Origin of the sequence: Legionella erythra (assembly GCF_001467615.1) — a bacterium.
In the GTDB taxonomy this organism is placed as follows: Bacteria; Pseudomonadota; Gammaproteobacteria; order Legionellales; family Legionellaceae; genus Legionella_C; species Legionella_C erythra.
This window is the reverse complement of the sequence record NZ_LNYA01000034.1, coordinates 344,810-402,480: the sequence shown is the minus strand read 5'-3', so window position 1 is coordinate 402,480 and position 57,671 is coordinate 344,810. Positions and strand designations below refer to the sequence as shown.

The window sequence follows — 57,671 nt, the reverse complement described above, 5'->3', positions numbered from 1 at the left end:
GCAAAAAACGGGCTTTGTTACGACCTCCGTTGAGAAACTGGTGGGTTGGGCACGCAGCGGTTCAATGTGGCCGATGACGTTTGGATTGGCCTGTTGCGCAGTAGAAATGATGCATGTGGGGGCTGCCCGCTATGATTTAGACCGCTTTGGAATTATTTTCAGACCAAGTCCCCGTCAATCCGACGTCATGATTGTTGCCGGTACCCTGTGCAACAAAATGGCGCCAGCCCTGCGCAAAGTTTATGATCAAATGCCTGAACCACGCTGGGTTATTTCGATGGGCTCATGTGCCAACGGGGGCGGCTATTACCATTATTCCTATTCGGTCGTACGCGGCTGTGATCGCATTGTACCGGTTGATGTGTATGTACCGGGTTGTCCTCCCACCGCTGAAGCGCTTCTTTACGGCATTATCCAGTTACAGAATAAAATCAGGCGTAAACCTGTAATAGAAGCATAAACGAGCACACAGGTATCTATCGATGACTAAACTGACTAGCTTGGCCGAAAAAATAAACACTGAATTGGCTCAATTAATTGACTCAGTCGATGTGGCAACCGATGAGCTTACGATTGAATGCAGTCCTGCCCATATTAAGCAGGTATTGGAGCAACTGAAAGTGCACGAGCATTTTGCATTTGATCAGCTAATCGACGTTTGTGCTGTTGATTATCTCGATTATGGCTCCTATGACTGGGAAACGGAGGCTGCAACGGAAAGCGGTTTTTCCCGGGGTGTGGAAGCACATGAAGCCAAAGCGTTTATCTTTGATAAACCTCGTTTTGCTGTTGTTTATCACCTGCTCTCGACCGTAAAAAATCAACGTGTCCGTGTAAAAGTGTTTCTTGATGAGCGTAATCTGGTCATTCCATCCGCCCATGAACTATGGAAATCAGCAAACTGGTTTGAACGTGAAGCCTACGATTTATATGGCATTCTTTTCTCAGATCACCCTGATTTGAGACGTCTATTGACAGATTACGGTTTTATTGGCCACCCATTCCGTAAGGATTTCCCATTGATCGGTCAGGTTGAAATGCGTTACGACGCCCGTCAACAAAAGGTCGTGTATGAACCGGTTAGCATTGAACCCAGAATCCTGGTGCCCAAGGTAATACGCAATGATAATCGTTATCTTGATAACCATGGAGTGAGCAATGATTGAATTAAAAAATTATACGCTTAACTTTGGTCCCCAGCATCCTGCTGCCCATGGTGTGTTGCGCCTGGTTCTTGAACTTGAGGGGGAGACCATTGTCCGTGCCGATCCGCACATTGGGTTACTGCATCGTGCAACGGAGAAATTGGCTGAATCAAAACCTTACCTGCAAAACATCGGTTACATGGACAGGTTGGATTACGTATCCATGATGTGTAATGAACATGCCTATGTATTGGCCATTGAAAAATTGCTGGGTATTGAAGCCCCTATCCGTGCCCAGTATATCCGTACTCTGTTTGATGAAGTGACGCGAATTCTTAACCATTTGCTTTGGTTAGGTGCCAGTGCACTGGACATCGGTGCAATGACCGTCTTTCTATATTGCTTCCGCGAGCGCGAAGATTTATTTGATTGCTACGAAGCCGTGTCGGGTGCCCGTATGCACGCCAAGTACTACCGCCCTGGGGGTGTTGCCCGTGATCTGCCAGACAGCATGCCGCAATACAAGGCATCGCGTTGGCACAATGAGCGTGAAGTGGAAAAAATGAACGAAAACCGCCAGGGGAGCCTGCTGGATTTTCTCTGGGCCTTTACCGAGCGTTTTCCCAAATGCATCGATGAATACGAAACATTATTAACCGATAACCGGATTTGGAAACAAAGAACGGTGGATATTGGTGTGGTTTCTCCTGAGCAAGCATTGCAGTGGGGATTCACCGGTCCTATGCTGCGTGCTTCAGGTGTTGCCTGGGATTTGCGTAAGAAGCAATCCTATGCTGCCTATGACAAAGTTGATTTTGATATACCGGTTGGTAAAACAGGTGACTGTTATGACCGCTACCTGGTGCGTGTCGAGGAATTAAGGCAATCAAATCGCATTGTTCGTCAATGCATTGAGTGGTTGCGTAAAAATCCTGGTCCAGTGCGTATTCAGGATCATAAAATTACACCGCCACGTCGGGTTGAAATGAAACATGACATGGAAGCGCTGATCCATCACTTTAAACTGTATACCGAGGGGTTCTCGTTGCCGCGGGGTGAAGTGTACAGCGCTGTGGAAGCGCCTAAAGGCGAATTTGGTATTTATTTGGTTTCCGATGGTGCAAACAAACCTTATCGCCTGAAAATCAGGGCGCCTGGTTTTGCCCATCTGGCGGGATATGATGAAATGGTCAGAGGCCACATGTTGGCTGATGGGGTAGCAATCCTTGCCAGTCAGGATATTGTTTTCGGTGAAATCGATCGGTAATGACACTGTCGAATTAAACGTTTTTTTAAGGTTAGAAGCATGTCTGAGAATTCAGCTAAAATACTTTGTCAACTGATATCAGCAGAGCGAATCAGTGAAATCAATGAATGGATAGCGAAATATCCAGCTGATCAAAAGCAATCTGCTGTGATGAGTGCCCTGCGCATCGTTCAGGAGGAACACGGTTATTTGTCGCCTGAATTAATGGATGCGGTTGCCGATTACCTGGATATGCCATCCATTGCCGTTTATGAAGTCGCTACGTTTTATACCATGTATGAACATAAACCCATTGGGCGCCATTTAATCAACGTTTGCACCAATATTTCCTGTAAATTGATGGGATCATCGGAAGTGGTTAATTATTTACAATCCAAACTGGGCATTAAACTCGGTGAAACCACGACGGATGGGCGCTTTACACTTCGCTCGGTTGAATGCCTGGGCGCCTGCGTTAATGCACCGATGATGCAGATTAATAAAGCGTATCACGAGAATTTAAACCCTGAAAAAATTGATCACGTGCTGGAACAGTATCAATAACGATAGAGGTGATTGCCATGGTTGAATTGAATCAAGTCTGTTACCGAACATTCCATCTGCAAGAGCCTTGGACGTTAAAATCATATCTAAGTGTTGGTGGATATAGTGCATGGCGGCGTATTCTGAGTGAAAAAATCCCGCCTCAACAAATTATTGAGGAACTGAAGACATCGTCGTTACGGGGCCGCGGAGGGGCGGGTTTCCCTACGGGTCTTAAGTGGAGCTTTATGAACCGTAATGCACCCGTGCAGAAATACGTGGTGTGCAATTCAGATGAAGGCGAACCGGGCACGTGTAAGGACAGAGAAATTCTGACGAATAATCCCCACCAGTTGATTGAGGGCATGGCCATTGCCGGATACGTCATGGGTGCTACCGTAGGGTATAATTATATCCGCGGTGAATTCTGGTTGCCTTTTGAGCGAACTGAGCAGGCATTGAAAGAAGCCTATGCGGAAGGACTCTTGGGAAAAAACATCCTGGGTAGCGGCGTTGACTTTGATTTGTACAATCATCTTGGGGCTGGTGCATACATTTGTGGTGAAGAAACAGCCTTACTCAATTCGCTGGAGGGCAAAAAGGGCATGCCGCGTTTCAAACCGCCTTTCCCAGCCAATTACGGCCTTTATGGTAAACCCACCACAATTAATAATACGGAAACCTTTGCCTCCGTTCCTCCAATCATTGAAAAAGGTGGCGAGTGGTTCTTAAAACTCGGCAAGCCAAATAATGGCGGTACGAAATGTTTCAGTGTCAGTGGTCATGTCAACAAGCCGGGTAATTTTGAAATTCCACTGGGGACACCCTTTAAAACCCTGCTGGATTTGGCTGGTGGTGTACGAAACGGCAATAAAATCAAAGCGGTTATCCCGGGTGGTTCGTCCATGCGGGTTCTCCCGGGTGATGTCATGATGAGCCTGGATATGGATTATGACAGTATTCAAAAAGCGGGTTCCGGTCTGGGCTCGGGGGCTGTCATTATTATGGACGAAACCACATGCATGGTGGATGCGCTCTACCGTATTTCCGAGTTTTATATGGATGAGTCCTGTGGCCAGTGTACGCCCTGCCGTGAAGGCACCGGATGGATGGTCCGTTTGATTCATCGGATTCGTGAAGGTCATGGTGAGCCAGGTGATATTGAAAAACTGGTCAACGTTGCCAACAAAATTGATGGGCGCACCATCTGTGCATTAGGAGAAGCGGCTGCCTGGCCAGTGCAGAGTTTCGTGAAGCATTTTTATCATGAGTTTGAGTATTTTATTAAGCATAAACGCTCGATCGTCGCAGCATAATTGAGAAGGTTTAGACAATGGCTACCATTGAAATCGACGGGAAAACATTTGAAGTTGAAAATGGCAAAATGATTATTGAAGTGGCGGATGAAGCTGGCATTTATATACCACGCTTCTGTTACCACAAGAAATTATCTGTTGCCGCCAATTGCCGCATGTGCCTGGTTGAGGTAGAAAACGGTCGAAAACCTGTTCCTGCGTGTGCAACGCCGATCACGAACGGTATGAAAGTATTTACCAAATCCGAAGAAGCGATTCGTTCCCAGGAAGCAGTGATGGAGTTTCTGCTCATCAACCACCCGCTGGATTGCCCTATTTGTGATCAGGGTGGAGAGTGTGAGTTGCAGGATATTTCCATGGGGTTTGGACATGACAGTTCCGAATATGAAGAAATCAAACGTTCCGTTGAAGACGATAATTTAGGCCCCTTGATTGCCACCGAAATGACGCGTTGCATTCATTGCACGCGTTGTGTCCGATTTGGCGATGAAGTAGCTGGTTTGCGTGAACTCGGCGCAACCGGGCGTGGGGAAAGGATGCAAATAGGCACTTATGTGCAACACAGCATCCAGTCAGAAGTGTCCGGTAATATCATTGATTTATGCCCGGTAGGTGCATTGACCTCCAAACCGTATCGCTTTACAGCCCGGGCCTGGGAATTAACCCAGCATGATAGCTTGGCGCCTCACGACTGTCTGGGGTCGAATGTGTATTTACATGTTCGCCGTAACCAGGTTATGCGCGCGGTTCCGAAAGAAGATGAAGCTATCAATGAAACCTGGCTGTCCGATCGCGATCGCTTCAGCTATTTAGGACTCAAGAGCGAAATGCGTGCGGGACACCCCATGATTAAAGCCCAGGGGCAATGGCAAACCGTGGATTGGGAAACGGCGCTGAAATTTGTGGCCGAAGGCATAAGTAAAGTTATCAAGCAACATGGTCCGGAGCAATTTGCCGCATTTGCATCACCGTCGTCTACGCTTGAAGAATTCTATCTACTGCAAAAGCTCATGCGGGAGTTGGGCGTCAATAATCTGGATTATCGATTGAGACAAGTCGATTTCCGTGATCAGGATGGCCTGCCGACTACTTGGGAAAATACTTTAAAAATAGCAGACATTGAACATCAACAGGCGATTCTCTTGTTGGGTTGCAATATTCATCGTGAAGTCCCGCTTGCCGGCGTGCGGGTTCGCAAGGCATTTCGCAACGGCGCGAAACTCTTTGCCATTAATCCCGTGGATTATGAGTACAATTTCGATGTTCAGGCAAAAGTGGTCGTCTCACCCCAGGAAATGCCGATGCAATTGGCAAAATTGATTGCTGCTATGGCTGTTGATGTCCAAAAATTACCTGAAAATGTGCAACGTTTAATTGTTGGCCTTGAGATCGACGAGGTCTTTCGTGCCATGGCGGCTGAATTAAGTCAGAATAAAACCGCCATCATCATGGGCGCTCTGTGTGAAAATCACCCGGATGCTGCCTTGCTGCGTACCTTGGTTCATGTGCTTGAAAGCATCAGTGGTTTGCGTGTATTGCGATTAACCACAGGGGCTAATGCAGCCGGGGCAGAACTGGCGGGCATGCTTCCTCACCGCACTACGGCGAGCAAGTCGGTTTCTCAACCCGGTCTTGATGCTCAATCGGCCCTTAATGCCAAACTAAAAGGCTATTTCCTGCTGGGTGTGGAGCCCGGGTTTGATTTTGCCAATCCCTTCAATGCCAGACAATCGATGCTCGCTGCCGAATTCGTTGTTCTCGTCTCCGCTTTTCAACATGAATCGATGTTTGATTATGCCGATGTCATTCTGCCCATGGCTCCCTATGCAGAAACATCAGGGACCTATATTAATGTGGATTATCGCTGGCAAACCGTAAAGGGGGCTTGCAGTCCTTATGAAGAAGCGCGTCCAGCCTGGAAGATATTGAGAGTATTGGGCAATCTTCTGCATTGTCAGAATTTTACCTATGTATCCAGCGATGACATTCTGACCGAAGTGAAATCAATCGTGGGTATGACTGCGGAAGTAAAGTACCAACCCTATTACCCGGAGTCGCTTCCTGCCTATCATCAGCAATTAGTCAGAGTCGGTGAGTGGCCCTTGTATCGATGCGATGCCATTGTACGCAGTGCCCAAGCCTTGCAAAATTGCGCGGCGGCTGAATCCGCCTGCATCCGTGTTCATCCCGATACGGCAAATAGATTGAAATTAGATGAGGTTGCTACTGTATCTCAAGGAGATATTGAGATAACATTGCCGCTCAAACGAGACGAGCGAATAGCACCCGATGTTGTATGGGTAGCCAATGCAATGCCTGAAACAGTTGACCTTGGGCATTCTTTTGCTGCAATCACTATTAAGCGCTAAACAGGTAAGATTATGCTACATGATATAGGCATTTTGCTGTGGATTATTATTAAGATATTAATCATTGTCGTGCCCTTACTGATCGCTGTCGCTTATCTGACCTATGCCGAGCGTAAAGTCATTGGTTACATTCAGATACGCATTGGTCCTAATCGCGTCGGATTTAAAGGGTTATTGCAGCCTTTTGCTGATTTGATTAAGTTAATTACCAAAGAAATCATAGTCCCGACGCAATCGAACAAGTATCTGTTTATCATTGCCCCTTTATTTGCACTGGCTCCCTCTCTGGTCGGTTGGGCTGTTATTCCTTTTTCAGAAGGGATGGTTCTGGCCAATATTAACGCCGGCGTACTTTACCTGTTCGCCATGAGTTCGCTGGGGGTGTATGGCGTACTAATTGCCGGTTGGGCTTCCAACTCCAAATACGCCATGTTTGGTGCGTTACGCAGCACGGCGCAAACAGTATCTTATGAAATTGCCATGGGTTTTGCTCTGGTTGGCGTATTATTGGCAGCCGGGAGCATGAACCTCACAGAAATTGTTCAATCCCAGCGTGGAGGAATTTGGCATTGGTGGTTTTTGCCTCTTCTGCCCTTATTTGTAGCCTGCTGGATTGCTGGTATTGCCGAGACTAACCGTGCGCCGTTTGATTTGGCGGAAGGGGAATCGGAAATTGTAGCCGGATTCCATGTCGAATATTCAGGAATTGGTTTTGCATTATTTTTCCTGTCTGAATACGCCAGCATGATCCTCATTTCCACCATGTTATCCCTTCTTTTTCTGGGTGGGTGGCTATCGCCTTTTGAAGGAATCCCTGTTCTTAACAGTATTTTCTTTGTCGTTCCCGGTTTTGTCTGGCTGCTGATTAAAATCTCGTTTTTCCTATTTGTTTATTTGTGGATTCGCGCCACTTTCCCTCGCTATCGCTACGATCAGTTGATGCGCCTGGGATGGAAAGTATTAATCCCGGTGACCATAGTCTGGGTGATTGTTACCGCATTGATGGTGGTAACGCACCTTAAGCCATGGTTTTAACGAGCAATGAGCTGAGTAATGAAAAAATTATATCGATACATCAAACATTACATTAAGAGCTTCCTTTTGCTGGAGCTTTTCTCTGGTTTGACCGTGACGGGTAAGTATTTCTTCAAGAAGAAATTTACGGTGCAGTTTCCGGAGGAAAGCACGCCGGTGTCTCCACGATTCAGAGGTATGTTAGCTCTGCGCCGTTACCCGAATGGCGAAGAACGTTGCATTGCCTGTAAATTATGCGAAGCCGTGTGCCCAGCCTTGGCGATTACTATTGAATCTGAAGTGCGAGAAGACGGTTCCAGACGCACGACGCGTTATGATGTTGACTCGTTTAAATGCATTTATTGCGGTTTGTGTGAAGAATCCTGCCCGGTTGATTCCATCGTATTGACCCCCATCCAGCATTATCACTACACCGAACGAGGGCAGAATATTTTAACCAAAGACAAATTGTTGGCTATCGGCAGCCTGATGGAAAAGAAACTGGCTGAAGATAGAGATGCTGATAAAGATTACCGCTAACGAGGTGCGAGATGCATGAGTTGCTAGTACAAATTATATTTTATGTTTTTGCTGCCTTGGCAATTTTTTCAGCATTAATGGTGGTTACCCAAAATAACCCGGTACGTTGCGTGTTGTTTCTGGTGTTAACGTTTTTTGCCAGTGCCATACTGTGGATTCTGGTGTCGGCAGAATTCCTTGCCCTGATTCTTATCCTGGTCTATGTTGGCGCCGTAATGACCCTGTTCCTGTTCGTGGTCATGATGTTGAACATTGATGTAGAGTCCATGAAATCTCATTTTGTCCGCTACTTGCCATTTGGTCTGATTATTGTGGCCTTTCTGACCGGATTGCTGCTGATTGCCTTACCGGACAACCTGTTTAAAACAGCTGTTGAGCAAACACCTGCATCATCTGTGATTGTTGATGATTTCAACGAATACGATGAAGTGGTCGCTCAACCGTCCAAAGCAATTTCCAATACAGAAGCTATCGGCAGAGTTCTTTATACCGATTATGTATTCGCCTTTGAGCTGGCGGCGGTATTGCTCTTGGTCGCTATCATTGCGGCTATTACTTTGGCGCATCGAAATATCATTCGATCCAAACGACAAAGCATAGTCAGTCAGATCATGACTGATAGCAATGATCGAATTGAACTGATTGCGATGAAGTCAGAAAAACAATCATAGGAATGACCATGATACCAGTAAATAATTACCTCATTCTGGCAGCTATTCTTTTCGGCTTAAGTATAGTCGGCATTATGCTTAATCGAAAAAATATCATCCTGCTGTTAGTGTGTATCGAGCTGATGTTACTCGCTGTAAATACTAATTTTGTGGCTTTTTCTCACTATTATGGAAGCGTGACCGGGAATGTTTTCGTCTTTTTTATATTGACGGTGGCTGCTGCTGAAGCTGCCATTGGCTTGGCTATCGTGATGTTGCTCTATCGTAATCGGGGCAATATTGATGTTGATAAAATGAATCATTTAAAAGGTTAACAACGTGAGCATTCAACAACTCTGTCTTATCATTGTCCTGGCACCGCTGTTTGGCTCGATTGTCGCTGGCTTTTTCCGTAATCAGATTGGACGGGTTGGAGCGCATTCAGTCACTATTGCCGGTGTGGCTTTGTCATTCCTGCTGTCGCTCTATGTTGCAGGTGTTATTCTCAGCGGCACTCACGAATCGGTTAATGTCAACCTGTATACCTGGGCGAGCGGGGGTTTGTTTTTTCCCTATGAGTTTCATATTGGCTTTTTAATTGATCCGCTTTCAGTGGTGATGCTGGTTATTGTGACTTTCGTTTCCTTGCTGGTTCATATTTACAGCATTGGCTACATGGTCGACGATGACGGCTATCAACGCTTCTTTAGCTATATCTCCCTGTTTACGTTTATGATGCTCATGTTGGTTTCTGCCAATAACTTCCTGCAATTATTCTTTGGCTGGGAAGGGGTGGGCCTTGTTTCCTATCTTTTAATCGGCTTTTGGTACAGTAAAGAGTCCGCTATTGAAGGAAGTCTCAAAGCCTTTTTGGTCAACCGTGTAGGGGATTTTGGCTTTGTGCTGGGAATCGGCCTGATTCTGGCTTACACCGGAAGCCTGGACTATGACATGGTTTTCAAAAGCGTATCCAGTTTGAATACCCAGACGATTGAATTATTTTCCGGTCATCCCTGGTCGCTGATCACAGTAACTTGCATTCTACTGTACATTGGAGCGATGGGTAAATCCGCGCAGGTTCCCCTGCATGTCTGGTTACCGGAATCCATGGAAGGCCCGACGCCGATTTCCGCGTTAATCCATGCTGCCACCATGGTTACGGCGGGTGTGTTTATGATTGGCCGAATTTCCCCGTTGATTGAGTATTCTACAACAGCCTTGTCCCTAGTCCTGGTAATTGGGGCAACAGGTGCGCTGTTTACAGGGCTTCTTGCCTTGGTGATGAATGATATTAAACGCGTAGTAGCCTATTCCACCTTATCTCAGTTAGGCTACATGATGGTGGGCATGGGCGCTTCTGCCTACAGTGCTGGCATGTTTCATCTACTCACACACGCCTGTTTCAAAGCCTTGCTATTCCTGGGGGCAGGATCAGTCATTATTGGCATGCATCACGAACAGGATATGCGGAAAATGGGCGGCCTTTGGCGCAAAATGCCCATTACTTATGTGACCTATATTATTGGTAGCCTGGCTTTATGTGCAATACCGCCTTTTGCTGGATTCTACTCCAAGGATACCATCATTGAAGCGGCTAAATTATCTACTATTCCAGGAAGCACTTACGCTTACTTTTGCGTTGCTCTTGGTGCGATGGTTACAGCCATATATACGTTCCGTTCGTTTTTCATGACCTTCCATGGCACGCCACGGATGGATAAGCATACCTTTGATCATGTCCATGAGTCGCCTGCTGTCGTCTGGCTGCCTTTGGTCATTTTGGCTATCCCGTCAGTGATTATTGGTTATATTCTGTTTATGCCCATGCTTTATGAGGTACCCACCTTGTTGGGTAAATCGCTGTTTGTTTTGCCTGAACACAATGTGCTGGAGGAGTTATCCCGCGAGGTTCATTCCCCCTTGCAAGCTGCACTGCATGCGCCCTGGTCGCTCACCTTTTGGCTCACCTTGGCGGGCATTGCAGTGGCTTGGCTAGCCTACATCGCCATGCCCGGCATTCCGGCAAAACTGGCTCGTTCATTCTCCTGGATTTACAGCTTGTTGCTTAATAAATATGGTTTTGACAGCTTTAATAACAAAGTGGTTGTCGCCGGATCCAAAGCGCTTGGCCGATTCTTTTATAATACGGGCGATCAGCGGCTTATCGATGGACTCCTCGTCAATGGTACGGGTCGCACGGTGCGTTGGTTTGCTCAGAAGGGACGTGGTATTCAAAGCGGTTATTTATATCACTATGCAACGGTCATGGTGTTGGGTTTAATTGTTTTCTTATGCTGGTTGCTATTAGGCTGATTATAAGGTGAAGGTATGCATCATTTGCTCAATTTATTGATCTGGTTACCGATTATTGGAGGCGTGTTTGTATTCCTGACCGGTGATGACAATAATCCGAATGTTTCACGATATCTGACATTGTTCACGATATTGCTTACGTTACTCATCTGCATCCCGCTGGTTAGCGGGTTTGATGTGAACACCTACAGCATGCAATATCTGGAAGACATTGCCTGGATGCCGGCTTTGGGCATTAATTACAGTCTTGGTGTTGATGGTTTATCTCTGCTGCTTATTGTGCTCAGTATTTTTACCAATCTGATTGTCGTGCTCGCGACCTGGACCAGCATTCACAAACGAGTTGGTCAATACATGGCGGCCTTTTTGATTATGCAAGGCTTTTTAGTGGGCGTTTTTGCAGCGACCGACGCTATTGTGTTTTATATTTTCTGGGAAGCGACGTTAATTCCCATGTACCTCATCATTGGTATCTGGGGCTCGGATAATCGTGTCTACGCGGCGATTAAATTTTTCCTTTATACTTTCCTGGGCTCTGTCCTCATGCTGGCTTCGTTTCTTTATATGGGCTACATCGCCGGCTCATTTAAAATCGAAACCTTCTACGCGGTTAAGCTCAGCATGACTGCCCAGACGTTTATTTTTATTGCGTTCTTCCTTGGCTTTGCCATTAAAATTCCCATGTTCCCCGTGCATACCTGGTTGCCTGATGCTCACACAGAAGCACCTGCTGGAGGTTCCATTGTGCTTGCCGCTATTCTGCTTAAGCTCGGTGCCTATGGATTTATTCGCTTTGCCTTACCTATAGTTCCTGATGCCTGTCGGTACTATGCGGACGTGATGATTGCCCTGTCATTGATCGCGGTGGTCTATATCGGTTTGGTTGCTATTATCCAACAGGATATGAAACGGTTAATTGCCTATTCCTCCATTTCTCATATGGGCTTTGTGACCTTGGGCTGCTTTGCCATCTTCACCATTGCCGAAAGGTCTGGTTTGCAAAATGCCGGCCTTGTACTGGAAGGCGCCATCATCGTGATGATTTCTCATGCATTTGTATCGAGCGGCATGTTTGCTGGCGTAGGGTATATCTATGATCGTATGCACACGCGCCAGGTTAAGGATTTTGGCGGGCTTGTTCATTCCATGCCTATTTTCGCTTCCTTCTTTATGCTGTTTGCGATGGCCAATGCCGGCTTACCCGGTACTTCCGGCTTTGTAGGTGAATTTATGGTTATTCTTGGCAGTATAAAAGCCGGCTTCTGGATTGCCTTCTGGGCGGCCACGACGTTAATTGTAGGGGCGGCCTATACGCTCTGGATGTATAAGCGCGTCATATTTGGGCCTGTAAAAAATGACAAAATCGCAGCCCTGCATGATCTTTCAGGTTATGAAATCAGTGCCTACGTGCTACTGGTTATCATGGTTGTGGCAATGGGCGTTTACCCAAAGCCCGTGCTTGAATATGTACACCAGACTGTGAGTCATACATTAGCTCAGGCTGATAAATCGAAACTATAATTTACAAGGTTAAATGAACATGACGTCCTTGCTTGATAATATCCACGTAGCTTTACCGGAAATCATCCTGTTGATCACCGCAGCTTTAGCTCTGCTAAGCGACTTGTTTTTGCGTGATTACTGCAAGAACATTGCATTGACCTTATCCATCATTGGGTTGGTTTTTTGCACAGTCATCAGTACATTACTGCTCGGAAGCTATAAGTCCATTATTTTTGGCGGGCTGTTTATCAGCGATGACAGTGCGCAGTTAATGAAAATTTTTATCTATCTTTGTGCCATTTTCTCGTTCATTTATTCCCGTGATTATGTTGATGAGCGTCAGATTCCCTCCGGGGATTATTATGTTCTTGGACTGTTTTCCACCCTGGGTATGATGGTTCTGGTCTCCGCGCATTCTTTGTTGACCATTTATCTTGGTTTGGAGTTGTTGTCTCTGCCCCTGTATGCCATGACGGCTATTCGCCGCACTAATAGTGATGCAGCAGAAGCGGCGATGAAATACTTTGTAATGGGCGCCATTGCTTCAGGTATGATGTTGTACGGATTGTCATTAATTTATGGCGCCACTGGGAAATTGGATCTTCTGGATATCGCCAATGCAATTGCGGCTAACTGGCAGGAGCAAGATACACTTCTGTCTTTCGGTCTGGTGTTCATCATGGTCGGTGTGGGCTTTAAGCTGGCTTCCATGCCTTTCCATATGTGGGCCCCTGATGTCTATCAGGGCGCACCGTCCTCCGTTACATTATTTTTAAGTGCTGCTCCTAAAATTGCTGCCATTGGCATGACGCTACGTCTGTTAACCCTCGCATTGGTTGATATTTCGGCCCAATGGCAACAGTTGCTGATGATCATGGCTCTGTTGTCGACCGGTTTTGGTAACCTGTTCGCTATTGCGCAAAACAACATTAAACGGCTTTTGGCCTACTCTGCAATCTCACATGTGGGTTATGCATTATTCGGTATTCTGACTGCGACTGAAGCAGGCTATGCGGCCGCTCTGTATTACGTATTGGTTTATTCCATTATGACCGTTGCTGCCTTTGGTTTGATTGTTCTGCTGTCCAACCACGGGTTGGAAGTCGAAAGCGTTGATGATTTGAAAGGTCTGAATAAGCGCAATCCCTGGATTGCCTTCCTGATGCTTATTGTCATGTTTTCCATGGCTGGAGTTCCCCCCACAGTTGGTTTCTTTACCAAATTACTGGTATTAAAGGCTCTGGTGGATGTGCATTTAACCTGGGTTGCTGTATTAGGTTTGTTATTTGCAGTCGTCGGCGCTTATTACTATGTTCGTATTGTGAAGGTGATGTATTTTGATGATGCAAAAGACAATGCCCCTGTCCAGATAAGCACATCGTCACAATTTTTTTATTCTATTAATTGCCTGTCGCTGCTTTATCTGGGGATTTTTCCTTCCGGACTTATCAGTGCATGCATTAATGCATTTGCTTAAAGGTAAAACTTGCAAAAATTGCTTGCTATACCAGGGAAGTGTGCGTATACTTGCCTCAGTTGATGCGGGGTGGAGCAGCCTGGTAGCTCGTCGGGCTCATAACCCGAAGGTCGTAGGTTCAAATCCTGCCCCCGCTACCACTATCTAAAAGACCCCATTATTGGGGTTTTTTGTTATGTATTACCCGGTAATCAGACACAACCTGTCGGTTTGCAATCTTTATAGAGTATTGGCAACTTTATATACCGTAAACTCCGATTTATTGCTGAATGGTCTCAAGCGACAGGTGATTGTCCTGTGCGAATTTTCGCTGCCGGAAATAAACGTGCTGAGAGTGGAATATGATAAAAGCAGATATTCAGGAATTATTGGAACCTTTGGTGAATAGCCTGGGCTATGAGCTGTGGGGCTGTGAATATTTGTCGCAGGGGCGCCATTCTTTACTGCGTATTTATATTGATAAGGAAGATGGCATCGGGATTGATGACTGTGAACGAGTCAGTAAACAGATCAGCGCCTTACTTGATGTTGAAGATCCTATTTCTGGCAATTATAGTCTTGAAATATCATCACCCGGTATTCCAAGGCCGATATTTTATAAAAAACATTACCTTCGATACCTCGGGCATGATATACAGTTAAAATTGTATAAACCCGTAAATGGAAGCCGTAAACTGGCTGGCAGGATTGCAGCAGTGGACGATGATACGCTGAGATTACTGGTAAACGAGACATCCGTAGACGTGCAATTATCCAATATTGTGAAAGCAAATTTGACAGGCGAGTGAGGCGAACAATGAGTAAAGAATTGTTATTTATTGCTGAGGCATTATCCAACGAGAAAGGTGTCAGCAAAGAAGTAGTATTGCAAGCAATCCAGGCAGCCCTGGAGTCAGCCACACGTAAACTGTCAGAAAAGGAAATCGGTATCCGCGTTAAACTGGACAACCGCACCGGCGATTACGAAACATTCCGTTATTGGGATGTTGTGGAAGATGATGGCGTTGAGTTCCCGGATCAACAACTCGGGATTACTGAGGCGAGAACGCGCTCACCTTCCATTCAAATCGGTGAGCGTATTGAAGAGCCCATGCCGTCCATTGAGTTTGGCCGCATCGCCGCTCAAACCGCACGCCAGGTTATTATGCAGAAAGTGCGTGAGGCAGAAAGGCAACAAGTGGTTGATCAGTTTCAATCCAAGCTGGGTCAGTTAGTCTATGGAACCGTCAAAAAGGTCACCCGCGATAATATCATTATTGATTTGGGCGGCAAGGCTGAAGCGTTCATGCCTCGACATGAAATGCTGCCGAATGAAATGTTTAGACCGAATGATCGTGTACGTGCCTATTTATATGAAATTACCCCCCAATCCCGTGGCCCACAATTGTATGTGAGCCGTATACGTAACGAGATGCTCATTGAATTGTTCCGCATTGAAGTGCCAGAGATTGGTGAAAACGTGATTGAAGTAAAAGCCGCTGCCCGTGAGCCAGGTAACCGTGCTAAAATTGCTGTGAAAACAAATGATGGCCGCATTGACCCGGTGGGAGCATGTGTGGGTATGCGCGGTGCTCGTGTCCAGGCAGTATCCAGTGAATTAGGTGGTGAGCGGGTTGATATCATCCTCTGGGACGACAATCCGGCACAATTGGTTATTAATGCCATGGCACCGGCTGATATCAGTTCCATTGTGGTTGATGAAGACAGCCATACCATGGATCTGGCTGTACAAAAGGAGCAATTGTCTCAGGCTATTGGACGTAATGGCCAGAACGTGCGCTTGGCCAGTCAATTGACCGGTTGGACGTTAAACGTCATGACGGTCGAAGATTTTAATAACAAAAGCCAGGAAGAATCACAAAAAACCATTAACCTGTTCACCAGTGCATTGGAAATTGATGAAGAGATTGCCTCCCTGCTGGTTGCTAATGGTTTTTCTTCACTGGAAGAAATCGCCTATGTACCCAAAGAAGAATTGATGGCGATTGAAGAATTTGATGAAGAAATTGTTGAAGAGTTGAGAAACCGGGCGAATGATTGTCTTCTGACTCAAGCCTTATCGTCTGGTCAGGGATTGTCAGTGGACAAGCCGTCAGAATCATTACTGACGATGGAAGGCATGACCAATGATATTGCTGCCAGTCTGGCCGCCAAAGGCATTACGACCATGGATGATCTGGCTGAGCAATCGGTTGATGAATTACTTGATATACCCGGTATGACTGAAAAGAAAGCGGGTGAATTGATCATGAAGGCGCGTGAACCCTGGTTTTCATAAATTATCGATAGTTGTAATGAAAGACCCTTATTTTAATTAGTGAGCCATTGGCTTCTAATTAGGATGTAAGTGGATAACAAGTATAGAACAATGGCGATTTGCATTAAAATTGCTAAAGGGGGGTAAAATATGGCGGATGTGACGGTTAAACAATTAGCTCAGGTCGTGGGAATCCCCGTTGAGCGTCTATTGAACCAGTTGCAGGAAGCGGGACTCTCTTTTAATAACGATGAACAGACCGTGAATGAAGAACAAAAGCGTGTCTTGCTGAATCATTTGAAAGGTAATGCCGGCAATGAGTCAAGAGCTGCACCTGAGCGAATTACTTTAAAGCGAAAAAGCCTCACCCAGGTTACTGTGGGGCATGATCTGCACAGCGGGAAAACGGTTAATGTGGAGGTTCGTAAAAAGCGGACCTATGTTAAGCGCAGTACCTTGTTGGAACAACAGACTGAAGCAGAGCAGGAAGCAGAATCATTAGTTACAGCAGACGGAGAAACTGTGCCTGTTCTAAACGATGAGGCGGCTCTGAGGGAACTGGAACCTAACGCGGTTGTGGCTGATGAGGCATCAGTGACAGCAGCTGTTCAACCCATGGAGGAATCAGTGGCAGAAGCTGAAAAAATGGCTGAATCTGCTGCCAGGGAAGAAGACGCGTCTGCTGCCACAGAAATGCCGCAAAGTAAGGAAGCCGAAATCAAAGAGGTGAAGGACAAGCGCGAAACCGATACGGAAGCCCAAGAACAAAGGGAAGAAAAGCCCAAAAAGAAATATTCCAGCAAAGAAGATATGGAGTCAGAGGCTGACAAGTCCGATTTTAAAAAGAGCGCCGGGAATAAAAAGAAAACCAAATACCTGTTGACCGAACGTGAAGACGAGGAAGGCGCACATGTTCGCCACAAACGTCCCAAGTCTAAAAAACGTAAGCTGAATGAAAAATCGGATAAATATCGTGAAGCTGAGGACGCGTTAACACACGGTTTTGCCATGCCGACAGCCCCTGTAATCCGGGAAGTTTTGATTCCTGAAACCATCACGGTTGGTGAATTGGCCAAACGCATGTCAGTTAAAGTGGCTGAAGTGATCAAAGTCATGATGGGCTTGGGTGCCATGGCAACCATTAACCAGGTCATCGATCAGGATACCGCCATCATTGTGGTTGAGGAAATGGGCCATAAGGCACGTGCCCTGAAAGAAGATGCGGTTGAGCAGACTCTGGGTGAAGTCATCAGCAAGGGTAGTCAATCAGAGAGCCGTGCGCCGGTTGTGACCATCATGGGTCATGTTGACCACGGTAAAACATCCTTGCTCGACTACATTCGACGGACCAAGGTGGCAGCGGGAGAGGCTGGTGGTATTACGCAACACATTGGCGCATATCATGTGAGTACACCGAAAGGCGATATTACGTTCCTGGATACGCCAGGCCATGCCGCCTTTACGGCCATGCGTGCACGCGGTGCTCAGGCGACCGATATTGTTATCCTGATTGTTGCCGCTGATGACGGCGTTAAGCCTCAAACGATTGAAGCTATCCAACATGCCAAAGCGGCCAAGGTGCCTATTATCGTAGCTGTTAATAAAATGGATAAGCACGATGCCGATCCGGAGAAAGTCATGAACGAGTTATCCGTGCATGAAGTGATTCCCGAGGCCTGGGGCGGCGATACCATGTTTGTTAACATTTCCGCCAAAACTGGAATGGGTATTGATGAATTACTGGATGCCGTTCTACTGCAGTCGGAAGTGTTGGAATTAGAAGCCTTTACAGATGGCGCGGCCAAAGGGGTTGTTATTGAGTCGCGTCTGGATAAAGGGCGCGGCCCGGTTGCGACCGTTTTGGTCCAAAGCGGAACGCTTCGCAAAGGGGATATTCTCCTGGCCGGCTTCCAATATGGCCGGGTCAGAGCCTTGGTCAGCGACAATGGTACATTGGTTGACAGCGCGGGGCCGTCCATTCCGGTAGAAGTTCTGGGGTTGTCTGCCATTCCACATGCTGGAGATGAAGCGGTTGTGGTGCCCGATGAGAAAAAGGCACGTGAAGTAGCCTTGTTCCGCCAGGGTAAATTCCGTGATGTCAAACTGGCCAGACGACAAAAATCGTCGATTGAAGGCATTTTTGAAAACATGACCTCGACCGATGCCAAAGTGCTGAATATTGTGCTTAAAGCGGATGTTCAAGGATCGCTTGAGGCTATTGCGGATGCGTTGGTTAAATTATCGACTGACGAAGTGAAGGTTGAAATCATTGCCAGCGGCGTGGGCGGTATTACCGAATCGGATGTGCATTTGGCTATTGCTTCAAATGCAATTCTAATTGGCTTTAACGTGCGTGCTGATGGTGCTGCCAAGCGGTTGGCTGAGCATGAACAGGTTTCTTTGCACTATTACAGTGTAATTTACGACATTGTTGATCAGGTCAAAGGTGCATTAACCGGCATGCTGGCTCCCCAATTCAAAGAGGAAATCATTGGTATTGCCGAGGTGCGGGATGTATTCCGCTCCCCCAAACTGGGTGCAATTGCCGGATGTATGGTGGTGGAAGGCACCATCAAACGCAATAACCCTATTCGCGTTTTACGAAATAACGTCGTGATTTATGAAGGAACACTGGAATCATTAAGACGCTTTAAAGATGATGTGGTTGAAGTACGCCAGGGCTTTGAGTGCGGTATCGGTGTGAAAAACTATAACGATGTCAAGGCAGGCGATTTGATTGAAGTATTTGAAACAATAGAGATCAAGCGGGCTTTATGAGTAATGACTTTAAACGAACCGATCGCGTAGCAGAAATGTTGCAGCGAAAATTATCGCAGATCATTCAGCAGGAGATTAAAGATCCCCGATTGCCCAATTTTGTCACTATTTCAGGCGTCAAGGTGTCAGGCGATTTAAGTCATGCGAAAGTGTACTTTACTGTCTTAGGCGATGAGAACAAGCAGGCTGCTGTGATTTTGAATACTGCAGCAAGCTATCTACGTAGCGCGTTAGCCCGCACAATTAAACTCCGCACCGTGCCTCAGCTTCATTTTGTCTATGATGAATCGATTGAGTATGGCAGGCGTTTAAGCAAATTGATTGATGAAGCCAATCCCGACAGCCAAGATGAGCAACGTGAGCAGTAAAGAACAGGTTGACGGTGTTTTGCTGGTCAATAAGCCCCAGGGTCTATCATCCAATGCGGTACTGCAAAGGGTAAAACGCCTCTATAATGCTGAAAAGGCAGGGCATACTGGCAGTCTTGATCCATTGGCTACCGGCATGCTTCCTGTCTGTTTTGGTGAAGCCACAAAATTCAGTCAGTACGCGCTTGACGATGATAAAACGTACGAAGCGACCGGTTTATTAGGCATAAAAACAACCACATCCGATGCCATGGGCGAAATAATTGCCAGAGTAGATGCCGTCCACGTGACGAAAGACCACCTTCAGGCAACGATTCAGGAATTCATTGGTTTAAGTCATCAGACTCCATCAATGTTTTCTGCTTTGAAACACCAGGGTACGCCATTATATAAATACGCCAGGAATGGTATCGATATTGAGCGTGCTTCACGTGCCATCACCATTAAAGAGCTCCTTTTACTGGATTTTGATGGGCAGGAATTTAAAATCCGGGTGAGTTGCAGTAAGGGAACTTATATTCGAAATCTGGTGGAAGACATTGGGGATAAATTAAACGTGGGGGCGCATGTCACCCAATTGCATCGCTTGTATACTGCCGGTTATTCAGCTTATCCCATGTATACTTTGGATATGCTGCAAGCGGCTGATAAAACTCAGCTGTCTGCTTGCCTGCTGCCAATGGAAACCACGGTGCGTCATTTTCCCTGTCTTTCATTAACGGATGAGGAACTGCTTAATCTGAGGCTGGGGCGTGTTATTTCTCCAGTTAAGGCTTTAAACTGCACCGGGGAAATCCGTTTATACGACTGCAAGGAACAGTTTGCTGGTTTAGGTTTTGTTGATGAATCGGGCGCTTTTAAAGTAAAGCGCTTACTCAGTGAGCAAGCCTTTCGCGCACGCGGGTGAGAATCTTGCACAATTATTAACTAAAGACTTGTGTCTTAAGGGCGCTCTTGATAGAATGCTCCCCTTTAAGAAGAACACTTAGCTTATTTCCAGGAGTGAACAATGTCGCTAACTAGCGCACAAACAGCAGAAATTGTGAATCAGAACAAACGAACTGAGAAAGATACTGGCTCTCCAGAAGTGCAGGTTTCTTTAATTACCAATCGAATTCAATATCTGACAGACCACTTTAAAGCGCACAAGAAAGATTTTCATTCACGCCGTGGTTTGCAAGAATTGGTTAACAAGCGTCGCAAGCTGTTAAAATATTTAAAAAGAAAGGATCAAGACCGTTATCAAAGCCTGATCCAAAAGCTTGGTCTGCGGGATTCCTATTGATAGTGGGTTTTTCCTATGGTTAGGAGATACACAACTATCCAATTTTAAGTTAAAGGCGCAGTTTTCTGCGCCTTTTTTTTGCTAATACATAATGAGGTGACTACGTGTCAAAATTCACTAAAGAAGTGCGATTTGGGGAACACACCCTGATTCTGGAGACTGGCGAGATAGCCAGACAAGCGGATGGTGCTATTTTTGCCAGCATGGGCGGAACCCAGGTTCTGGTGACTGTGGTAGGCAAGAAAGATGGTGCAGAAGACAATGGCTTCTTTCCACTGACCGTCAATTATCAGGAAAAAACCTACGCCGCGGGTAAAATCCCCGGTGGCTTTAACAAGCGTGAAGGCCGTCCCAGTGAAAACGAAACCTTAACTTCACGATTAATGGACAGGCCCCTGCGACCCTTGTTTCCTGAAGGATTCCGTAATGAAGTCCAAATTATTGCCACCGTTATGTCGCTCAATCCGGAAGTGCCTGCCGATATCGTCTCAATGATTGCAGCGTCTGCCGCATTGGCCATTTCAGGTATTCCGTTTATGGGACCTATTGGCGCTGCCCGCGTCGGTTATCAGGACGGTATTTATTTATTAAACCCCAGCTACAAAGCCACCCAGCAATCTGATTTGGATTTGGTTGTTGCCGGAACAGAAGATGCAATTTTAATGGTGGAGTCTGAGGCGCGCGAGTTAACTGAAGAAATCATGTTAGGCGCTGTGCTTTATGGCCATGAAATGATGAAGGGCGTTATCCGTGCAATCAAGGAAATGGCTAAAGAAGTGGGTAAGCCCGCCTGGAATTGGACTGCACCCGCAACCGATACATCGCTGATTGCCCGTATTGGTGAATTAGCTACCACCCGTTTTAATGAAGCCTATTTAATTAAAGACAAGCAGCAACGTCATCAACGTCTTCAGGACGCACGCCAGTTCGTGTTAGATACCCTGGCTCAGGAACGCGATGATCTCAAAGTGGATACGGTTGCTGAAATCATGGAATCTCTGGAAAAAACGATTGTGCGAAACCGTATTCTTGATGGCGAGCCACGGATTGATGGACGCGATCAGCGTACCGTGCGGCCCATTGCTATCCGTACCAAGTTTCTTGAACGTACTCATGGTTCCGCGTTGTTTACCCGTGGTGAAACGCAGGCCATAGTTGCCGCCACACTCGGTAATGAACGCGATGCACAAACGCTTGACGGTCTCTATGGTGAGACGAAAGATCGCTTCATGTTGCATTATAATTTCCCCCCCTACTCAGTTGGGGAAGTCGGCATGGTCGGTAGTCCCAAACGCCGTGAAATCGGCCATGGCCGTCTGGCAAAACGAAGCCTGATGGCTGTATTGCCAACTGCCGCAGAATTTCCTTATGTACTGCGTGTCGTTTCTGATATCACAGAATCCAATGGTTCCAGTTCCATGGCCACCGTCTGTGGTACCAGTCTTGCCCTGATGGATGCCGGTGTGCCGCTCAAAGCCCCAGTGGCTGGCGTGGCTATGGGTCTTATCAAGGAAAACGATCGCTTTGCTGTGTTGACGGATATTCTCGGTGATGAAGACCATCTGGGAGATATGGACTTTAAAGTAGCGGGAACCGATAAAGGGGTTACGGCACTGCAAATGGACATCAAAATTACCGGAATTACCAAAGAAATCATGGAGCAGGCTCTGGAGCAGGCGCTGGCAGGAAGAAAGCATATCCTGGGTGTCATGAATAATGCGCTGTCTGAGCACCGGGGTGAACTCTCTCAACATGCTCCGCGCATAACCACCATGAAGGTAGCGGAAGATAAAATCCGCACCATCATCGGCAAAGGCGGCGCTACGATTAAGGGGTTAATTGAAAGCACCGGCGTTTCAATTGATATCGATGACAGCGGCGTGGTTCAGCTTTTCTCACCGGATGCCGAGGCGCTGGCAGAAGCACAACGGCAGATTAAAGCCTTGATCGCAGAAATTGAAGTAGGTCAAACCTATAAAGGTAAAGTCAGCAAAATTGTTGATTTTGGTGCCTTTATCAATTTGTTGCCGGGCAAAGACGGGCTCTTGCACATTTCCCAAATTTGCAGCGATCGCTCTCAAAAAGTAGAGTCTGTCTTGAGCGAAGGCCAGGAAATTGAAGTGTTCGTGGCTGGTGTTGACAAACAGGGTCGTGTGAAACTCGAGTGGAAAGATAAGCCCCAGGCTGCGGAAAAAGCCGCTGATTCACCCGTTGCAATGGATGACGAAGCGCTTGATCTCTCCCACGATGACGTTGACGAAGCACAAGCCAAATCCACTGAAGAAGAATAACCCTCATCCAGTGCCTGGCATTAGTCAGGCACATCCATTGCCTTCATATTAATCACCATGGCCAATGTATTGGCAATAGTGGCTCTTTTATGTAGAATGCACCGAGAAATCACCACTATGCAGTGAATATGGTCACATCCAGCATTTTAATTTATGGCAAAACAACCGAGACTAAAAACCGATTCGTTGAACAATTCACTCAAATTAATCTTGGTCATAGGGATACCCTTCAGCCATCATTAGTTCATAATCGCGATGCAACCCATTTCAGAGAATATAATTACTGGATTTTGGACACGTCCTATCAACAGAGCTTGTCGCTTTATTGTCCGAGTGTTGACGCAGTCCTTTACTTTGTAGAGAGTTGGGATGAACACCAGATTACTCAGGATATTAATGCCTTAAAGGCAATCAATCCCGCCATGCCCCTTTTGTTTGTTGGGATGTCCAGTAAGGATGATTTGCCGTTCATGTCAATTGCGGATTATCCCGCACTCTGGTTAGATAACATGGCCGATATAAATCGGGAAAATATCCTCCAGTTGCTTAATCAAATGATTGATGAAAAGAAACGCAGGGATAAAGAGGCCGTACTTTTTTTTCCAAAGATCGCATGGACACCCATGGCTAAAGCCAAGGATTGCACTTTGGCTGGAAGCAGACTGCATCAGGCGCTTGAGCAACTTGAAGAACAATTGAAAAGCGCTTCTCCTGAGGCTGCCGATGCCATTGCTCAATCGACTGAAAAACTAATGCTTGCCTGGCAACGTCTGGAGGATAGAGAAACCATCATCGCTACCTATCTCAATGAATGCCAGATTCATTTATACGGTAAACATTATAGGCTGGCCCAGGCGGTTTTTACAGTGGCTATCATGGCGACACTCACCATGGCTGCCGCTGTCGTTGGTTTTGGCATCGGATTTGGTTTAGGACTCTGGTCAGGGCCGGGTGCATTTTTTAGCGGCATCATTGCGGGCACGGCGGCAGCTAAAGTTGCCTTGGCAAGCGGAGTGGTGGGAACCGTAGCAGGCGGCTTGATTGCCTATGGTTTATTCAAATCAAATCCCATCGCACAAGCGGCCAATGACGTAACCGAGACCATGATGATGTTTCCTGAATACATGGACACGGACTTATAGCCGGGCAGTCGCATCTAAATGTTACCGTGCTTTATGCATCACATCCGTTCGCTAATCAAGGATTTGATGCATACAAGTTCGGGAAGTAAATGGTGATTAATAAAGTACGGGATCCGCCTGCTATGGCTTGGGATCATCAGATATCATGGTTAACGGATTAACTTTAAAAACTCAAGGCGTGTATTGGCGTTGTTGCGCATATCACCTAACATCACCGATGTGGTCATCACCGAATTTTGCTTTTCCACGCCACGCATCATCATGCACAGATGCTTGGCTTCAATGACCACACCAACCCCGCGTGCGCCCGTGATGCTTTCAATGCACGTAGCAATTTCTGCGGTCAAACGCTCCTGAATTTGTAAGCGGCGGGCAAAATAATCAACAATCCGGGCAATTTTAGAAAGGCCAAGCACTCTGCCGCTGGGTAAATAGCCCACATGGCATTTACCCAGAAAGGGCAGTAGATGATGCTCACACATGGAGTACAGCTCGATTTCTTTCACAATCACCATCTCGCTCATGTCCGATTCGAAGAGGGCGTTGTTGATGATCTCGTTTAAATCTTCAGCATAACCTTTGGTCAGATAGCGAAGCGCATTGGCGGCCCGTTCCGGGGTATCCCGCAATCCTTCACGAGAAGGATCCTCGCCTATCTCTTCCAATATTTTTTTATACAATTCTTGCATGAATAAAACCCTAACCCGGCGGCCAGGTCATTTGACGACCACCCAGTATATGTAAGTGAATATGGTAAACTTCCTGTCCGCCACCTGCATTCACATTAAAAACAAGGCGATATCCGAAATCGCTTAAATGCTCATTATGAGCCATCTTTTTGGCTGTCAGAATCATTCGTCCGAGCAATTGCTCGTCATTACTGTCTGAATCATTGATTGTCGCAATGTGCTTTTTAGGCAGCACCAGAAGATGAGTTGGAGCCTGTGGCCGGATGTCGCGAATAACCATGACTTCCGAATCATCGAAAAGCACCGTGGCCGGAATCTCCCCTTTGATAATTTTGCAAAAGAGACAATCCATCATTGCACCTTAATTTAATGAGCTAATCCGACATTATACCTTGAGTTATAGCGATTAAAAATAGCTGGATATTGATTGACGAGAGAACATCTTATTTTGCCTTTTGATGGGGTTTTGGCATAATACGCCGTCTTCATATCTTAAGGGATAGTTAAAATGGGCTTAATGCATATTAAAAGTGGTCGTGATGTTCCAAATGAAATCAATGTCATCATTGAAATTCCCATGCACGGCGAGCCTGTCAAATACGAAGTTGACAAACATACCGGTGCGTTATTTGTTGATCGTTTCATGACAACCGCCATGTTTTACCCCACGAATTACGGCTACATTCCCAACACCCTGTCAGAAGATGGCGATCCCGTAGACGTTCTGGTCGTTACCCCTGTTCCGTTGATAAGCGGTGCGGCTATCCCTTGCCGTGTGGTCGGCATGCTCAAAATGACCGATGAGGCTGGCGTGGATGCCAAATTACTGGCTGTTCCGACCAACAAACTCACCAAAATGTATGAGAATGTTAAAACGTACGCGGATTTACCGCGGCAACTATTACTGTCTCTGGAGCATTTTTTCCAGCATTATAAAGATCTGGAAGAAGGCAAGTGGGTAAAAATCACGGGGTGGGAAGGACCTGAGGCGGCCAAAGAAGAAATTATTGCAAGTGTTGAACGGTTTAACAGCAAGGGCAATTAATCCTTGCCTGGATTTTCAGGCATTGCCATTTTACTGAAGCGGCCTTTAGGGTGTTCAAACGCCTGGTCGCTTTTCAATATGCGTTCCAATTCCCCATTCACCTGACGCACATAACTGATCATCTCCGCTTCTTTTTCAAAGAACTCAAAGGATTGCTTTAAGGAGGCTTCATCCAGCTGTAAAAAGGCTTTGGCCTTACGCCGCAGTGTTTCGGGACTATGCCCAAGAAAGGCCATGATTTCCTGCGCCATCGTCAGCGATGAATCAAATGTCTCCCGTTTAAAATAGTTCACGCCTGCTTTATGCAATTGATAGGCATGACTGCGATTGCGGGCACGGGCATAAATGGTTAAATGGGGGAAGCTCTGCTTGGCCATTTCTACAATTTCGAGACTGACGTCTGGATTGCCTACGGCAATGACCAATAATTTAGCCTTGTCTGCGCCGGCATTCATTAGTAAATCGAGTCTCGCAGCATCGCCAAAATAACCTTTGTAACCGAATTTACGCAATAATTTAATCTGCTCCGGATCTTTTTCCAGTATGGTTAGCTTAACGCCATGGCCTGTTAGAAAGCGCCCGACAATTTGCCCAAAGCGCCCATAGCCGACAAGAATAATGTCTTGTTTTTCATGAATCGTGTCAAACGGTTGTTGGGGAACCAGGCTTAGATAATGAGGCACGATAAAGCGTTGATAGAGCAGCATGATAAAAGGGGTTGTTGCCATGGAAAGGGCGACGACTAACGTATAAAAATTGGCAGTTTGTTCATTGATGACATTCACATGGAAAGCAAATTTAAACAGGACAAACGCGAACTCTCCGCCCTGGGACAATGCCAGCGCAAAGCCGATGCGTTGAATGAGCGTGAGGCCAAATTGCCATCCCAGAAGCAAGAGTACGGCGGCTTTGATAACAATCAGAATCCCAACGGCACCGAGCAATTCATGCCATTGTGCCCCAAGCAGGTTGAAATTAATGCTCATCCCCACTGAAATAAAAAACAAACCCAGCAATAAACCTTTAAAGGGCTGGATGTCGGTTTCTAATGTGCGTTTGTATTCCGAGTTGGCCAGTACTACCCCGGCAACGAAGGCGCCCAGCGCAGGGGACACGCCCACAGCTTCCATGAGCAAGGTGATGCCGACAATTAAAGCGAGTGACGTGGCTGTAAATACCTCCCGAAGATGTGTTCTGGCCACAATAAAAAACAGATGGCTTGAAAAAAAATGGCCTGCGACAATCATGGCGCCAATCACACTGGTGACAATAATGGGGTGGATCCAGGCGGGGAACAGGGCAAGCAGCGTCGCTTCATGGGGTACTGTTGCCGCTGTCGTGGCAGAAGCCAGCAGGGGCATAATGATAAGAATAGGGATAACGGCAATATCCTGAAACAGTAACACGGCAAAGGACGTTTCACCTTCGGCAGTTTTCAACAGATTTTTTTCCTCAAGCATTTGAATGACCAATGCGGTTGAAGAAAGGGTTAGAGCCATACTCACCGCCAGGCTGCTTTGCCAAGGATAGCCTAACAAGAGACCAAGAAGGCAAAGAATAGCCGAGGTCACAATGACCTGCAGGCTTCCCAACCCGACGATCATCTTGCGTAGCCGCCACAGGGTGGCAGGTTCCAGTTCAAGGCCAATGAGAAAAAGCATCATGATGACGCCGAATTCGGCAAATTGCATGATTTGATTGGGATTGCCGATGAGTTTAAAACCGTAAGGGCCGATCAACGCGCCGATGATTAGATAACCCAATACAGAGCCCAGTTTAAAACGGCTGGCAAGCGGCACAATCAGGGCGGCGGAGGCGAGGAAAATAAATACATTACTAAGAAGATGGTTATTCATAGTGGTCTTTCTATACCTTCGATAAGCGTGATTGCCCTCAAAACTCACCCCGATATCGAACTATACCGTTAATTTGCTGCCGCAGCTACAAGCCTATGGCGTAGGGCTATCCGTATCATTGAGCAGATGCAACACACCTCTGGATATGGTTCCTAGCACTTGATTATCTTCGGGCTTTTCACGAAGCGGATTGTAGCGGAACAAGGTCATATCGGCCAGTTTGCCAACTTCCAGAGTGCCCTTGTCATCATCCATGCCATACAGCCTGGCGGCTTCTACAGTCAGTGCCCGCAAGCTCTCCTCTAAACGAAGCGTTTGCTGCTGATTAAATACCGCCGGGCATTGGGCATTGGGCTTTTCATTCCAGTTCTGGACTTGACGGGTCAGGTTTTGCCGCATCATCGCCAGGGGGGCCGGCGGAGTGGCCGGTGAATTGGCCTGAATGGGGGTGTTGCCCAGAACAGCACGCGCTTGTGCCAGCGGGTTTTCATTTAATGCACGCAACGGGCCAAGGAATTGATGACACATGCTTTCGCCCCAATAATAAAGGTGAGGTGAAAACCAGTTAACGCTCAGGCCCAGCATGCGAATGCGATAGAGTTGATCCTGCCGGGTTAATTGGGCATTGATGAGCATGGGCCTGAAGCTGAAATCATTCTGGGTTTGTTGAACTTTTTGCACCAGATTTAACGCCACATCAATGGCGGCATCGCCCTCACATTCGAGTGCGACCTGAACATGGGCTCTCGCCGCTTTAAGCAGCATTTTTTCAAGGCTTCGCAAATTGTAGCGCAGCTGCCCCGCCCAGCCGGTGGCCAAATAATCCGGCACTTTGTAGTAGGGCGAGGACAGGTAGGCCTGATAATCTCGGATGTTGCCGTCAACGGTGAGGCGTACCGGGCCATTGTAGAGCCTTGGATTGTCAAGCTCATTCATGGCAAAACGTTGTTTGTCACCCACAGTTTGCGCATTTAACACCACGTCCACTGGAAAAGACGGTTGGCTTGTTAAAAAATAATAGGCATTGAGCCAATCCTGAGAAGCCTGGGTTTCAGTCACAGTCGTATAACCGGCGGCGGCATAACGCTTGGCCGCGACCTCAATGGCCTGCTGTAATTCGGCTGATTGAATGATTTTGACCAAGGCTTTTTGCAATTCGCCCTGCGCCAACAGACCGGTTTCAGACACCGTCACGGGAATGCTGCTTTTTAAGGCTGGCAACTGGTTCATGGCGGCTTGGTTCAACAGGGCTTTGTGTCCGGATGAATATAGCACCAGGATGGGTTTGGTCAAACTGATATCATCCAGCATGGCGCGGGTCAATGCTCTGCCAGGCATGCGCGCATTGTCATACCCATTGACGATAAGCCAGGCGTCATCCTGGGTCATTTTATGGCGGATGGCTGCTAAAAATTCACTTAAGGATTTAACCGGTTGCCATCCTGCTTGTTGAAATACATTGGTAGTGGATAAATCAAGGGCGTGGTTGGCAAGCCAGCCGTAAAGAACAAATTGCGAATAGGTATCAATGAGACCGGGGGTGACCGTGGCCCCTTTCAAGTCAATGACGCGGGTATTTTCATCACGGCATTGAACAGTCAATTCGTTTTCCTTCCCCAGCGCGACAATGCGGTGGTTTCTAATGGCTACCGCCTCGACCTCGGGCTGTTTGGGGTTTAACGTGATGAATCGGGCGTTGGTAAACAACGCAGTGGCATGATGGCAAAGGGTGTAGTCATTTTGTGAGTAAACAGCCGGTATGGCCAAAAAAAGACAGCCGCCAAACAGAGAGACGCGATTCATTACCCATCCTTGTCAAGACACTTTATTTATCCTAGCTAACTTATCAGGATGAGGCAAAGCATTTGTGCCGCTTGCGTAGTTGGCGCTATCGGCGTCGAGTTGAATTTTTTTTACACTGTGATTAGCAATTTACAATTTAAATGGTTTCGAGTAGAGTGGATGCACGTTTTTGTGTATTTTTTACACGATTATTAAGCTTATCTTAAGCTTAAACCCATATAATGAACTTGCCATTACAGGATTAGCCAAGAGAAGGATTGGAATGAGCACTAAAAAGCATGCTTTAACTATTTTTAGTCTGACAATGATTACTGTCGGATCGGTCGACAGTATTCGCAATCTGCCGGCCACGGCCTTGTTCGGCAGCCAATTAATCGCTTTTTTTATGCTGGGCGCCTTGTTTTTTTTAATTCCGACGGCTTTGGTTTCTGCCGAGCTGGCTTCCGGATGGGCTAAGCAAGGTGGTATTTATGTTTGGGTCAAGGAAGCATTTGGCAAGCGAACCGGCTTTTTGGCCATCTGGCTGCAGTGGATTGAGAATGTGATTTGGTACCCTACTATTCTTTCATTTGTGGCAGGAACGGTCGGTTACCTCATTAATCCGACCATGGCCGGTAATCCTTATTTCCTGTGGATAGTGATTGTCAGTTCCTTCTGGGGGGCTACCCTCGTCAATCTGCGCGGCATGAGTTCATCGGCTCTGTTCAGCAATATTTGTGCGCTCTCAGGATTGCTATTGCCCATGTCCTTAATTATCGGTCTGGGGGCGGTGTGGATAGTTGGCGGTAACCCCATGCAAATACATTTTGATACGCAGAGTATCGCCCCTCACCTGCACGATAAAGGCATGTGGGTGTCGCTGACAGCGATTATGATGTCCTTTTGCGGCATTGAAATTGCCACTGTGCATGCCAATGATGTGGAAAATCCCCAGCATGCGTTTCCGCGTGCCCTGATTTATTCCGTGGTGATTATTTTAAGTACGCTGATTTTGGGTTCCCTGGCCATCGCGGTGGTTCTACCGCATAACGAAATTAATCTGGTAGCCGGGATTATGCAGGCATTCGATGCCTTTTTCTCGCGCTATCATTTGTCCTGGATGATGCCGGTAGTTGCCGTCATGCTGGTCATGGGCGGATTAGGCGGTGTTAGCAACTGGATTATTGCGCCGACCAAAGGGCTGTTGGTTGCGGCAGAAGAGGGCAACCTGCCGCCCAGTTTCCAGCGCGTTAACCGCCGTGGCGCTCCGGTCCTGATGCTGGTGACTCAAGCTGTGATTGTCACCTTGTTGTCGACATTATTTTTATTCATGCCGAGTGTCAACGGCTCGTATTGGTTATTAACTGCATTGGCAGCGCAATTGTACATGCTAATGTACCTGTTAATGTTCGTTGCAGCGATTAAGCTGCGTGTCAGCAACCCGCATCATCCGCGAGCTTTCCGTATTCCTGGCGGCTTAAGCGGCATGCTGTTGGTTGCCGGTATTGGGATTGTGGGCACATTAACCACGTTGGTGGTCAGTTTTATGCCGCCTGTCGATATCAATGTCGGCAGTATCGCTCGTTATGAGGCTACACTGGTCTTTGGGCTGTTGCTCATGTGCGCTCCGCCCTTTGTCAGTTCCTGGATGCAATCCCGCCGTACGGGAAGAACACTTGCCTTAGATAGCACGCCAGCTGTATAAACGTAGGCTTTTTCAAATGGCCGGCACCGTACACGGGTTGTTAAATGAATTAAGCGCGCGCCTTCCAGAATTGGAATGGAAGCTTGCTAACCTGCATGCTTTTAATCCCTTGAGTTTGCCCAAGGGATTATTTCAAACAGCCAACACCCCTGACGCGAGCGCTTTCATTGCCGAAGTTAAAAAAGACATTGACCGCTTGGCCAGGCGCAATGATTTGCAAAGCGCGCATTTTGTCGCCGAACGCATCAAACAAAAAATCAATGTATTGGTTAGCCTCTGTCAACTCCATGACAAGTCCAGCCTGCGGGCGGAAAAGCCGGATTACACCTTGCCCCGGATCATGACCCGTCAACAGTGGCTTCAATCGCTTGAGCATGAGATGGAAGTGCTCAGTCATCAGCAGCAGGCCCTATTCAATCGGCAGCAAAAACACCTTGATGCCGAAGCGCAACTCGCGCTCCAGGCTGAATTGGGGGCGTTGGAAAAACGGCTGACTCTCCTGCGTGAAACCTATCAAAAGGCCGTTACCACCTAACCGGGCGTGGGGTTGCGGTACCCAGATTTTCAAAACCTCATTGCCTTGGCTGCTCCGCTGGATTCTTTGCCTCCGTATGGCATAAGATACGGTTTTTTAAAAACAAGAAATAAATGGATGACGAGATTTCGAGCCCTTACCGCTTTTTGCGGTATCTTCCTGCTAAATCCGGTATGGGGATTGCCCATCAATGACAGCGGTCACATCAGTGCGGCCACGGTGAAAGATATTATCCCGATTAAATCGGAAGCCGATATTGCCGCGGCTTTGCAAAAGGCCAAGGCACAAGGTCTACCTGTTGGTATTATGGGTGTACAACATAGTCAGGGCGGGCAATCCATCGCGCCTCAGGGGATACAACTGAATATGCTGCCCTTTAGCCGGATCTTAAGGCTTGATGTGGCGAAAAAGCAGGTGACTGTGCAAAGCGGCATGACCTGGGGCAAACTGCAGGAAGCCATCAACCCTCATCAATTAGCCATTACTGCCATGCAATCGCCGAATATTTTTACGGTAGGCGGTTCATTAAGCGTTAACGCCCATGGCGATGATTTCCGCATGGGAGCCGTTGGCAACAGTGTTTTAGGTTTTCATCTGCGCTTATCGGATGGGCAGCGCCTGCGGGTTTCACCTGAGCATCATCCGGAGTTATGGCGTGCAGTAAGGGGCGGCTATGGTTTATTGGGGGTTGTTACGGATGTGACGTTGCAGTTAACAGACAATACCTTATTAACCAGTCATTACAATGAAATGTCGACGGACACGTTTCCTGATTATTTTCGCCATGCCATTTTACATGATCGCCGGGTGGTTCTTTTTTATGCCCACATGAATATTGTGCCCGATGCGTCGTTTCTTAATGACCTGTATGTCATCACATACACGGATACCGGCAAGTTACCCGATGAGGTCGTCAGGCTTGACAACCCAGAGCGCTGGAATGCGTTATTAACCCCTTTGTTTAATGTTTCACGCAACAGTTTTTATGGTAAACGCTGGCGCTGGAAAATGGAGAAACGCCTGTTTAAGAAAATGTATCAAGGCAAAGTGGTTAGCCGTAACAATGCCATGGAAAAACCCGTTCGTTTTGCCGCCGTCTTTAAGCCAGGTACAGCGGATTGGCTGCAGGAATATTTTATTCCCGTCGATCAATTCCCGGCCTTCATCAAGCAATTGCGTCAGCTGACTTTGAAGAGCTCAATTGATTTACTGAATGTGACTGTTCGTTATGTACCGGCTGAAACGGATTTGTTGTTATCGCAAGCCAGGCAAGACAGCCTTTCGGTCGTGCTTTACTTTAATCAGAAATTATCCGCCCAAGCGGTAAACGAGACAAAGCAGTGGACAGAAAAACTAATCGATGCGGCCTTGAGTCTGGGTGGTTCTTATTACCTGACTTACCAGAACTTTGCCAGTCAGGCGCAATTTGAAAAAGCGTATCCTCATTGGGTTGAATTCAAGACCATAAAACATCGGTATGACAAAGCAGGGGTATTCAGTAATACATTTTATCAAAAATATTACAATTGAGACGCTAATCTTAATATAGGGTTAATGAATTGTCGTTAAAATAGCCAGCTCGATTAATAAAGAGTTTGTTATGTCTAAAGATTATCCTATCGAGATTAATTATTATGGTCAGTGCTTCAAATTGACTGATTTTATTGGGCTAAAGCCGCAATTCGTTAATGAAAGAAAAGCCATGCGGCTGTTACAAAAACGACACGAACCCTGTGATTACATAAGTAAAAATGAGCAGAAACATTACGAAATTAAGCCCACAGAAACCAATATTATTGCTTTAGACTCGAGCAACGGTCTAGAGGATGAATGCGATGACGAATACAATTTTGTATTAACCTGCGATGATCCGCCGCGATTATTGATTGATAAGACACTTAACCACTCTTTTTTAGCCAATGGTAAAAAAGTTCTGGCTGCGGGCGGGCTTATATTCAGGCAGGGGCAACTGGTTGGCATCACCAATAACAGCGGCCATTACCGTCCTACGGATGAGCAAATGTTGGCTGTGATTAAAGCCTTGTATTTAGCCAGTGATAATCGTTTAAGTTACTATAAAAGCTATGTCAGTAAGCCGGCTAAGACTTATGTGGTTCAGGAGCTTGTTGTTCTTGATGGTTTTTCCAAGGCAAGTCCTTTGGATGATGATGAAATTTTACTCGCGAACGGCAAACGGCAGATGATTTCCGGGTATGAGACCAACTCATCCCGAACGGAGCAGGAACCCGAACGACGATTTGGACTGCAACTGGTCTCGGAACTGAATCAAAAATACACTACGACCATTGCCTTGCATTCCTTTTTTAAAGTGGAAGCCATCGAAAATAATAGCTTGGTCTCCTCCTCAAAGCACAACGCCCTCTAACGCGTGTTAAGCGGGGATAGCTGTGGCTGTGTGTCGGCAAGTGTCAGTCAGCCACACAGCCATAACAGGCTTGAGGCTTGCCGCTTATAAAGGCCCAATAGCGATCGCCGTAAGACCAATGCCAATACTCAGTCGGGTAATTAACAAAGCCTGCTAACAACAGGGCGTGGCTCATGATGCGACGGTATTGCGCTGCCTCGGGGGAAACCCGGGTGGTATGCGTGGGCGAAAGTTCGACGTCAGTATCGGACATCCAGTCTTTAGGATGAATGCCCATATCCACGGGCTGTCCTTCCTTATCGACCAGGTAAACGTCAATGGCAGCACCCGTGGTGTGGGGAGGAATATTGGCACTGCCATCAAAATTCACCACCGGCGAAATAAGTTTGGTTGTTTCATTAAAGAGTTGTTCTTTCGACCAATGGGCGTGCAATTGCTGCAATTGGCTATGCCGTTCATCAAACAGTTTTTTTTGCAATGACAGGCTGCGGTAACCCTCATAAAGGCAGAATCGCAAATGGGCTGGCAGTAATTGCTGTGCGGCTAACAACCGTTGATACACCTCATGCCGCATTTTGGTGTAATCCGTGTTATTGGGTATTTCCGGGGAGGGGCCAATGAAGAGTTCATCACTGTCCTTCATGTCGATGAGTGGATCATGATTCTCAACAATGGGAATAGCCAGTACTTCGGGTGCCGCAATTAAAGCCATCGGAGGGTGTGAAGTAACCAGCATTGTTATTCTCCATAGTCAATTCAGTGAAGAGTATACAATTGTTAAAAAAAATTGTCAGATTGTTTCTTCTATTCTAGTCTTCTGTGGCCAAAGGGGTAAGCCATTGGCTCGTTGCAGCCAGTTACTCTGGGGGTAAGGGAGGCTGGCATCAACGGCATGCAGGGTATAGGCATGCCTCGATTTGGATGAGGCATTGGCATTGCTTTTATGCGGGACGTGGCCATGCAAAAGAATGAGGCTGCCTTGCTTTACTTCAAGCGGCACGCAGTGTTCCTCAGGCCAGGGCGTTTTATCGTATTCTTCAACATAAATTCCGTCGTTTTCCCGGATCATTTTTTGTCTTAAAGGGGTATGATGGGGGCTGGGTATCACTTGTAAACAGCCATTTTCCAGGGTGGCATCCTCAAGCGCGAACCAGAATCCCAATACATCACCCTGCTCACTGTGGAGGTAGGTCGCATCCTGATGGCAATTAACTTCCGCGCCGATAGCCGGTTGTTTAAAAATATACATGGATTGCAGCAGGCAGGGCATTTTAAAGCCGAGTTGCCTGCAAATGGACTGGATACGCGGGTCATGGGAGTATTGGCTGAAAATCGGATCGAGTTCATGCAGGGCATGCCCAACCTTGTTTAATGAGCGCTCAAGTGCCTGTACCAGCGTGCCATCCGGGTTGAAGGCGTCAGGTTCAAAGAAAAAATGTATTTTGTCGCCGGATTCAAGGAAATACCGGGATGCTGCGTGTTCATTGGTTCGAGTTGAAAAGATTGCAGTTGTCATGCTGTCTTTATTGGCGGCAATCAGGCAATCCATGCGCTGCATGAGCTGTTCACAGGTTTCCCTGCTAAAAAAATTGTCAATGACCAGATAACCCTGGGTAAGAAAATCATCAATCTGTGCCGGCGATAAGTCCATGGTCTTCCCTTGATATGATAGCTTAAGGCGCAAGCATCATAGTGTGTTTGTGGCGTTTAGGCAACCGGGCTGATGCGGGGATGTTCAAGCCAACGGCTTGAACAATGCGGTGGCTTTCATTATGCTCTAATTTTAGCGAAAGGATTCATGATGACGGCGTCTCTGGCCACCATTACCCTCTATTCGATTATGCCAGCTCTGTTGATGATTGTCGGCGGAGGGATAACCAGTTTTTATCAACCGTCCCGATCATTGACGAGCGCAACGCAACATGTTGCTGCCGGTGTCGTCTTTGCAGCCGTCGCCAAAGAGTTATTGCCTGAAATCAGTGTGAATCATGCGCCGCTGGCTCTGGCCCTGGGTTTCTCCTTAGGCGTGCTTGGCATGTTGCTGTTGAAGGGGTTAACCGGCAAGCTGGAAGAACGGGAAGAAGGTTTGCCTGGCATGCCCTGGGGATTACTTTATGCCGTTGGCATCGATTTATTACTGGATGGCATTTTAATTGGGGTTGCCTTTTTAGCCGGAGCTAAAGGGGGTGTGCTGGTGGCCGTCGCCCTGGCCATTGAAATATTCTTTCTCGGTTTATCCACTACGGCCACGTTGGCATTACGCCGTATTTCCAGGTGGAGACGGGCAGGAGTAACCCTGCTTTTAGCCTTATTAATTCCTTGCGGTGCGATCCTTGGCGCCAGCCTTCTGGTTAATTTGCCGACTGCAATGACCGATGGCGTCTTGTCTTTTGGTGTCGCCGCTCTTCTTTACCTGGTGACGGAAGAATTATTAATTGAGGCGCATGAGGGGGTGGAAGCACCCTGGGTTACTGCCTGTTTCTTTGCTGGTTTTTTAATCATTTTATTACTTGAAGGGTTAAGTTAGCCCTCAAAGGGAATGCCATGGATAACATCAAAGGCGTGCTGATAGCTGTCGTGATTTATAGCTTGTCAAGCCTGGGATTGGCCTCAGATACAGTCCCCCATCAGACTGTCCAGCCTATGCATTTTACGTATTCACAATTTAAGGCAGCGAAACGCAGCAATTTGCCGTTCATGGTGGCTTTTCACAAGAAAAATTGTTCCCGATGCAAAAGGCAGCAGCAGATATTAAGGGAACTGTTCCGTGCGCCTGAGTTTATGGCCCTGCGCCTGTTGATTGTGGATTTTGATGATGCTGACCTGGTGAAGCAATTTGATGTGACTTTTCACGACACGCTGATTTTTTATCGGGGTCCGCGAGAAGTGAGCCGCTCGCATGGTTTGCTCGAAGCAAGAGCCATTAAACAACAGATAACGGGTTGATTAATACACAACTGCGTTGTAATTCGGAGGTAAAATTGCGCTTTTGTGCAATTTGAACTGTAATAAAAAGGGATCACTAACTGGAGCCACGAGATGCCAATCAGTTATGCATGCCTTACCTCATTAAAAACCATGTTACAGAATTACAAAAAAACAGGCAGCAGCGATACTCATTACCAGGACTTGCTGGCTCTGTTACATAAAATATGCCGTTCCCCGCATAAATTAAAAGTATACGCCGACAGCGACATGCTCCTGCTTATGTTGAACTCGGCTTCCCAAATCGGATATGCCCCACAGTTTAAGGCCTGTGTCGAGGCATTTCTTGTGGATTATCAGACACGAACCAATGCGCTGGAGTCGTTTGTGGATGACAAGGGCAAGCCTGTCTCAAGCGACGACTTCTGGAAAGAGGAAAATCAGTGGCTGCCGCCTGAAATACCCAGCGCCTTGACGCTTGAGCTTAAAGCCGTCATTGCCGAGCGGGAACGTCGATTGCGAGGGGGAGGCGAGGGTGCGCCAAAAACCCAGCCTGTCAATAAAGTCGAATTCGGCTTGAATATGAAGTAAATCAACATGGCTTGATTCAGGAAGAATGATGTTTAAGAAAATTTTAATCAGTAATCGGGGTGAAATTGCTTTACGGATCGTGCGCGCCTGCAAGGAAATGGGGATTGCCGCTGTTGCCATTCACAGTGAAGCGGATCGGTACTCGCTGCATGTCAAGCGTGCTTCACACTCCCATTGCCTAAGCAGCAAGCCCCTCGATGCTTACCTGAATGGCCATCGCATCATCGAGTGCGCCAAAGCAGCCGGCTGTGAAGCAATCCATCCCGGGTATGGTTTTTTATCTGAAAATGCTGATTTTGCACTGGCCTGTGAACAGGCGGGTTTGGTTTTTATCGGCCCTCGCGCTGACGTGATAGCCATCATGGGTTCCAAGGTGGCAGCGCGCAAGGCCATGCAACGAGCCGGCATCCCGGTCATTCCGGGGAGTGAGGGTAATCTTGAATCGGTCGAGGACGCCTTGGCCTCTGCCGAACGACTAGGCTACCCTGTGATGCTTAAAGCGACATTTGGCGGGGGCGGGCGCGGTATTCGCCTGTGTTACGAACCGGAGCAGGTCAGGCAGCAGTTTGCGCGCGCGCAATCCGAGGCGGAAAAAGCGTTTGGCGACAGCCATGTGTTTATGGAAAAATTTATTGCTAATCCGCGCCATATCGAAGTCCAGATTCTTGCCGATCAGCATGGCAATGTTCTTCATCTGTTTGAGCGCGATTGCTCCATTCAACGCCGGCATCAGAAGCTGGTTGAAATTGCGCCCGCAGTACAACTTGATCAAGCGACGCGCGAGATGCTCTATGCTTATGCGGTCAGGGCTGCAAAGGAAGTTGGTTATACCAATGCCGGCACGGTTGAGTTCATTCTCGATGAAGACAATCAGGCGTATTTTCTGGAAATGAATACCCGTCTGCAGGTGGAGCATCCGGTCACAGAACAAATTACCGGTATCGATCTTGTCCAGGAGCAGATAAAAATCGCCGCTGGAGAGCCGTTGTTTATCCAACAGGAGCAGATTAACCGCAATGGCTTTGCCATTGAATTCCGGATAAACGCGGAAGACCCGCAGAATGACTTTCTGCCCAGTTTTGGGCGGGTGACCCGTTATTATGCGCCAGGAGGGCCCGGGGTTAGGACGGACAGCGCCATTTATACCGGCTATTCTATTCCACCTTATTATGATTCGCTTTGTGCCAAGCTGACCGTCTGGGGTCTGGATTGGCCGTCCGCTATCCGCCGTGCGCGCCGGGCATTGGAAGAAATGCGCCTGTTTGGAATAAAAACCACCATTCCCTATTACCTGGAGATGATTAAATCGGAGGAATTTCTTCAAGGGCAATTGCATACCGGACTTGTGGAATCTCATCCAGAATGGCTGCAGTATTCCAACAAATCCCTGCCGCACCATAAGGCTGCGGTGATAGCCGCAGCCATTGCCCGTTTGCGTATGAAAAACAATTAGCCTATTGCGTAATTGTCAATCAGGCGAATATCATCAATAAGCACGGCGGCAAAGCGCCGGCCGCCCTGTTCGTTAATGTACTCGACCGTAATGCCGGCTGTCTGCAAGTCATTTTGTAACTCATCGGCGGGTTTATTTTGGTGAAAAAGGCGGGCAAATGTCTCTGCCTGAAGCCGCTGAGCCTGATTCAGACGATTGTTTCGTGAACTGTAGGCCAAACCGCTGGGTTCCCGGATGGTGGGGCAGGCGATGATATCAATCGGCAGAAAAAAGGCATCAGCCATGCCGCGAATCAGCAGATATTGCTGATAATCCTTCTCACCAAAGTAAGCTTTTTGGGGCCTGACCAAATTCAATAATTTTAAAACGACGGTTAATACGCCGGTGAAATGCCCGGGGCGGTGAATGCCTTCCATGCAGAGGCTTAAGTGATTTTCATGCACCTGATAATGATACCCGTCCGGATAGATGTCTTGTTCTGTCGGCAATAAACAGAAATCGACGCCGCTTTCCTCCAATAAGTGTAAATCGGCCTCAAGCGTACGTGGGTAGTGGGTAAAATCATCTGCGCGGTTAAATTGGGTTGGATTAATAAAAATGCTCGCGGCCGTGTAGTGATTTTGCTGCTGACTGACAGCGTACAACGACGCATGACCGGCATGCAGGTTACCCATTGTGGGCACGAAACCGAGGCTTGCATGGTCAGGGAGCGAGCGGCGGAAATGAATCCACTCGTCAAGATGATGAAAAATCTGCATGGCTAATCCTGTTGATAAACGCCCCGGTGTCGGGGCTTGTCATTAAAAGGCATGATCGGACGTGGGGAACGCGGCTTGGCGAACCTCATCCACATAGGCATTGATGGCGTTTAAGGTCAGTGCTTTCCCATTCAGGTATTGCTTTAAGAATTTCGGTCGGAATTCAGACTGCAGGCCCAGCATGTCATGCCAGACAAGGACCTGCCCATCCGTACCGACGCCAGCGCCGATGCCGATGGTGGGTATGGCGAGAGCCCGAGTGATTGTTTCTGCCACGGATAAGGGCACGCACTCTATCACCAGAGCGGTACATCCGGCTGCTTCCAGACGTTGGGCCTGGTGGAGGAGTTCTGCGGCCTGTTTTTCTTCTCGGCCCTGAACTTTATACCCCCCCAGCTGGTAAAAAGATTGCGGTGTTAAGCCAATATGGCCAATGACCGGCACACCCGCAGTGACTAAGTGAGCAATTGTTTTACAGGTGTCCTCATCGCCGCCTTCAATTTTTACGGCGTGAGCACCGGCCTGCATGAGTTTTCTGACACTCTCTATGGTGTCACGCTGGGAAAGACGGTGACACAAAAAGGGTAAGTCGCTGATTAAAAACTGCTGAGTCAGGCCGCGGGCCACTGCCTGGGTATGCAGAATCATCATCTCCAGCGTCGCCATAACAGTGGTGTCATAACCATGCACCGCCATGGCCACCGAATCGCCCACCAGCACGCAATCGAGTTTTGACTCGGCAATGGTTTTCGCTGACGGGTAATCGTAACAGGTTAAAACGGTTATTTTTTCACGGTTTTGCTTTTTGCGTTTAAAGTCGGAAATTTTCATGGAGCCCCTCCGGGTAACAGAGAAGTGCCAAGCGTCAATACAGGTACCTGTCTCATGGATCAAGTCCTCCGGTTAATGGTTGATAAGTCACCGCTGCCCTTAGGCAGTCGGCGCCTTTCTGATCTTAAAGTACGGGCACCAAATTGCAAGATGCCGGGTTAATTATGTTACTATCTTGCCTTATTCAAAAGGGAACTGGACAAAAAATGTTCTTAATCATGAGGCGAGCATGTTATTTGCTGATAAATTAGACAAACCTGGCGAGCACCCCTTCGTGTTTAATACCCAGGCCGGTGAATTCGAAGGCCTGCTCACAGTGCCTTTAACCGGCGGTTCGCCGTTCGTTGCGGTATTGGGACACCCCCACTCCCTGCAGGGCGGAACCATGAATAACAAAGTTGTGACGACCATGGCGCGCGCGTTTAAAGAGCTGGGCATCCCCAGTCTTCGTTTTAATTTTCGGGGTGTCGGCCATTCACAGGGACGTTATGACGAAGGCATGGGCGAAAGCGAGGACATGCTGGCGCTTTGTCGGCTATGGGCGGCTGAGTTTCCACAAAGCCGCTACCTCTTTGCCGGGTTTTCTTTTGGCTCCTATGTGGCTTATCGTGCAGCAGCACAACACCCCCATGAGCTGTTAATCACCGTAGCCCCACCCGTGCATCATTATGATTACCGCGCATACCAACCGCCGCCTGCGGCCTGGCATCTTTTTCAGGGCGACAGGGATGAGGTGGTGCCTTCGTCCCTGGTACTTGATTTTGCGGCCGGCTTTTCTCCGCCGCTTGACGTGACTGTTTTTGCCGAAACCAGTCATTTTTTCCATGGGAAATTATTGGAGTTGAAAGAGAAGCTCATGGAGGTCGTCACCGCCAGGGTATTACGGCCATGACGATTTTAGCTCGTTATGATGCCGCCATTGCCCGCGGTGACATTGAAAACGATCCGCTCCAGCGGCCAATCATTAGGGTGATGGATGAGTTGGCTGCCGCCCTTGGCCAACCCAAAAAATCCTTCTTCAGCTGGCGCCGTACCCAGGGAATCAAAGGCATTTATCTTTACGGCAGCGTTGGCGTCGGTAAGACCTTTCTCATGGATCTTTTATTTGAAGAAGTCAAAATCCGCGAAAAAATCCGTTTTCATTTCCACCATTTCATGCAGCAGATTGACGCGCAGCTCAGACGCTTGCAGGGGCAGAAAGATCCCTTGCAGGTCATTGCTAAAAACTTGGCGAAAACAACACGCCTATTGTGTTTTGATGAATTTTTAGTCCATGATGTCGCCCACGCCATGATTCTCGCCGAATTATTAAAGGCTTTATTTGCTAATGGCATTGTGCTGGTGGCGACGTCCAATATTAAACCAGACGATCTTTATTTAAATGGTGTGCAGCGGGCCCGTTTTTTACCGGCCATTGCCTTGATTAAATCGCATTGTCAGATACTGGCCTTAAATCAGCCGCGCGATTACCGGGTTGGCCGTGATATTCAGCTTGAAACCTTTTTCTATCCTTTAAATGAAAGCACAAAAAATCGCTTCAGTACACAATTTGCTTTAATGGAACCAGCGTCCAGATCGGCTGGGACCGTGACGGTGCAAAATCGTGAAATCCCTTATATTCGTTGTGGTGAAGAAGCCATCTGGTTTGATTTTAAGGTGATTTGTAACCTGCCGCGCAGTCAGTTGGATTATCTTGAACTGGTGGATCGGTTTTCAAATTTTTTCGTCAGCGACATGCCGCAACTGCATGAACGCGATACGGTGTATGCGATTTTGTTTGTGCACTTTATTGATGTGCTCTACGATCGCGGCATTCGCCTGATTCTGTCTGCCGAGGTGCCTTTGACTGAGCTTTACCTCAAGGGAGAAATGAGCCAGGCCTTCAAGCGAACCTTAAGCCGATTGCAGGAAATGCAATCCCAGGATTATCTGCGTCGGCCGCCCCGTCGCGCCGTACATCACCTGTTGACGCCGCCAGAATGACAAAATTTGTTCTAAAATGAGAATGATTCTCGATATCATTTGTGTTAAACTACTGGAATTTTAGATTGAGTGTTATCCCTATGCATATTACCGAGTTAGCCCGTGGCGATAAAGTTCGATTACTTGATTTTGGCCGAACCGATGCAGCCTATCGGCGACGGTTGCTGTCGCTGGGGATTACTCGCGGGGTGGAATTCACGATTGTAAGAACAGCACCACTGGGTTGTCCTGTGCAGGTTGAAATCAGGGGAACATCCCTGACATTAAGAAAAGAAGAAGCCATTCATCTGAATCTGGAGCGTGTATGACGTCTCTTTTGCTCCTCGGTAATCCCAATTGCGGCAAAACCACCTTATTCAATGCCTTAACGGGTGATAATCAGCGAGTCGGCAATTGGCCTGGCGTCACGGTTGAAAAAAAAACCGGGGAATTGCTGGTCGATGGCCAGCGCATTGACGTCACGGATTTACCCGGCATTTATTCTCTCGCCCTGACCGGGCGTGGCAGCAGCCAGGATGAGCAGATTTCGGCAAAGGCCGTCGCTGCTTGCACGGGGGAACTCATCATCAATGTCATTGATGCCTGCCATCTTGAGCGTCATCTCTACTTAACCAGCCAGTTACTGGAGCTGGGTAAACCGATGATTGTCGTTCTCAACATGATGGACATTGCCAGGCAGCGCGGCATAAGTATTGACATTGCGGCATTGTCCCGGCAATTGAATTGCTGTGTGCTGCCGCTCGAAGCCCATAAAGGCATCGGTCTTGATGAGTTAAAAAAAGCAATCATCAAGCCCCCGGCACCTGTCGTTTCACTGACCTTTCATTATCCTGCTCCCATTGAGTCGCTTATTGAAAGGTTAAGGCAGCGGCTGCATGCCGCTTGTCAGGTGCCCTCGGAATTGGTCACCTATTACGCCCGGCGTATCCTTGAAGGCGATACCCTGCTGATTGATCCAAACAAATTACAGGATGCTGATCCGATGCTCGCCAGTGAAAAGGATGTTGATCTTGTTCTGGCCGATGTTCGTTATCAGAAAATCCACGATATAGTCAGCACGATTCAAACCCGGGCGAGTGATGCCAGTGAACACTTAACGGCCAGAATTGACCGTATTGTGCTTAACCGGTTTCTAGCGTTACCCCTGTTTTTTGCCATGATGTACCTGATGTTTTTATTTGCCATCAACATTGGCGGCGCATTTCAGGACTTTTTTGATATCTCCACCGATACGATCTTTGTCCAGGGCAGTGCCTGGTTGCTGCAACAGGTGCAGTCACCGCAATGGCTGATTGCCGTGGTGGCCAATGGTTTGGGCATGGGCATCAATACCACCCTGACTTTTATTCCGGTCATTGCTGCCATGTTTTTCTTTCTGGCATTGCTGGAAGCTTCAGGGTACATGGCTCGCGCCGCGTTCGTGGTGGATAAGGTGATGCGCCTGTTGGGATTGCCGGGTAAATCCTTCGTGCCGATGATTGTGGGTTTTGGCTGTAATGTACCGGGGATCATGGCGGCAAGAACGCTGGATTCAGAGCGTGATCGACTGTTGACGGTGCTGATGAGCCCTTTGATGTCCTGCAGTGCCCGATTGGCCATTTATGCGGTATTTGTCGCGGCATTTTTCCCAAGCGGCGGGCAGAATGTGGTTTTCGCCTTGTATGTCATCGGCATAATCATGGCGGTTTTTACAGGGTTTATTTTACGTAAAACCACGCTTCAGGGAGAGGCTTCCCCTTTGATTCTTGAATTGCCGGCTTACCATAAACCCTCATTTAAACGGCTGTGGCGGGAAACCAGCCTGCGTCTTCGCTATTTTGTGGTAAGAGCCGGGCGCCTGATTATTCCGATTTGCATCATCCTTGGCAGTTTGAATGCGCTCACCATTGACGGCGGTTTAAATACAGATGAAGCGAGCGCTCATTCCGTTCTATCCTGGCTTGGTCAATGGCTAACGCCATTGTTTGCCCCGATGGGTCTGCAGCAGGATAACTGGCCGGCTACCGTAGGTTTATTAACGGGCATGCTGGCGAAAGAAGTGGTGGTGGGTTCCTTAAATTCTCTTTATGCCCAATTGGGTAATTTGGCGCAGGAGCAGGCTGCTCATTTTGATTTCTTTGGCTCCATGGCACAGGCATTCTGGTCGATACCTCAAAATCTTTCTTCTTTAGGCGAGGCTTTACTAAATCCAATTTTAGCCAGTGCGCCTGACAGCGAATTGTCGCAAACGGTTTACGGCATGATGGCAGAACGTTTTGACGGTAAAGCCGGGGCCTTTGCCTACCTGTTGTTTATTCTGTTGTATATCCCCTGTGTTTCAACCATGGCCGCGATCCGCCAGGAGACAACTCGCCGATTGATGTGGTTCTCTGTAACCTGGTCTTTTTTGATTGCCTATGCATCAGCGGTGATTTTTTATCAAAGTGCTGTGTTTTACCGCCATCCTCAGGAATCCCTGCTCTGGATTGCGGCCATGGTAGGGGGGGTTACCGTTTTTATTGTCCTCCTGCGGGGGCAACATTTACTTGCGGGGAGACGCCATGCTGTTACAAATCCGTGATTTTATCCGGCACCATAAGGTGGTGAGCAGCCAGCAGGTCAGCCGCGAGTTTCGCATTGACTCGCAGGCGTTGCAGCCCATGCTGGATATCTGGCTTAACCGGGGTGTGATTGCCCGCTGTGATGACAAGGCGTCCTGCCAAAGCCGTTGTTTCAAATGCAAACAGCCCCCTGTGTATTACCGCTACCTCGCGGATTGCTGAATCCCCTTGGCTTTGCGAACGGGATTTAGCCATTGATTTACTGATTTTTTTCTATTTTTCTTTTAAGAAGCCCTGTGCTGAATCAATTAAATTGGGCTAAGATAGCAATATGACGAGTTTTATCGGTTGACTAGGATGGCGGATAACGCATCACTCCCTGAACAGGATTTTTTAAAACTGGCCGAAGAGGCTCGCCAGCGGATTGTCGACGATTTCAATGATCCGCTGAGTCTGGTTGAAAAAGTGTACAGGCTCTGGTGGCATTGGGCTCATTTTTCCCTTTTTATTGTGACTCCCACCATCGAAGTGATTTCACCGCCAGTTATTGTACCCCCTGAACTGGTGCCTGAAACCAATGAATATGAATTTGTTTATCCCATTCATGATCACGGGTATAAATTAAGTGCGTCCAAAGCCCAGGATATGTACACGGCCGGCACGTCCATGTGCAAACTGTTCTATACCATCGAAAAAATGATTTTTATGCTGGTAGAGCGCTTAAGAACCGGCGGTGTAGGTGCTGAAACCGAGGTGCAGGTTGCCTTTGGCGGGCATGAACTTGCCCAACGCAAAGCCTTTGAGTCCGTGATTAACTTAAGTTATAACGTGGTCGTAACCAATTTTGACCCCGGCGCCTGGGGTGAGCGTTACCTTGAGATTGTTAAGCGCTTAGCCGATCGGGGCTATGGCTATCCGGCGGAGGCCCCGAGAGATATTTACCGGCATCATCGCGGCTCTGGGCCGTCTATGCAACGTTAACCAGACGAAATTTTACGCTACCCGCACGGACTAATCGCAGGCGCCAGGATTTAAAACCGATGGTTTGCCCCCCATACCGAAAAGACAGTGTAAAGTATACCGCCATGATGGCCACAAGCAGGCTTTGGTAGGTGCGTGAGCCGGGCGGGATAGCCTGGCCCTGATTAAAATACACTGCAATTGCCGTAGCCAGCATGAAAAGACTGCATAAAATAATCAGATCATAAAAAAGAGCGGCCAAAAGACGTAAGTACATGATGATTTATTATTAAAATAAAGAGGTTCAGGTTAATCCTTTGCTTGCTGCCATACAAGCCTTAGTGGTCGGACATCGCTCTTTTGCCAATAGAGACATGCTCCAGGCAGTCAATATAAATCTCACTTAAGTCCAGACCGTGGTAATCACTGCCGTCTAATTGCTCCCAGTGGCCTTCCTCGTAGGCAATAACCATCGACAAGAGTTGTCCTAATTCACCCTCACGCGCTAATAAGGCCCCTTTGATATCGTCTGCGATAGTAATTTTTTCAATCAACACGTTCATGGGTGTATCCAGCAGACTGTCAAGAACCGAGAGTAGTCCGGTCGTGTAGGCGCTTTCGGCGGATAAATGAGGATTGGCTTTGGCCAGTTTTTCCGCCATCTGCGCACGGATAAGCCCGGACTCCACAATTTCAAGGGGCTTATTGGATACGTTTTTCATCGACAGGACCATGACCCAGTTTTTTAAATGCATAATGCCCAGGCGGGTTACGGCCTGCTGGATGGATTCAATGGCTTGATAGCCGGAGAAAGCGGCCGAATTGGCCACTCGCAGCAATTGATAACTTAGCAGCGGATCCGTCTGAATCAATGGAATGATTTCGTTAAAATTGGTATCCGGGTGCTGGAGTTTTTCAATCAGCATCAACAAGTTTAGCTTATTGGCAGCAATTTCCTTCACTTCCTTAACCTCAGGCTGAAAGAGAAAATCACCGCAATAGTAATCCATGGTCATGTCCTTGCAATTAATAAACCGGTTCGGATCGGAAATATTGTAAGCAATGACTTTGCGCTGCTTGGCCTGGCTGTATTTGACCACTTTGGTCAAATCAGCCATACCCATCAAGTGTTCGCTTAAAGCAATGTATTCTGCGAAATTAAGCCAGGCTAATTGGTCAGGACTGTCAATCATTAAAGCAATGGAGTGGGCCGCTTCTTTTAACTCATCCGGCGTATAGGTCTGGTTGATGTCGGCCGCGTGTAATTTTAATATCACCGGGTTTTCAAGGGGGGGGGCTGAGAGCTCGACCAATGAATTTAAGGCGTAAGGCACAAACAACGGCAGGTTGCTGTCAATATTGTGGGTCACCGTCGTAAAATAGGGCAGCAATTCAATGGGCTGTTTGGCTTGTTGGTTAGCGATAATTTCCATGGCGACGCATTTCAGTTGTTGATTATAGATTGGCCGTTTAATTAACATGGTTATTCAGTCCCTCGCTTAACCGATATAATCAATGATAGTATGGCTGGTTGTTTGTTTCCATTCAAGTTGAGTTTAAATTATTCTTTTTGTTTATAAAATAGTGTTTATAGGGGCAATGGCGTGGAACACGTGGTATGCTTTTAGCACAGCCGCTTTGCGCTAAAAATACAGAGTGGTATACTTCGCCAGTTTTCTGCTTGCTTTGTGTAAATTACAGCCTAATTTGTTGTTTTGATTAAAGCAGCATGGCGTGCTTTTCTGCTGTCAGGAGGCATGAGGGTTAGCTTTGTTATGCTATATTACTAATTTTAGTTGAGGGATGCCGTGAATAAAAAAAGACCGGTGAATCTGGACCTGCGAACGTTAAAATTTCCGCCCATGGCGATTGCTTCCATACTGCATCGCATTTCTGGCATGGTGTTATTTCTGCTCTTGCCCGTCATGATGTATTTTCTTGATTTGTCGCTGCGCAACGCCGGCACATTTAACAACCTGCAAGCTACGTTGGCCCATCCCCTGTGTAAATTAACGCTGTGGGCTTTCCTGGCGGCATGGACTTACCATTTGCTGGCCGGCATTCGCCATATGCTGATGGATCTTGGGTTTGGTGAACATCTTGAGTCAGGCCGCCGCAGTGCCGTCTCAGTGATCATCCTGTCTGTTCTTTTCTCACTTTTGTTAGGGGTCTGGATATGGTAACAAATGTCACCAGCCTGACGGGCAACGGCTTAAAAGATTGGTTGATTCAGCGGGCGACCGCCGTGTATCTGCTGTTCTATACAATATTTTTAATGGGCTTTTTAATCGCCCATCCACAAATGGCCTATCATCAGTGGCAGTCGTTGTTTGCCTGCAATTGGTTTAAAGTCGCCAGTGTTATCGCCTTGGGCGCCATTTCTTTACATGCCTGGATAGGTGTTTGGACCGTCACCACGGATTATATGAAGTGCACCATGCTGAGAGTATCCGTGCAAATGTCTGTAGTGGTCTGGTTGCTGGGGCAGTTTATTTGGGGTTTGATGATTGTTTGGGGACAATAAGCATGGCATTTCCACGACATAAATTTGATGCGGTAATTATTGGTGCAGGTGGGGCTGGTATGCGTGCTGCCCTGCAATTGGCCAATTCAGGATTGCAGGTGGCTTTGCTTTCCAAAGTATTTCCAACCCGTTCACATACGGTTTCTGCGCAAGGCGGCATCACAGCCGCGCTTGGCAATGCCGATGAAGACGATTGGCGCTGGCACATGTATGACACGGTCAAGGGCGCCGATTATATTGGTGATCAGGATTGCATCGAATACCTGTGCAAAACGGGTCCGGAAGCAGTCTATGAACTTGAGCATATGGGTCTGCCGTTTTCAAGAATGGACAACGGCAAAATTTACCAACGGCAGTTTGGCGGTCAGTCCAAGCATTTCGGCGGCGAGCAGGCGGCTCGAACCTGTGCGGCAGCGGACAGGACAGGCCATGCCCTGTTACATACCCTCTACCAACAGAACCTGAAAGCCAAGACACATATTTTCAGCGAATGGCTGGCTTTAGATTTTGTAAAAGACAATCACGGCCGGATAGCCGGAGTCACGGCCTTATGCATAGAAACCGGCGAAGTTGTCTTTTATCAAACCCGCGTCTGTATCCTGGCGACCGGGGGAGCCGGGCGTATTTATCAGTCAACGACCAATGCCCACATCAATACCGGCGACGGCTTTGGCATGGCATTGCGTGCCGGGTTACCTCTACAGGACATGGAGATGTGGCAGTTTCATCCGACGGGCATTGCCGGTGCCGGCACGCTGGTCACGGAAGGGTGCCGCGGTGAAGGCGGTTACCTTATCAACAAGGATGGCGAGCGTTTTATGGAGCGCTATGCCCCCCGTGTGAAAGATTTGGCATCACGGGATGTCGTTGCTCGCTCCATGGCGCTCGAAATCCGAGCCGGCCGCGGTTTTGATCCGAAAGGCGTCGATCACGTCAAACTGAAGCTTGATCACCTGGGCGCGGATTTAATCATGTCCCGATTACCCGGGATTCGCGAGTTGTCTTTAAAATTCGCAGGTGTGGATCCCATTGTTGAACCCATTCCGGTCGTTCCCACCTGCCATTACAGCATGGGTGGTATTCCCACGAACATGCACGGCCAGGTTATTACCCATAAAAATGGTGTCGACACGGTGGTTGAAGGCTTGTATGCAGTAGGTGAATGTGCCTGCGTCTCGGTGCATGGCGCCAACCGTCTGGGCGGCAATTCCTTGCTTGATCTGGTGGTGTTTGGCCGTGCGGCAGGGCTTCATGTCGAAGAGTTGTGGCAATCCAATCAACTGCCGGACATGGCTTATGTCACAGAGGAAAACATTGCAGAAGCCATGGCGCGCTTCAACCGCTGGCAGGAGTCAACGGATGGTGAGATGCCCTCTGTCATACGGGATGACATGCAACGGGTCATGCAGGAAGATTTTGGCGTATTCCGTACTGGTAAAGTCATGGAGGAGGGCCTCCATCGCCTACAGGCCCTGCGCGATCGTTTGCAACATGCCAAACTGGTGGATAAAACCAAGGTATTTAATACGGAATTGGTTACTGCGCTGGAATTAGATAATTTGATGGCAACCGCCTATGCGACAGCCCAGTCGGCTTTAGCCAGGACAGAAAGCCGCGGCGCTCACAGCCGGGAAGATTATCCAGAGCGGGATGATGCCAACTGGATTAAACACACGCTTTATTTTGCGCATGATGATGCGATTGATTATCGCCCCGTCAATGCAAAACCTAACTATGTCGAGCCTTTTGAGCCGAAAGAACGCGTTTATTAAAAGAGGATAAGCCATGGCTGATAATCGAATGTTGAGCCTGTCTATTTACCGTTATAATCCTGAGCTCGATGAATCTCCTTACATGAAGGACTATGAAATCGCCGTGCCAGCCAAGAGCGATTCCATGCTGTTGACCCTGCTTGAGCGCCTTAAAGCCGAGCAGGATCCAACCATTGCCTATCGCCGCTCCTGCCGTGAGGGCGTATGCGGATCAGATGGTATGAACATCAATGGCACCAACGGCCTCGCCTGCATCACGTCGCTTTCTCAACTCAACACGGATCGCATCGTGATTCGTCCCCTGCCGGGATTTCCAGTCGTACGCGACCTGGTGGTGGACATGACCCAGTTTTATCAACAATATGAGCGCATTGAGCCCTATCTGCAAAATAATGAGGTTGCTCCCGCGCATGAGCGCCTGCAATCCCCCGAAGAGCGCGCTCAGTTGGATGGATTGTATGAGTGCATTCTTTGCGCCTGCTGTACCAGCTCCTGCCCCTCGTTCTGGTGGAACCCGGAAAAATTTGTCGGCCCTGCCGGGCTGCTTCAGGCCAGACGCTTTTTAGCGGACAGCCGTGATACAGCAAAACGGCATCGTTTGGATAAATTGCAGGATCCATTCAGTGTATTTCGTTGCCGTTCCATTATGAATTGCGCGAATGTTTGCCCGAAGGGACTCAATCCAACGCAAGCGATTGCCGATATTCGTAAACAGATGTTGAATCAAGAAACTTGATGACGATTATCCAGCGTCTCAACCCATAGGACGCGCCCCTTTGGAGAACCAAAACAATGAGCAGTAATGACTTTCAGAATCAATTAGCTTCATCCTATCTTTCGGGTGGAAGTATGGCCTATGTAGATAGTCTGTACGAAGATTTTCTGAATGATCCCGATTCCGTGCCGGACGATTGGCGCGCGGTTTTCAGTGCCTTGCCCCAGATTAATCATGTCGCTCAGGATATTCCTCATCGCGATATCCGCGATTATTTTCTGGTGAATGCCAACCGTAAACGTGCTCCGGCTGAAAATGCGGAGGCGAGCAAGCAATTTCAGGTTGCTCATTTAATCAATGCCTATCGTGCTCATGGCCACCATGCGGCCAAGCTTGATCCACTCGAAATGGCGGAACGCGTTCAGGTACCTAGTCTCGAACTCAGTTATCACAAGTTATCCGACGCTGATTTAAACCGCTCGTTTTATGCCGGTAAAAATTTTAACGGCTCTGAAATGCCCCTGGCTGAAATTTATCAGGCTCTGCGTGCAACTTATTGCGGCAGCATTGGAATTGAATACATGCATATTTCCAATATTGAGGAAACCGAATGGCTGCAGCAAAAGTTGGAAACCGTTCGCGGCCGCCCCAATTTTGACGCTGAAAAAAAACGTCAGATCTTGCGTGATTTGATTGCCGCCGATGGGCTGGAGCGGTATTTGGGCACCCGTTATGTTGGGCAGAAACGGTTCTCACTCGAAGGCGGGGATGCGTTTATTCCGATGATGAAGGAAATTATCCGTAGAGGCGGCGCAGAAGGGGTGCAGGAAATTGTAATCGGCATGGCTCACCGCGGCCGTCTGAACGTGCTGGTGAATGTGCTTGGGAAAGAGCCGGATCAGTTATTTCAGGAGTTTGAAGGCAAACTGGGTTCAGCCGAACGCTCCGGTGACGTAAAGTATCACATGGGCTTCTCATCCGACATCCGCACTGAAGCGGGTGCCATTGTTCATCTGGCCTTAGCCTTTAATCCCTCGCATCTTGAAATCATCGGGCCCGTGGTAGAAGGCTCTGTACGTTCCCGTTTGGGGCGCCGTCATGATCTTGAGAAAAAAGACAAGGTTGTGCCAGTCGTGGTTCATGGTGATGCCGCCTTTGCTGGACAGGGCGTGGTCATGGAAACCTTCAATTTCTCCCAGGCGCGCGGCTATTCCACCGGTGGTAGCGTCCACATCGTCATCAATAACCAGATTGGATTTACCACCAGCAACCCGCTCGATGCCCGTTCAACCCTTTATTGTACTGATGTGGCGAAAATGGTGCAGGCGCCTGTCATTCATGTGAACGGGGATGATCCGGAAGCCGTTGTTTTCGCCACACAGATTGCGGTGGATTTCCGCATGAAATTCAAGCGCGATGTCGTGATTGATTTGGTTTGCTATCGCCGTCACGGACACAACGAGGCCGATGAGCCGTCAGTGACTCAGCCCACCATGTATAAAAAAATTAAAAGCATGCGCCCATTGCGGGAAATGTATGCCGAAGAATTGATTCAGGAAGGTTTAACGACCGCGGCTGAAGTTGATCAATTAGCGGAAGATTACCGTAACCGCCTGGACAAGGGACAGGCTGTGGTCGATACCGTTCAGGGTAATTATGATGGCAAAATGTCCATCGATTGGACGCCCTATTTTAATGCCAAGTGGACAGATAAAGCGGATACAACCATTAGCGCGGCTATGTTAAAGACCCTGTCAAAAACACTGCATACTTTACCTGACGGTTTTGAATTGCACCCCGTGGTTAAACGGCTGCTTGCCGAACGCGAAAAAATGGCGACGGGTGAGCTGCCCATGAACTGGGGGTTTGCTGAAACGATGGCTTATGCGAGCCTGTTGCAAGAAGGCTATGGTGTCCGTCTATCCGGGCAGGATTGCGGCCGCGGTACCTTTGCTCACCGTCACGCGGTGTTGCATGATATTCAAACCGGCAATACCTTTGTGCCTCTGGAAAAAGCCGCTACAAGCAAGCCCTTTGTAGTCATCGATTCGGTGCTGTCTGAAGAGGCGGTCCTTGCTTTTGAATACGGTTATGCCTCCTCCGAACCCAATTCACTGGTTTTATGGGAAGCCCAGTTCGGCGATTTTGCCAATGGCGCCCAGGTGGTTATTGATCAATTCATCAGTTCCGGCGAGCAAAAATGGGGCCGGCTCTGCGGTCTGGTCATGCTTTTACCGCATGGCTATGAAGGGCAGGGTCCTGAGCATTCTTCCGCACGCCTTGAGCGTTACATGCAGCTTTGCGCCCAACAGAATATGCAGGTTTGCACGCCGACGACGCCAGCCCAGATTTTCCATCTCCTGCGTCGGCAAATGATCCGTAATTTCCGTAAACCGCTGATTGTGATGACGCCAAAGAGTTTATTGCGTCACAAGCTGGCTGTCTCGCCGGTTGATGATCTGCTGAAAGGCAAATTCCATAATGTGATCCCTGAAATTGATGCGCTGGATGCCGCCAAGGTGACGAAAGTCGTGTTATGCTCTGGGAAAGTTTACTATGATCTTTTGCAAAAACGCCGTGACGAGCAGTTGAATCACATTGCCATTATCCGCATTGAACAATTGTATCCATTCCCTAAAAAAGAACTGGAGCAGGAATTGGCGAAATTTCCCAAGGCGAAACAGGTCGTTTGGTGTCAGGAAGAACCTCAGAATCAAGGGGTTTGGTTCTCATCGCAACACAACATGATTGACTGTTTAAGTCCGGAACAACGTTTAAGTTATGCGGGTAGAGGATTTGCCGCGGCTCCAGCCGTGGGAAGCCCTCTGCTCCATGCGAAAGAACAACAGGAGCTGGTTAACCAGGCCCTGGCTTGATAATGAATGACAATAAATAACCAAAGAAGGACTAACCATGTCTATTGAAGTTAAAGTACCCGCCCTTCCCGAATCCGTGGCGGATGCCACCATTGCCGCCTGGCATAAAAAAGTGGGTGAAAGAGTAGCTCGTGATGAGAATCTGGTTGATCTTGAAACCGACAAAGTGGTTTTGGAAGTCCCGGCGCCCGCTGATGGCGTATTAACGGAAATCCTGTTTAAAGAGGGCGATACTGTCACCTCAGCGCAATTACTGGCTCGTATTGAGGCTGGCAGCGCCGCGGCGGCAGCAGCACCTACCGCCACAGCAGCTGAACCGAAACAGGCTGAAGTCAGCACGCCTGCTCCTGCTCAAAATCAGGGAGCGAAGGCTACAGGTCCGGCTGTGCGCCGCATGCTGGCCGAAAACAACCTGCAGCCAGAACAGCTTTCAGGCTCCGGTAAAGACGGCCGTCTGACCAAAGAAGATGTCGTGGCATTCATTGAATCCAACCGCGAAAAATCAGCCAGTTCAACGGCGGCGCCTGCCCGAAGTGAAGCCGCGTCCCTGCCGCCGATGGGTGCCCGCGAAGAGCGCCGTGTGCCAATGACCAGGCTGCGTGCCAAAATTGCCGAGCGTTTAGTCCAGGCCCAGCACAATGCAGCCATGCTGACTACGTTTAACGAAGTCAATCTCAAGGCGGTTATGGATTTGCGTGCGCAATACAAAGATATTTTTGAGAAAAAGCATGGCGTAAAATTGGGCTTCATGTCCCTCTTTACCAAGGCCGTTGTGGAATCGTTGAAACGCTTCCCGGCGGTTAATGCCTCGATTGATGGCCAGGATATCGTTTATCATGGTTATTATGACATCGGCATCGCCGTGTCCACGGATAAAGGCCTTGTGGTGCCTGTTGTTCGTGATGCGGATCAACTCAGTCTGGCTGACATTGAAAAAGTCATCGCTGATTCCGCCAACCGTGCCCGTTTAGGTAAACTCTCTTTGGAAGAGATGCAGGGCGGTACATTCACCATTACCAATGGTGGTGTATTTGGCTCCTTGCTGGCCACGCCCATCATTAACCCACCGCAAACCGGCATTCTCGGCATGCATAAAATTGAAGACCGCCCGGTGGTCGAAAAAGGGCAGATTGTCATTCGTCCGATGATGTATGTGGCGCTGTCGTATGACCATCGCCTGATTGACGGCCGGGAGTCCGTGCAGTTTTTAGTGAGCGTGAAGGAGTTGCTTGAAGATCCGACCCGTTTACTGCTCAATGTGTAACGATTGACATTTTAACCGCATAACCCGGCTTGCCGGGTGTTGCTTTTTTAAAGGTACTAACGATGAATTTACATGAATACCAAGCCAAGCAGCTGTTTGCCCGCTATGGTTTACCTGTTCCAAACGGTCAGGTCGCTTACAGTGTTGACGAAGCAGTGAAAGCGGCTGAGCAGTTATCGACACCCAAATGGGTGGTCAAGGCTCAGGTGCATGCCGGCGGACGCGGTAAAGCAGGCGGTGTGAAACTGGTTTCAAGCAAAGATGAAGTGGCCGCTGTGGCTCAATCATTGTTAGGTACCCGCTTGGTCACTTACCAAACGGATGCCAAAGGTCAGCCCGTCAATGCGGTCTTGGTGGAAGAGACCTGCGACATTGGCCGCGAATTGTATCTGGGGGCGGTAGTGGACCGCTCCAGCCGTCGCGTGGTGTTTATGGCTTCCACCGAAGGCGGGGTGGAAATCGAGAAAGTCGCCCATGAAACACCGGAGAAAATTTTTAAAGTCATCATGGATCCCCTGGTTGGTATTATGCCCTTTCAGTGCCGCGAAATTGGCTTTAAATTGGGTTTAAATGACGAGCAAATCAAACAGTTTACGCAGTTAATGATGGGGTTGGGCAAGATGTTTGTCGAGTGTGACTTAAGCCTTCTTGAAATCAACCCGCTGGTTGTGACTAAAGGCGGACAGATTCTTTGCCTGGATGGTAAAATCAACATTGATGGCAACGCCCTCTACCGCCAGCCTGAATTGAAAAACATGCGTGACAAGTCCCAGGAAGACGAGCGTGAAAACCGCGCGACCGATTGGGAACTTAATTATATTCCGCTTGAAGGCTCAATCGGCTGTATGGTGAATGGTGCCGGTCTGGCTATGGCCACCATGGATGTGATTAAGCTGCATGGCGGCGAACCAGCCAATTTCCTTGATGTTGGCGGCGGCGCGACTAAAGAACGTGTCAGTGAAGCGTTTAAAATCATTCTGTCTGATGAAAACGTCAAAGGTATTCTGGTCAATATCTTTGGCGGTATTGTGCGTTGCGATTTAATTGCCGAAGGCATTCTGGCGGCGGTAAAAGAAGTGGGTGTAAAAATACCCGTGGTTGTCCGTTTGGAAGGCAATAACGCCGAGTTGGGTGCTGACATTCTGAACAAGAGTGGTTTAAACGTCATTGCGGCCAACAGTTTGACTGATGCGGCAAAGAAAATAGTTGCGGCAGTCGCGTAATCACCAGCAAAAGAGCGCTTCGGCGCTCCAAATTAAATTTGAGGTTAGCAATGAGCGTATTAGTTAATAAACACACCAAAGTCATTTGCCAGGGCTTTACTGGTAAACAGGGCACCTACCATTCAGAGCAGGCAATTGCTTATGGTACGCGTATGGTAGGCGGCGTGACGCCGGGCAAGGGCGGTCAGACGCACCTGAATTTGCCGGTTTTCAATACCGTTCGCGAAGCAGTAGAGGAAACGGGTGCTGATGCCAGCGTAATCTATGTTCCCGCTGCGTTTTGCAAAGATTCCATTCTTGAGGCAGCTGAGGCCGGCATTCAATTGATTGTCTGCATCACCGAGGGCGTACCCGTTCTGGATATGCTGGAGGTCAAGGTGTATCTCGAAAACAATACCAATGCCCGCCTGATTGGTCCTAATTGCCCCGGTATTATTACGCCTGGCGAATGCAAAATCGGTATTATGCCCGGCTCCATTCATCTGCCTGGCAAAGTCGGTATTGTGTCTCGATCCGGTACCTTGACGTACGAAGCAGTCAAGCAAACAACCGATAAAGGGTTTGGTCAAAGCACCTGTATCGGTATTGGCGGTGATCCGATTCCGGGAACCAATTTTATTGATGCACTGACGTTATTTGAGCAAGACCCACAAACGGAAGCGATCATCATGGTCGGTGAAATCGGCGGCTCTGCAGAAGAAGAAGCGGCTGAGTTCATTAAATCGCATGTCTCCAAACCCGTTGTTTCCTACATTGCGGGTGTGACAGCCCCTGCGGGGAAACGCATGGGACATGCCGGTGCGATCATTTCCGGCGGCAAAGGAACCGCGGCAGAAAAATTTGCCGCCCTTGAAGCGGCTGGTGTGCGAACGGTTCATTCGCCAGCTGATCTTGGCGATGCCATTGCCGAAGTCACGGGCTGGTAATGCCTTGTATAACCTTGATAGGCCCTGGCTTATCAAGGTTATAACCATTTGTTTATCAAATACTCTCTGCACTTAATCCACTATCTCTCCACGCT

Annotated in this window: 53 protein-coding genes, 1 tRNA gene and 2 pseudogenes (1 of these 56 cut by a window edge); 46 read left to right on the top strand and 10 right to left on the bottom strand. The window is 48.0% G+C overall.

Translation table 11 applies throughout. The features are described from left to right. The 23 genes and pseudogenes from Lery_RS13110 to Lery_RS13005 form a co-directional block, all read left to right on the top strand. Positions 1-460, top strand: partial view of a NuoB/complex I 20 kDa subunit family protein gene (locus tag Lery_RS13110; protein ID WP_058527684.1) — the 3' portion only. It extends 17 nt beyond the left edge of the window; only the last 460 of its 477 coding nucleotides appear in the window; its start codon lies beyond the left edge, outside the window; its stop codon occupies positions 458-460. Between the two features lie 22 nt (positions 461-482). Further along, positions 483-1,166 (top strand): NADH-quinone oxidoreductase subunit C, encoded by a 684-nt coding sequence (locus Lery_RS13105; protein WP_058527683.1) that lies wholly within the window; start codon positions 483-485, stop codon positions 1,164-1,166. Beyond that, positions 1,159-2,412, top strand: a complete 1,254-nt coding sequence (locus tag Lery_RS13100; protein ID WP_058527682.1) for an NADH-quinone oxidoreductase subunit D — start codon at positions 1,159-1,161, stop codon at positions 2,410-2,412. Before Lery_RS13105 ends, Lery_RS13100 begins: the two co-directional genes overlap by 8 nt. Before the next feature lie 39 nt (positions 2,413-2,451). Continuing rightward, positions 2,452-2,955 (top strand): NADH-quinone oxidoreductase subunit NuoE, encoded by a 504-nt coding sequence (nuoE, locus tag Lery_RS13095; protein ID WP_058527681.1) that lies wholly within the window; start codon positions 2,452-2,454, stop codon positions 2,953-2,955. A 17-nt stretch (positions 2,956-2,972) separates the two neighbouring features. Continuing rightward, the gene (gene nuoF, locus Lery_RS13090) at positions 2,973-4,250 is read left to right on the top strand and encodes an NADH-quinone oxidoreductase subunit NuoF (RefSeq protein ID WP_058527680.1); all 1,278 of its coding nucleotides are present in this window, start codon (positions 2,973-2,975) and stop codon (positions 4,248-4,250) included. A 17-nt stretch (positions 4,251-4,267) separates the two neighbouring features. Further along, on the top strand, positions 4,268-6,619 hold the full coding sequence (gene nuoG / locus Lery_RS13085; RefSeq protein ID WP_058527679.1) for an NADH-quinone oxidoreductase subunit NuoG: 2,352 nt from the start codon (positions 4,268-4,270) through the stop codon (positions 6,617-6,619). A 12-nt stretch (positions 6,620-6,631) separates the two neighbouring features. Further along, complete coding sequence (gene nuoH, locus Lery_RS13080) at positions 6,632-7,654, top strand: NADH-quinone oxidoreductase subunit NuoH (RefSeq protein WP_058527678.1); 1,023 nt, start codon at positions 6,632-6,634, stop codon at positions 7,652-7,654. Positions 7,655-7,672: 18 nt separating this feature from the next. Then, positions 7,673-8,173, top strand: a complete 501-nt coding sequence (gene nuoI / locus Lery_RS13075; protein ID WP_058527677.1) for an NADH-quinone oxidoreductase subunit NuoI — start codon at positions 7,673-7,675, stop codon at positions 8,171-8,173. An 11-nt stretch (positions 8,174-8,184) separates the two neighbouring features. Further along, positions 8,185-8,844 (top strand): NADH-quinone oxidoreductase subunit J, encoded by a 660-nt coding sequence (locus tag Lery_RS13070; RefSeq protein WP_058527676.1) that lies wholly within the window; start codon positions 8,185-8,187, stop codon positions 8,842-8,844. A gap of 8 nt (positions 8,845-8,852) precedes the next feature. Next, positions 8,853-9,158 carry an NADH-quinone oxidoreductase subunit NuoK gene (gene nuoK, locus Lery_RS13065; RefSeq protein ID WP_058527675.1) on the top strand — a complete coding sequence of 102 codons (306 nt, stop codon included), beginning with the start codon at positions 8,853-8,855 and terminating at the stop codon, positions 9,156-9,158. A gap of 4 nt (positions 9,159-9,162) precedes the next feature. Then, positions 9,163-11,136, top strand: coding sequence for an NADH-quinone oxidoreductase subunit L (nuoL, locus tag Lery_RS13060; protein WP_058527674.1), 1,974 nt, complete (start codon positions 9,163-9,165; stop codon positions 11,134-11,136). A 15-nt stretch (positions 11,137-11,151) separates the two neighbouring features. Continuing rightward, positions 11,152-12,657, top strand: coding sequence for a complex I subunit 4 family protein (locus Lery_RS13055; protein ID WP_058527673.1), 1,506 nt, complete (start codon positions 11,152-11,154; stop codon positions 12,655-12,657). 19 nt (positions 12,658-12,676) lie between these two features. After that, positions 12,677-14,116, top strand: coding sequence for an NADH-quinone oxidoreductase subunit NuoN (gene nuoN, locus Lery_RS13050; RefSeq protein ID WP_058527672.1), 1,440 nt, complete (start codon positions 12,677-12,679; stop codon positions 14,114-14,116). A gap of 63 nt (positions 14,117-14,179) precedes the next feature. Continuing rightward, positions 14,180-14,256, top strand: a tRNA-Met gene (locus Lery_RS13045). A 201-nt stretch (positions 14,257-14,457) separates the two neighbouring features. Then, positions 14,458-14,904, top strand: a complete 447-nt coding sequence (gene rimP, locus Lery_RS13040; RefSeq protein WP_058527671.1) for a ribosome maturation factor RimP — start codon at positions 14,458-14,460, stop codon at positions 14,902-14,904. 8 nt (positions 14,905-14,912) lie between these two features. Next, positions 14,913-16,394, top strand: a complete 1,482-nt coding sequence (nusA, locus tag Lery_RS13035; RefSeq protein WP_058527670.1) for a transcription termination factor NusA — start codon at positions 14,913-14,915, stop codon at positions 16,392-16,394. Between the two features lie 129 nt (positions 16,395-16,523). Then, positions 16,524-16,842 (top strand): annotated as a pseudogene (locus Lery_RS15890) (translation initiation factor IF-2 associated domain-containing protein); the annotation flags it as partial. A 356-nt stretch (positions 16,843-17,198) separates the two neighbouring features. Beyond that, a pseudogene (gene infB / locus Lery_RS13030) lies at positions 17,199-19,151 on the top strand (translation initiation factor IF-2); the annotation flags it as partial. Then, positions 19,148-19,519, top strand: coding sequence for a 30S ribosome-binding factor RbfA (gene rbfA, locus Lery_RS13025; RefSeq protein WP_058527668.1), 372 nt, complete (start codon positions 19,148-19,150; stop codon positions 19,517-19,519). The pseudogene infB and the gene rbfA, both read left to right, overlap by 4 nt. After that, positions 19,500-20,426: a tRNA pseudouridine(55) synthase TruB gene (truB, locus tag Lery_RS13020; protein ID WP_058527667.1), complete on the top strand. Its 927-nt coding sequence runs from the start codon at positions 19,500-19,502 to the stop codon at positions 20,424-20,426. Before rbfA ends, truB begins: the two co-directional genes overlap by 20 nt. Positions 20,427-20,528: 102 nt before the next feature. Further along, on the top strand, positions 20,529-20,804 hold the full coding sequence (rpsO, locus tag Lery_RS13015) for a 30S ribosomal protein S15 (RefSeq protein WP_058527666.1): 276 nt from the start codon (positions 20,529-20,531) through the stop codon (positions 20,802-20,804). Positions 20,805-20,908: 104 nt separating this feature from the next. After that, entirely contained in the window at positions 20,909-23,095 is a 2,187-nt protein-coding gene (pnp, locus tag Lery_RS13010; RefSeq protein WP_058527665.1) for a polyribonucleotide nucleotidyltransferase, read from the top strand. Between the two features lie 128 nt (positions 23,096-23,223). After that, positions 23,224-24,237 carry a hypothetical protein gene (locus Lery_RS13005; RefSeq protein ID WP_058527664.1) on the top strand — a complete coding sequence of 338 codons (1,014 nt, stop codon included), beginning with the start codon at positions 23,224-23,226 and terminating at the stop codon, positions 24,235-24,237. A gap of 149 nt (positions 24,238-24,386) precedes the next feature. On the opposite strand, the gene folE is transcribed toward Lery_RS13005, so the two are convergent. Beyond that, positions 24,387-24,926 (bottom strand): GTP cyclohydrolase I FolE, encoded by a 540-nt coding sequence (gene folE / locus Lery_RS13000; RefSeq protein WP_058527663.1) that lies wholly within the window; start codon positions 24,924-24,926, stop codon positions 24,387-24,389. A 10-nt stretch (positions 24,927-24,936) separates the two neighbouring features. After that, positions 24,937-25,278 carry a histidine triad nucleotide-binding protein gene (locus Lery_RS12995; RefSeq protein ID WP_058527662.1) on the bottom strand — a complete coding sequence of 114 codons (342 nt, stop codon included), beginning with the start codon at positions 25,276-25,278 and terminating at the stop codon, positions 24,937-24,939. Positions 25,279-25,434: 156 nt separating this feature from the next. Between Lery_RS12995 and ppa the strand changes: the two genes are divergently transcribed. Further along, positions 25,435-25,971 carry an inorganic diphosphatase gene (gene ppa / locus Lery_RS12990; protein ID WP_058527661.1) on the top strand — a complete coding sequence of 179 codons (537 nt, stop codon included), beginning with the start codon at positions 25,435-25,437 and terminating at the stop codon, positions 25,969-25,971. Here the strand turns inward: ppa and Lery_RS12985 are convergent. Further along, positions 25,968-27,827: a monovalent cation:proton antiporter-2 (CPA2) family protein gene (locus tag Lery_RS12985; protein ID WP_058527660.1), complete on the bottom strand. Its 1,860-nt coding sequence runs from the start codon at positions 27,825-27,827 to the stop codon at positions 25,968-25,970. The two genes, ppa and Lery_RS12985, sit on opposite strands and share 4 nt — an antisense overlap. A 93-nt stretch (positions 27,828-27,920) precedes the next feature. Further along, positions 27,921-29,630 carry an amidohydrolase gene (locus Lery_RS12980; RefSeq protein WP_058527659.1) on the bottom strand — a complete coding sequence of 570 codons (1,710 nt, stop codon included), beginning with the start codon at positions 29,628-29,630 and terminating at the stop codon, positions 27,921-27,923. A gap of 262 nt (positions 29,631-29,892) precedes the next feature. Between Lery_RS12980 and Lery_RS12975 the strand changes: the two genes are divergently transcribed. The 4 genes from Lery_RS12975 (at position 29,893) to Lery_RS12960 (ending at position 34,235) form a co-directional block, all read left to right on the top strand. Further along, on the top strand, positions 29,893-31,314 hold the full coding sequence (locus Lery_RS12975) for an APC family permease (RefSeq protein ID WP_058527658.1): 1,422 nt from the start codon (positions 29,893-29,895) through the stop codon (positions 31,312-31,314). 16 nt (positions 31,315-31,330) lie between these two features. Continuing rightward, the gene (locus Lery_RS12970) at positions 31,331-31,849 is read left to right on the top strand and encodes a primosomal replication protein (protein ID WP_058527657.1); all 519 of its coding nucleotides are present in this window, start codon (positions 31,331-31,333) and stop codon (positions 31,847-31,849) included. A gap of 117 nt (positions 31,850-31,966) precedes the next feature. Beyond that, positions 31,967-33,379 carry an FAD-binding oxidoreductase gene (locus Lery_RS12965; protein WP_131751057.1) on the top strand — a complete coding sequence of 471 codons (1,413 nt, stop codon included), beginning with the start codon at positions 31,967-31,969 and terminating at the stop codon, positions 33,377-33,379. A 70-nt stretch (positions 33,380-33,449) separates the two neighbouring features. Continuing rightward, on the top strand, positions 33,450-34,235 hold the full coding sequence (locus Lery_RS12960) for a hypothetical protein (RefSeq protein WP_058527655.1): 786 nt from the start codon (positions 33,450-33,452) through the stop codon (positions 34,233-34,235). Between the two features lie 43 nt (positions 34,236-34,278). On the opposite strand, the gene Lery_RS12955 is transcribed toward Lery_RS12960, so the two are convergent. Both Lery_RS12955 and Lery_RS12950 read right to left on the bottom strand, forming a co-directional pair. Then, on the bottom strand, positions 34,279-34,971 hold the full coding sequence (locus Lery_RS12955) for a M15 family metallopeptidase (RefSeq protein WP_058527654.1): 693 nt from the start codon (positions 34,969-34,971) through the stop codon (positions 34,279-34,281). Positions 34,972-35,025: 54 nt separating this feature from the next. After that, positions 35,026-35,886, bottom strand: a complete 861-nt coding sequence (locus Lery_RS12950; protein ID WP_058527653.1) for a phytanoyl-CoA dioxygenase family protein — start codon at positions 35,884-35,886, stop codon at positions 35,026-35,028. Positions 35,887-35,958: 72 nt separating this feature from the next. Between Lery_RS12950 and Lery_RS12945 the strand changes: the two genes are divergently transcribed. From Lery_RS12945 to Lery_RS12930, 4 genes are all read left to right on the top strand, one after another. Beyond that, positions 35,959-36,762 carry a ZIP family metal transporter gene (locus Lery_RS12945; protein WP_237759228.1) on the top strand — a complete coding sequence of 268 codons (804 nt, stop codon included), beginning with the start codon at positions 35,959-35,961 and terminating at the stop codon, positions 36,760-36,762. 17 nt (positions 36,763-36,779) lie between these two features. Beyond that, positions 36,780-37,181 carry a thioredoxin family protein gene (locus Lery_RS12940; RefSeq protein WP_058527651.1) on the top strand — a complete coding sequence of 134 codons (402 nt, stop codon included), beginning with the start codon at positions 36,780-36,782 and terminating at the stop codon, positions 37,179-37,181. A 93-nt stretch (positions 37,182-37,274) separates the two neighbouring features. Next, on the top strand, positions 37,275-37,751 hold the full coding sequence (locus Lery_RS12935; protein WP_058527650.1) for a hypothetical protein: 477 nt from the start codon (positions 37,275-37,277) through the stop codon (positions 37,749-37,751). A 28-nt stretch (positions 37,752-37,779) separates the two neighbouring features. After that, entirely contained in the window at positions 37,780-39,204 is a 1,425-nt protein-coding gene (locus Lery_RS12930) for an acetyl-CoA carboxylase biotin carboxylase subunit (protein WP_058527649.1), read from the top strand. On the opposite strand, the gene panC is transcribed toward Lery_RS12930, so the two are convergent. Both panC and panB read right to left on the bottom strand, forming a co-directional pair. Next, complete coding sequence (gene panC / locus Lery_RS12925) at positions 39,201-39,962, bottom strand: pantoate--beta-alanine ligase (protein ID WP_058527648.1); 762 nt, start codon at positions 39,960-39,962, stop codon at positions 39,201-39,203. The two genes, Lery_RS12930 and panC, sit on opposite strands and share 4 nt — an antisense overlap. A 42-nt stretch (positions 39,963-40,004) precedes the next feature. Beyond that, positions 40,005-40,793: a 3-methyl-2-oxobutanoate hydroxymethyltransferase gene (gene panB, locus Lery_RS12920; RefSeq protein ID WP_058527647.1), complete on the bottom strand. Its 789-nt coding sequence runs from the start codon at positions 40,791-40,793 to the stop codon at positions 40,005-40,007. A 229-nt stretch (positions 40,794-41,022) separates the two neighbouring features. Between panB and Lery_RS12915 the strand changes: the two genes are divergently transcribed. The 6 genes from Lery_RS12915 to Lery_RS12890 all read left to right on the top strand — a co-directional run bounded on the left by Lery_RS12915 (position 41,023) and on the right by Lery_RS12890 (position 46,297). Further along, on the top strand, positions 41,023-41,685 hold the full coding sequence (locus Lery_RS12915) for an alpha/beta hydrolase (protein ID WP_058527646.1): 663 nt from the start codon (positions 41,023-41,025) through the stop codon (positions 41,683-41,685). Beyond that, positions 41,682-42,776 carry a cell division protein ZapE gene (zapE, locus tag Lery_RS12910; protein ID WP_058527645.1) on the top strand — a complete coding sequence of 365 codons (1,095 nt, stop codon included), beginning with the start codon at positions 41,682-41,684 and terminating at the stop codon, positions 42,774-42,776. The genes Lery_RS12915 and zapE overlap by 4 nt, the downstream gene beginning before the upstream one ends. A gap of 80 nt (positions 42,777-42,856) precedes the next feature. Continuing rightward, positions 42,857-43,084 (top strand): FeoA family protein, encoded by a 228-nt coding sequence (locus Lery_RS12905; protein WP_058527644.1) that lies wholly within the window; start codon positions 42,857-42,859, stop codon positions 43,082-43,084. After that, positions 43,081-45,336, top strand: coding sequence for a Fe(2+) transporter permease subunit FeoB (feoB, locus tag Lery_RS12900; protein ID WP_058527643.1), 2,256 nt, complete (start codon positions 43,081-43,083; stop codon positions 45,334-45,336). Before Lery_RS12905 ends, feoB begins: the two co-directional genes overlap by 4 nt. Then, entirely contained in the window at positions 45,317-45,538 is a 222-nt protein-coding gene (locus Lery_RS12895; RefSeq protein WP_058527642.1) for a FeoC-like transcriptional regulator, read from the top strand. Before feoB ends, Lery_RS12895 begins: the two co-directional genes overlap by 20 nt. Before the next feature lie 135 nt (positions 45,539-45,673). Next, complete coding sequence (locus Lery_RS12890; protein ID WP_058527641.1) at positions 45,674-46,297, top strand: hypothetical protein; 624 nt, start codon at positions 45,674-45,676, stop codon at positions 46,295-46,297. On the opposite strand, the gene Lery_RS12885 is transcribed toward Lery_RS12890, so the two are convergent. Further along, on the bottom strand, positions 46,284-46,553 hold the full coding sequence (locus Lery_RS12885) for an RDD family protein (protein ID WP_058527640.1): 270 nt from the start codon (positions 46,551-46,553) through the stop codon (positions 46,284-46,286). The two genes, Lery_RS12890 and Lery_RS12885, sit on opposite strands and share 14 nt — an antisense overlap. A gap of 61 nt (positions 46,554-46,614) precedes the next feature. After that, on the bottom strand, positions 46,615-47,757 hold the full coding sequence (locus Lery_RS12880; RefSeq protein ID WP_058527639.1) for an EAL and HDOD domain-containing protein: 1,143 nt from the start codon (positions 47,755-47,757) through the stop codon (positions 46,615-46,617). Positions 47,758-48,084: 327 nt separating this feature from the next. On the opposite strand from Lery_RS12880, the gene sdhC reads away from it, so the two are divergent. From sdhC to sucD, 8 genes are all read left to right on the top strand, one after another. Next, entirely contained in the window at positions 48,085-48,459 is a 375-nt protein-coding gene (gene sdhC, locus Lery_RS12875; RefSeq protein WP_058527638.1) for a succinate dehydrogenase, cytochrome b556 subunit, read from the top strand. Continuing rightward, the gene (gene sdhD / locus Lery_RS12870; RefSeq protein ID WP_058527637.1) at positions 48,453-48,800 is read left to right on the top strand and encodes a succinate dehydrogenase, hydrophobic membrane anchor protein; all 348 of its coding nucleotides are present in this window, start codon (positions 48,453-48,455) and stop codon (positions 48,798-48,800) included. Before sdhC ends, sdhD begins: the two co-directional genes overlap by 7 nt. A 2-nt stretch (positions 48,801-48,802) precedes the next feature. Then, complete coding sequence (gene sdhA / locus Lery_RS12865; RefSeq protein ID WP_058527636.1) at positions 48,803-50,572, top strand: succinate dehydrogenase flavoprotein subunit; 1,770 nt, start codon at positions 48,803-48,805, stop codon at positions 50,570-50,572. Positions 50,573-50,585: 13 nt separating this feature from the next. Further along, positions 50,586-51,308: a succinate dehydrogenase iron-sulfur subunit gene (locus Lery_RS12860; RefSeq protein WP_058527635.1), complete on the top strand. Its 723-nt coding sequence runs from the start codon at positions 50,586-50,588 to the stop codon at positions 51,306-51,308. A 56-nt stretch (positions 51,309-51,364) separates the two neighbouring features. Continuing rightward, positions 51,365-54,163 (top strand): 2-oxoglutarate dehydrogenase E1 component, encoded by a 2,799-nt coding sequence (locus Lery_RS12855; RefSeq protein WP_058527634.1) that lies wholly within the window; start codon positions 51,365-51,367, stop codon positions 54,161-54,163. A gap of 37 nt (positions 54,164-54,200) precedes the next feature. After that, positions 54,201-55,427, top strand: coding sequence for a 2-oxoglutarate dehydrogenase complex dihydrolipoyllysine-residue succinyltransferase (odhB, locus tag Lery_RS12850; protein WP_058527633.1), 1,227 nt, complete (start codon positions 54,201-54,203; stop codon positions 55,425-55,427). Between the two features lie 62 nt (positions 55,428-55,489). Continuing rightward, positions 55,490-56,650 (top strand): ADP-forming succinate--CoA ligase subunit beta, encoded by a 1,161-nt coding sequence (sucC, locus tag Lery_RS12845; protein ID WP_058527632.1) that lies wholly within the window; start codon positions 55,490-55,492, stop codon positions 56,648-56,650. 50 nt (positions 56,651-56,700) lie between these two features. Further along, positions 56,701-57,576, top strand: coding sequence for a succinate--CoA ligase subunit alpha (gene sucD / locus Lery_RS12840; protein WP_058527631.1), 876 nt, complete (start codon positions 56,701-56,703; stop codon positions 57,574-57,576). The last annotated feature ends 95 nt before the right edge of the window (positions 57,577-57,671 follow it).

What these genes read in the sequence shown, in the direction of transcription:
- nuoF (WP_058527680.1), top strand. Translation starts at nt 2,973, where the DNA reads ATGGTTGAATTGAATCAAGTCTGTTACCGAACATTCCATCTGCAAGAG.
- panC (WP_058527648.1), bottom strand. Translation starts at nt 39,962, where the DNA reads ATGCAGATTTTTCATCATCTTGACGAGTGGATTCATTTCCGCCGCTCG.
- nuoG (WP_058527679.1), top strand. Translation starts at nt 4,268, where the DNA reads ATGGCTACCATTGAAATCGACGGGAAAACATTTGAAGTTGAAAATGGC.
- nuoI (WP_058527677.1), top strand. Translation starts at nt 7,673, where the DNA reads ATGAAAAAATTATATCGATACATCAAACATTACATTAAGAGCTTCCTT.
- Lery_RS12880 (WP_058527639.1), bottom strand. Translation starts at nt 47,757, where the DNA reads ATGTTAATTAAACGGCCAATCTATAATCAACAACTGAAATGCGTCGCC.
- Lery_RS12945 (WP_237759228.1), top strand. Translation starts at nt 35,959, where the DNA reads ATGCGGGGATGTTCAAGCCAACGGCTTGAACAATGCGGTGGCTTTCAT.
- Lery_RS12890 (WP_058527641.1), top strand. Translation starts at nt 45,674, where the DNA reads ATGGCGGATAACGCATCACTCCCTGAACAGGATTTTTTAAAACTGGCC.
- Lery_RS13055 (WP_058527673.1), top strand. Translation starts at nt 11,152, where the DNA reads ATGCATCATTTGCTCAATTTATTGATCTGGTTACCGATTATTGGAGGC.
- Lery_RS12935 (WP_058527650.1), top strand. Translation starts at nt 37,275, where the DNA reads ATGCCAATCAGTTATGCATGCCTTACCTCATTAAAAACCATGTTACAG.
- Lery_RS12885 (WP_058527640.1), bottom strand. Translation starts at nt 46,553, where the DNA reads ATGTACTTACGTCTTTTGGCCGCTCTTTTTTATGATCTGATTATTTTA.
- sucC (WP_058527632.1), top strand. Translation starts at nt 55,490, where the DNA reads ATGAATTTACATGAATACCAAGCCAAGCAGCTGTTTGCCCGCTATGGT.
- Lery_RS12965 (WP_131751057.1), top strand. Translation starts at nt 31,967, where the DNA reads ATGACGAGATTTCGAGCCCTTACCGCTTTTTGCGGTATCTTCCTGCTA.
- Lery_RS13005 (WP_058527664.1), top strand. Translation starts at nt 23,224, where the DNA reads ATGGTCACATCCAGCATTTTAATTTATGGCAAAACAACCGAGACTAAA.
- rimP (WP_058527671.1), top strand. Translation starts at nt 14,458, where the DNA reads ATGATAAAAGCAGATATTCAGGAATTATTGGAACCTTTGGTGAATAGC.
- panB (WP_058527647.1), bottom strand. Translation starts at nt 40,793, where the DNA reads ATGAAAATTTCCGACTTTAAACGCAAAAAGCAAAACCGTGAAAAAATA.
- rpsO (WP_058527666.1), top strand. Translation starts at nt 20,529, where the DNA reads ATGTCGCTAACTAGCGCACAAACAGCAGAAATTGTGAATCAGAACAAA.
- sdhD (WP_058527637.1), top strand. Translation starts at nt 48,453, where the DNA reads ATGGTAACAAATGTCACCAGCCTGACGGGCAACGGCTTAAAAGATTGG.
- ppa (WP_058527661.1), top strand. Translation starts at nt 25,435, where the DNA reads ATGGGCTTAATGCATATTAAAAGTGGTCGTGATGTTCCAAATGAAATC.
- truB (WP_058527667.1), top strand. Translation starts at nt 19,500, where the DNA reads ATGAGCAACGTGAGCAGTAAAGAACAGGTTGACGGTGTTTTGCTGGTC.
- Lery_RS12980 (WP_058527659.1), bottom strand. Translation starts at nt 29,630, where the DNA reads ATGAATCGCGTCTCTCTGTTTGGCGGCTGTCTTTTTTTGGCCATACCG.
- nuoN (WP_058527672.1), top strand. Translation starts at nt 12,677, where the DNA reads ATGACGTCCTTGCTTGATAATATCCACGTAGCTTTACCGGAAATCATC.
- nuoK (WP_058527675.1), top strand. Translation starts at nt 8,853, where the DNA reads ATGATACCAGTAAATAATTACCTCATTCTGGCAGCTATTCTTTTCGGC.
- Lery_RS12960 (WP_058527655.1), top strand. Translation starts at nt 33,450, where the DNA reads ATGTCTAAAGATTATCCTATCGAGATTAATTATTATGGTCAGTGCTTC.
- Lery_RS12950 (WP_058527653.1), bottom strand. Translation starts at nt 35,886, where the DNA reads ATGGACTTATCGCCGGCACAGATTGATGATTTTCTTACCCAGGGTTAT.
- Lery_RS13105 (WP_058527683.1), top strand. Translation starts at nt 483, where the DNA reads ATGACTAAACTGACTAGCTTGGCCGAAAAAATAAACACTGAATTGGCT.
- feoB (WP_058527643.1), top strand. Translation starts at nt 43,081, where the DNA reads ATGACGTCTCTTTTGCTCCTCGGTAATCCCAATTGCGGCAAAACCACC.
- odhB (WP_058527633.1), top strand. Translation starts at nt 54,201, where the DNA reads ATGTCTATTGAAGTTAAAGTACCCGCCCTTCCCGAATCCGTGGCGGAT.
- Lery_RS13070 (WP_058527676.1), top strand. Translation starts at nt 8,185, where the DNA reads ATGCATGAGTTGCTAGTACAAATTATATTTTATGTTTTTGCTGCCTTG.
- sucD (WP_058527631.1), top strand. Translation starts at nt 56,701, where the DNA reads ATGAGCGTATTAGTTAATAAACACACCAAAGTCATTTGCCAGGGCTTT.
- Lery_RS12860 (WP_058527635.1), top strand. Translation starts at nt 50,586, where the DNA reads ATGGCTGATAATCGAATGTTGAGCCTGTCTATTTACCGTTATAATCCT.
- Lery_RS12955 (WP_058527654.1), bottom strand. Translation starts at nt 34,971, where the DNA reads ATGCTGGTTACTTCACACCCTCCGATGGCTTTAATTGCGGCACCCGAA.
- folE (WP_058527663.1), bottom strand. Translation starts at nt 24,926, where the DNA reads ATGCAAGAATTGTATAAAAAAATATTGGAAGAGATAGGCGAGGATCCT.
- zapE (WP_058527645.1), top strand. Translation starts at nt 41,682, where the DNA reads ATGACGATTTTAGCTCGTTATGATGCCGCCATTGCCCGCGGTGACATT.
- Lery_RS12975 (WP_058527658.1), top strand. Translation starts at nt 29,893, where the DNA reads ATGAGCACTAAAAAGCATGCTTTAACTATTTTTAGTCTGACAATGATT.
- Lery_RS12930 (WP_058527649.1), top strand. Translation starts at nt 37,780, where the DNA reads ATGTTTAAGAAAATTTTAATCAGTAATCGGGGTGAAATTGCTTTACGG.
- nusA (WP_058527670.1), top strand. Translation starts at nt 14,913, where the DNA reads ATGAGTAAAGAATTGTTATTTATTGCTGAGGCATTATCCAACGAGAAA.
- Lery_RS12985 (WP_058527660.1), bottom strand. Translation starts at nt 27,827, where the DNA reads ATGAATAACCATCTTCTTAGTAATGTATTTATTTTCCTCGCCTCCGCC.
- rbfA (WP_058527668.1), top strand. Translation starts at nt 19,148, where the DNA reads ATGAGTAATGACTTTAAACGAACCGATCGCGTAGCAGAAATGTTGCAG.
- Lery_RS12915 (WP_058527646.1), top strand. Translation starts at nt 41,023, where the DNA reads ATGTTATTTGCTGATAAATTAGACAAACCTGGCGAGCACCCCTTCGTG.
- Lery_RS12855 (WP_058527634.1), top strand. Translation starts at nt 51,365, where the DNA reads ATGAGCAGTAATGACTTTCAGAATCAATTAGCTTCATCCTATCTTTCG.
- Lery_RS13100 (WP_058527682.1), top strand. Translation starts at nt 1,159, where the DNA reads ATGATTGAATTAAAAAATTATACGCTTAACTTTGGTCCCCAGCATCCT.
- Lery_RS12970 (WP_058527657.1), top strand. Translation starts at nt 31,331, where the DNA reads ATGGCCGGCACCGTACACGGGTTGTTAAATGAATTAAGCGCGCGCCTT.
- nuoE (WP_058527681.1), top strand. Translation starts at nt 2,452, where the DNA reads ATGTCTGAGAATTCAGCTAAAATACTTTGTCAACTGATATCAGCAGAG.
- Lery_RS12940 (WP_058527651.1), top strand. Translation starts at nt 36,780, where the DNA reads ATGGATAACATCAAAGGCGTGCTGATAGCTGTCGTGATTTATAGCTTG.
- Lery_RS12995 (WP_058527662.1), bottom strand. Translation starts at nt 25,278, where the DNA reads ATGGATTGTCTCTTTTGCAAAATTATCAAAGGGGAGATTCCGGCCACG.
- Lery_RS12905 (WP_058527644.1), top strand. Translation starts at nt 42,857, where the DNA reads ATGCATATTACCGAGTTAGCCCGTGGCGATAAAGTTCGATTACTTGAT.
- nuoH (WP_058527678.1), top strand. Translation starts at nt 6,632, where the DNA reads ATGCTACATGATATAGGCATTTTGCTGTGGATTATTATTAAGATATTA.
- Lery_RS12895 (WP_058527642.1), top strand. Translation starts at nt 45,317, where the DNA reads ATGCTGTTACAAATCCGTGATTTTATCCGGCACCATAAGGTGGTGAGC.
- sdhA (WP_058527636.1), top strand. Translation starts at nt 48,803, where the DNA reads ATGGCATTTCCACGACATAAATTTGATGCGGTAATTATTGGTGCAGGT.